At 65.7% G+C, this 45464-nt stretch carries 40 protein-coding genes and 1 pseudogene; 14 read left to right on the forward strand and 27 right to left on the reverse strand.

All coding sequences use genetic code 11. The features are described 5' to 3' along the window. The first annotated feature begins 348 nt into the window (after positions 1-348). The gene (locus H7I57_RS34075) at positions 349-867 is read left to right on the forward strand and encodes a DUF6431 domain-containing protein (protein WP_504928650.1); all 519 of its coding nucleotides are present in this window, start codon (positions 349-351) and stop codon (positions 865-867) included. Between the two features lie 411 nt (positions 868-1278). Here the strand turns inward: H7I57_RS34075 and H7I57_RS33900 are convergent, their stop codons facing one another. The 5 genes from H7I57_RS33900 to H7I57_RS28590 all read right to left on the reverse strand — a co-directional run bounded on the left by H7I57_RS33900 (position 1279) and on the right by H7I57_RS28590 (position 11774). After that, a complete protein-coding gene (locus H7I57_RS33900; protein WP_372510481.1) occupies positions 1279-2277 on the reverse strand; it encodes a PD-(D/E)XK nuclease family protein in 999 nt (332 codons plus the stop codon). Next, positions 2250-7724, reverse strand: coding sequence for a DEAD/DEAH box helicase (locus tag H7I57_RS28575; protein WP_264027843.1), 5475 nt, complete (start codon positions 7722-7724; stop codon positions 2250-2252). Before H7I57_RS28575 ends, H7I57_RS33900 begins: the two co-directional genes overlap by 28 nt. 18 nt (positions 7725-7742) lie before the next feature. Then, a complete protein-coding gene (locus tag H7I57_RS28580) occupies positions 7743-8660 on the reverse strand; it encodes a hypothetical protein (protein ID WP_264027844.1) in 918 nt (305 codons plus the stop codon). Next, positions 8650-10731, reverse strand: coding sequence for a hypothetical protein (locus H7I57_RS28585; protein ID WP_264027847.1), 2082 nt, complete (start codon positions 10729-10731; stop codon positions 8650-8652). Before H7I57_RS28585 ends, H7I57_RS28580 begins: the two co-directional genes overlap by 11 nt. 101 nt (positions 10732-10832) lie before the next feature. Next, entirely contained in the window at positions 10833-11774 is a 942-nt protein-coding gene (locus H7I57_RS28590) for a NaeI family type II restriction endonuclease (RefSeq protein ID WP_264027848.1), read from the reverse strand. A gap of 126 nt (positions 11775-11900) precedes the next feature. Here H7I57_RS28590 and H7I57_RS28595 point away from each other — a divergent pair, with 126 nt between their 5' ends. Next, entirely contained in the window at positions 11901-12737 is an 837-nt protein-coding gene (locus tag H7I57_RS28595) for an HNH endonuclease (protein WP_264027850.1), read from the forward strand. 10 nt (positions 12738-12747) lie between these two features. Here the strand turns inward: H7I57_RS28595 and H7I57_RS28600 are convergent, their stop codons facing one another. Next, positions 12748-13743 (reverse strand): DNA cytosine methyltransferase, encoded by a 996-nt coding sequence (locus H7I57_RS28600; RefSeq protein ID WP_264027852.1) that lies wholly within the window; start codon positions 13741-13743, stop codon positions 12748-12750. Positions 13744-13918: 175 nt separating this feature from the next. On the opposite strand from H7I57_RS28600, the gene H7I57_RS28605 reads away from it, so the two are divergent. Beyond that, positions 13919-14293: a very short patch repair endonuclease gene (locus H7I57_RS28605; protein WP_372510482.1), complete on the forward strand. Its 375-nt coding sequence runs from the start codon at positions 13919-13921 to the stop codon at positions 14291-14293. A gap of 103 nt (positions 14294-14396) precedes the next feature. Here H7I57_RS28605 and H7I57_RS28610 read toward each other — a convergent pair whose 3' ends face one another. Next, entirely contained in the window at positions 14397-14549 is a 153-nt protein-coding gene (locus H7I57_RS28610; RefSeq protein WP_264027854.1) for a hypothetical protein, read from the reverse strand. Between the two features lie 239 nt (positions 14550-14788). Between H7I57_RS28610 and H7I57_RS28615 the strand changes: the two genes are divergently transcribed. Both H7I57_RS28615 and H7I57_RS28620 read left to right on the forward strand, forming a co-directional pair. Continuing rightward, positions 14789-15502 carry an alpha/beta fold hydrolase gene (locus tag H7I57_RS28615; protein WP_264027855.1) on the forward strand — a complete coding sequence of 238 codons (714 nt, stop codon included), beginning with the start codon at positions 14789-14791 and terminating at the stop codon, positions 15500-15502. Positions 15503-15669: 167 nt separating this feature from the next. Further along, complete coding sequence (locus tag H7I57_RS28620; RefSeq protein WP_264027856.1) at positions 15670-18618, forward strand: Kelch repeat-containing protein; 2949 nt, start codon at positions 15670-15672, stop codon at positions 18616-18618. Here the strand turns inward: H7I57_RS28620 and H7I57_RS28625 are convergent. Continuing rightward, positions 18611-19228, reverse strand: a complete 618-nt coding sequence (locus H7I57_RS28625; RefSeq protein WP_264027859.1) for an FHA domain-containing protein — start codon at positions 19226-19228, stop codon at positions 18611-18613. The genes H7I57_RS28620 and H7I57_RS28625 overlap by 8 nt on opposite strands. A gap of 133 nt (positions 19229-19361) precedes the next feature. Then, positions 19362-19754: a hypothetical protein gene (locus H7I57_RS28630; protein ID WP_264027861.1), complete on the reverse strand. Its 393-nt coding sequence runs from the start codon at positions 19752-19754 to the stop codon at positions 19362-19364. A 169-nt stretch (positions 19755-19923) separates the two neighbouring features. Between H7I57_RS28630 and H7I57_RS28635 the strand changes: the two genes are divergently transcribed. Then, the gene (locus tag H7I57_RS28635; RefSeq protein WP_264027865.1) at positions 19924-21408 is read left to right on the forward strand and encodes a glutamate-cysteine ligase family protein; all 1485 of its coding nucleotides are present in this window, start codon (positions 19924-19926) and stop codon (positions 21406-21408) included. 25 nt (positions 21409-21433) lie between these two features. Further along, entirely contained in the window at positions 21434-22711 is a 1278-nt protein-coding gene (locus H7I57_RS28640) for an alpha/beta hydrolase (protein ID WP_264027868.1), read from the forward strand. 21 nt (positions 22712-22732) lie between these two features. Here H7I57_RS28640 and H7I57_RS28645 read toward each other — a convergent pair whose 3' ends face one another. Genes H7I57_RS28645 through H7I57_RS28655 form a run of 3 tightly spaced genes read right to left on the reverse strand, consistent with a single transcriptional unit; the run spans position 22733 to position 23641 of the window. Continuing rightward, complete coding sequence (locus H7I57_RS28645; RefSeq protein ID WP_264027870.1) at positions 22733-22963, reverse strand: hypothetical protein; 231 nt, start codon at positions 22961-22963, stop codon at positions 22733-22735. Between the two features lie 37 nt (positions 22964-23000). Further along, entirely contained in the window at positions 23001-23387 is a 387-nt protein-coding gene (locus tag H7I57_RS28650; RefSeq protein WP_264027871.1) for a type II toxin-antitoxin system VapC family toxin, read from the reverse strand. Further along, on the reverse strand, positions 23387-23641 hold the full coding sequence (locus H7I57_RS28655; RefSeq protein WP_264027872.1) for a type II toxin-antitoxin system VapB family antitoxin: 255 nt from the start codon (positions 23639-23641) through the stop codon (positions 23387-23389). The genes H7I57_RS28650 and H7I57_RS28655 overlap by 1 nt, the downstream gene beginning before the upstream one ends. A gap of 283 nt (positions 23642-23924) precedes the next feature. Here H7I57_RS28655 and H7I57_RS28660 point away from each other — a divergent pair, with 283 nt between their 5' ends. After that, complete coding sequence (locus tag H7I57_RS28660) at positions 23925-24209, forward strand: type II toxin-antitoxin system Phd/YefM family antitoxin (RefSeq protein WP_264027873.1); 285 nt, start codon at positions 23925-23927, stop codon at positions 24207-24209. Then, positions 24206-24463 carry a Txe/YoeB family addiction module toxin gene (locus H7I57_RS28665; protein ID WP_264027874.1) on the forward strand — a complete coding sequence of 86 codons (258 nt, stop codon included), beginning with the start codon at positions 24206-24208 and terminating at the stop codon, positions 24461-24463. The genes H7I57_RS28660 and H7I57_RS28665 overlap by 4 nt, the downstream gene beginning before the upstream one ends. Before the next feature lie 32 nt (positions 24464-24495). Here H7I57_RS28665 and H7I57_RS28670 read toward each other — a convergent pair whose 3' ends face one another. Further along, positions 24496-25644 carry a serine hydrolase domain-containing protein gene (locus tag H7I57_RS28670; RefSeq protein ID WP_264027875.1) on the reverse strand — a complete coding sequence of 383 codons (1149 nt, stop codon included), beginning with the start codon at positions 25642-25644 and terminating at the stop codon, positions 24496-24498. 1 nt (position 25645) lies between these two features. Next, positions 25646-26548 (reverse strand): SPFH domain-containing protein, encoded by a 903-nt coding sequence (locus tag H7I57_RS28675; protein ID WP_264027876.1) that lies wholly within the window; start codon positions 26546-26548, stop codon positions 25646-25648. 233 nt (positions 26549-26781) lie between these two features. On the opposite strand from H7I57_RS28675, the gene H7I57_RS28680 reads away from it, so the two are divergent. The 5 genes from H7I57_RS28680 (at position 26782) to H7I57_RS28700 (ending at position 33852) form a co-directional block, all read left to right on the forward strand. After that, positions 26782-26940 (forward strand): hypothetical protein, encoded by a 159-nt coding sequence (locus H7I57_RS28680; protein ID WP_264027878.1) that lies wholly within the window; start codon positions 26782-26784, stop codon positions 26938-26940. An 88-nt stretch (positions 26941-27028) separates the two neighbouring features. Continuing rightward, the gene (ponA2, locus tag H7I57_RS28685) at positions 27029-29524 is read left to right on the forward strand and encodes a transglycosylase/D,D-transpeptidase PonA2 (RefSeq protein WP_264027879.1); all 2496 of its coding nucleotides are present in this window, start codon (positions 27029-27031) and stop codon (positions 29522-29524) included. Positions 29525-29615: 91 nt separating this feature from the next. Then, positions 29616-30545 (forward strand): alpha/beta fold hydrolase, encoded by a 930-nt coding sequence (locus tag H7I57_RS28690; RefSeq protein WP_264027880.1) that lies wholly within the window; start codon positions 29616-29618, stop codon positions 30543-30545. Between the two features lie 92 nt (positions 30546-30637). Continuing rightward, complete coding sequence (locus H7I57_RS28695) at positions 30638-31711, forward strand: LamG-like jellyroll fold domain-containing protein (RefSeq protein ID WP_264027881.1); 1074 nt, start codon at positions 30638-30640, stop codon at positions 31709-31711. Continuing rightward, positions 31705-33852, forward strand: a complete 2148-nt coding sequence (locus H7I57_RS28700) for a hypothetical protein (RefSeq protein WP_264027883.1) — start codon at positions 31705-31707, stop codon at positions 33850-33852. Before H7I57_RS28695 ends, H7I57_RS28700 begins: the two co-directional genes overlap by 7 nt. Before the next feature lie 64 nt (positions 33853-33916). Here H7I57_RS28700 and H7I57_RS28705 read toward each other — a convergent pair whose 3' ends face one another. From H7I57_RS28705 to H7I57_RS28765, 13 genes and pseudogenes are all read right to left on the reverse strand, one after another. Next, positions 33917-34315, reverse strand: coding sequence for a type II toxin-antitoxin system VapC family toxin (locus tag H7I57_RS28705; protein WP_264027884.1), 399 nt, complete (start codon positions 34313-34315; stop codon positions 33917-33919). A 92-nt stretch (positions 34316-34407) separates the two neighbouring features. Continuing rightward, positions 34408-34563, reverse strand: a pseudogene (locus H7I57_RS28710) (type II toxin-antitoxin system Phd/YefM family antitoxin); the annotation flags it as partial. Between the two features lie 185 nt (positions 34564-34748). After that, positions 34749-35555 (reverse strand): SWIM zinc finger family protein, encoded by an 807-nt coding sequence (locus H7I57_RS33625; RefSeq protein ID WP_264027886.1) that lies wholly within the window; start codon positions 35553-35555, stop codon positions 34749-34751. Further along, entirely contained in the window at positions 35548-38574 is a 3027-nt protein-coding gene (locus tag H7I57_RS28720; RefSeq protein WP_264027887.1) for a DEAD/DEAH box helicase, read from the reverse strand. Before H7I57_RS28720 ends, H7I57_RS33625 begins: the two co-directional genes overlap by 8 nt. Positions 38575-38832: 258 nt before the next feature. Further along, positions 38833-39231, reverse strand: a complete 399-nt coding sequence (locus H7I57_RS28725; protein ID WP_264027888.1) for a PIN domain-containing protein — start codon at positions 39229-39231, stop codon at positions 38833-38835. Further along, positions 39228-39488 carry a type II toxin-antitoxin system Phd/YefM family antitoxin gene (locus H7I57_RS28730; RefSeq protein ID WP_264027889.1) on the reverse strand — a complete coding sequence of 87 codons (261 nt, stop codon included), beginning with the start codon at positions 39486-39488 and terminating at the stop codon, positions 39228-39230. The genes H7I57_RS28725 and H7I57_RS28730 overlap by 4 nt, the downstream gene beginning before the upstream one ends. A gap of 65 nt (positions 39489-39553) precedes the next feature. Continuing rightward, a complete protein-coding gene (locus tag H7I57_RS28735; RefSeq protein ID WP_264027890.1) occupies positions 39554-40717 on the reverse strand; it encodes a fatty acid desaturase family protein in 1164 nt (387 codons plus the stop codon). Between the two features lie 154 nt (positions 40718-40871). Next, positions 40872-41027: a hypothetical protein gene (locus H7I57_RS28740; protein ID WP_264027891.1), complete on the reverse strand. Its 156-nt coding sequence runs from the start codon at positions 41025-41027 to the stop codon at positions 40872-40874. A 102-nt stretch (positions 41028-41129) separates the two neighbouring features. Then, a complete protein-coding gene (locus tag H7I57_RS28745; protein ID WP_264027892.1) occupies positions 41130-42152 on the reverse strand; it encodes a glycosyltransferase in 1023 nt (340 codons plus the stop codon). Further along, a complete protein-coding gene (locus tag H7I57_RS28750) occupies positions 42149-43282 on the reverse strand; it encodes a glycosyltransferase (protein WP_264027894.1) in 1134 nt (377 codons plus the stop codon). The genes H7I57_RS28745 and H7I57_RS28750 overlap by 4 nt, the downstream gene beginning before the upstream one ends. Before the next feature lie 169 nt (positions 43283-43451). Continuing rightward, on the reverse strand, positions 43452-43814 hold the full coding sequence (locus tag H7I57_RS28755) for a hypothetical protein (protein ID WP_264027895.1): 363 nt from the start codon (positions 43812-43814) through the stop codon (positions 43452-43454). 141 nt (positions 43815-43955) lie between these two features. Then, entirely contained in the window at positions 43956-44642 is a 687-nt protein-coding gene (locus H7I57_RS28760; RefSeq protein ID WP_264027896.1) for a hypothetical protein, read from the reverse strand. A gap of 74 nt (positions 44643-44716) precedes the next feature. Then, complete coding sequence (locus H7I57_RS28765) at positions 44717-45346, reverse strand: hypothetical protein (RefSeq protein WP_264027897.1); 630 nt, start codon at positions 45344-45346, stop codon at positions 44717-44719. Between the last annotated feature and the right edge of the window lie 118 nt (positions 45347-45464).

Below are 45464 nucleotides of genomic sequence, written 5' to 3' on the forward strand. Positions count from 1 at the left end.
TGTTGAACGTCTCTCTGGATGGCGACCACGAGTAGCTCCTCCGTCATCGAGAATGCTGAAGCATGGTGAGCCTGGGACCGTTGGTCTGCACCGTCATCATGCCGAGGAACGCCGTGTGTGCAGCTGGCGCCGCTACGACTGGCCGCCGTGGTGCCGATGGTGATTGCTTACTGTTGGTCGTCACCGTCGGTGACGGCAGGTCATCGAGAGTGGTTGTGNCCAACACGAATTGACGCCTACTCGGCCTGCCCTGTGATAGGTAAGGCTGATGGGCAATGTGTACCGAGTGTCGCTGTGATCGTTGCCCGTACTGCCGAGCTGGCGGAGGAACACCTGACCGCTACCACGATGCGCTGTCCCCGATGTGCAGGCCGGCTAATCCGGTGGGGACACGCACGGGCGCGCACCATCCGGTCCCACGGTGCCGACACGGTGACGGTCACTCCCCGGCGGGTGCGCTGCACCGACTGTCACCGTACCGACGTGATACTGCCGGCTGCATTCCAAAGCCGGCGCGCCGATATCACAGCGGTGATCGCAGAAGCATGGCAGCACAAAGCATATGGTGTTGGCTATCGGCGTATCGCAGCCNGGCTCGGCCGGCCCGAGTCGACGGTGCGGCGGTGGCTGGTTCGGGTCACGACCGCGCATGTGCAGTGGATGTATCACCGCGGGGTGCATCGACTGGTCCAGGTCGCACCCGAGGTGTTCACTGAGCTGCGCCTGGGCGCCAATCCACTGCGCGACGCGTTGTCGGTGTTGGCTGCGGCCGCGTACTGGGACCGGCACCGGTTCGGCTTCACCGACCCGCCGTGGACACTCATCGGCACCTACACCCGAGGCAGGCTGCTTTCGCCGCCAGGCTGACCGGCCACGCTCCCGGCGTGTTGCAGTCGTCGGGCACGGCAGGTTCATGCCCGCACACCTGCAGCGCGTCCATCGCCGNGATGATCGGCACTCTCAACGCCGTCAATGACCGTCACGGTGCCGACATGGACACCACCACGCCGATCACGGCGTCACCATGCCGACAAACGGCCCAACGATGGTCGTCAATCACAGTGACGGCATCATCGGCATCGAAAGCGACGGACAACANCCACCACGCCGATCACGGCGTCACCATGCCGACAAACGGCCCAACGATGGTCGTCAATCACAGTGACGGCATCATCGGCATCGAAAGCGACGGACAACAGACGCAACCAAAACGCTCTGTACCCGCGGCGCGCCAACGCGGCGCGTTCATGTTGAGGTTCCAGCATCATGTTCATGAAGTCACGCGTCACGCAGAACCGAAAGCGCACTTACACGCGACCACTTGAAGCCAACAAGATCGACCGTTGACTTTGATCGCTGCAGGCGGACCAAACGAAGATGGTCGCCGATACTAGCTGTTACGAGCTCAGTCGGCACTCCGCTTACCCAATGAGTGCCGACTTCCGAGCGCAAGAGAATCGCCGTAACACCATTCGCCGCTCGCTCGATTCTTTCAATCGCCCCTTCGGCGCAATCGCTGCTCGTCCAAGCTGGTGCAGCGTCCCAATGCGATTCACAATCAATCCTTCGGCGGCAATACCGACATGTCTCAAGGGACGGAGTGGCAACCGACCTGTCCGCTTGGCGTGCATACTCAACAAGATCGAGCGCCGCTGCGACTGAGCTTTGGCTGACACCTATCGGCATGAGGCCCTTATTCAAACGAAACACCTCGGCCCGACGCGGAAGGACTCCGTACTCATGCTGAACGAGGTGCGCATATATGGTCAGCTGAAAATCGATCCACGGCGGTATCGATGCATCCCTAGCTGTTGGTGTCTTCAGATCTATGACGATGGCACCGTCTTGGCCAATTACGACAATGTCCGGCGTGCCGAGGAGCGCGCGTCGAGGATCTCGTAACTCTTCTTCCGAGATCACGCGGCTACCCTGGTGGAGACGCTCGGCGAGTTGCGACGCTCGCGCCAACAGACGAGCTCGCGTCGACGTCCACTCACCGACAACAGGTCTGCCGCCGGTCTCCGCGAGCACGGTATTGATCGCGTCAGACAGCCGGCCTCGGACATCACCGTCTCGGTACCCGTCCGATTTGATCCACAGCTGAACTGCGCGGTGAGCAACGGTGCCTGCATTTGGCGCATCGCTGGTCAAGGCAATCGCGGTATTCACTACCGGACTGACCGATGCAGCACACTCTGTCAGCCGCCATGCCCGTGTTGGCGACAACCACTCACGATCAACAGGATCAGTCACGACGGCGGCGAAATCGCTTCGCACAGTTCGAAGACCTTGCCAGGATCCCGGTCGAGCGTGAACGTGTCGGCAAAGACAATACCGCGAACGCCCTGGGCCTCGACTTCCGCCTGAGCCATGACTACCGCCAGCCGATCCCCGATAAATGCTGTCTCCGACGCTTCGAGCGGATGTCTCACAATAAGAACGTGATCACCAAGGCGCGGATGCGTGAAACGCACTGCACCTGGAACATTCGTGAGGGGAGATGCGTCATAACCGTGCGACCACGCCCGTAGTGCCGCAGTCTCAACGGCCGTATCAATCGTGAGTCTGCCGCCTTCGAGAACCTCCAGTAAATCGCGCGCGAGACGCCAATCCAGGAGCGCGTGGTACGACATGTTGCCGTAGTCCCGAAGACACCGATAGCACGAAGCACTGCATGAGTCAGCGTGATCGCGTTCAGCCAGCCGATCAAGATACTCGTGAAGTTGTTGAATCAACTCTTCCAAGATCGGTTGCTGCCCAAGATGTGTGGAGAACCCTGCACCATTCTCAAGCGTGTCGGCGATGAACGCGTATGGGACAGATTCGCCGTTGGCCAGTCCGGTGAAGATTCCCGCGACAAGTTCAAGCGGTTCGATGTCGAGCTTTGCGGCCGCTACCTTTCTGACAAGGAACGCGAGCGAATACCACGCCGCGCGTCGGCCATCTTTGAGTTCCGGCACTCCGTACGGTTGCACGGCGCCACCGAAATTCAGGCGCAGACCCTGATCCGCGATGGTGCCCTGCCGTGGACCAACAAACAAAAAATCCGTGGGCTGCACGGCCCCGAGTGCAACTTCGAGCTCGGCACCTGTCGCGGCGCTCTGGTTGAGTAAGCCCTTCTCCATCGCGTCGACCGAGACATATCCGCCCCAGTCCTGACCACCGGGTGCAGCTTCCCTGAAACGAAAAAGCCTGCCGCCGTTGTCATTGATGACGTAGCGGTCGCCAGGACCGAAGTACGCGACCGCAGATCCAAAATCTGTCTGCTGCAACTGAGCGAAGTCGGCATGCGCCCTCGCCGCCATCGCCCGCGGCGTCCAGGCGAAGTTGCCGTCGAAGTCACGCGCGGGCGACGAGCGGAAACCGCGCGGCTCCCGCAGTTGAAACGCGGCGAAACCCTCTGGACCATAACCACATCGCGGGCACGTTGCGACATCACCGATGTCGTCGTCAGTTAGAAAGGAACAGGAGCGGCAAAGATGAATGGGCCGCTCGGTGCCAAGAACATCGTCCGCCGGAGGCTGGGGACGCGGCCCGATAGGCTCGAAATCAACGACACCGACGGACGTGTACACGCGCCCGTCTCGGACAACCTCACTCAGTGGGGCAAATTGGCTCACCGCCATCGCCAGGTCACGATCGATCACCCGCGAAGGGGGCCACGGATATGACCTGTAGGGGCGCCTGAGATACAGATATCGCACGCTGGTCGGGAATCCAAACATCGGGAGCACACCGCGTTCAGCAAGCCGCTGGCTCAGATCGTCGTGTCCGACTCCTGAGACTGCATCGGAAATTAGCGCTGGCAGTTGGGCTATCACCTCATCAGCCAAGCTGTCGCTATCCGCGGCAAGCGGCGTGCGGTCAGAAACCGCGCGTGCGACCTCCTGAATAAGATTGCGGTTTGCCGAGAGCCATGCGCTGAGAACCGGTGCCGCAGCGTTCCATTCGGCCACCATGCCGAATCCACCGTGCACGTTAACCGTCGGCGTGAATGATCCACCGCTAGTGAGGATGCTTTGTTCCACATCGGGCATCGCTTGGCGCAGCACCTCAGCGTTTAGCGATCGCAAGAATATCTCACGCCTGTTGACGGCTAGGTATGGCTGAGGAGTGGGATCGTTCGTGATCCGAGTCGGCTGGTCGAAGTAGTACTCGTCGTGACTACGTCCGCGGCATACGGTTAACGCGATCGCGACGGGTGTCCCCCGTCGACCAGCGCGGCCGACACGCTGCTGGTAATTGAAACGTGTCGGCGGCATGTTGCCTAACACCACTGCAGACAAGGAGCCGATGTCGACGCCCGCCTCCATCGTGGTCGTGACACTCAACAGATCAACGCCATCAGCACGCGCGATCTCGTTGTCGAGGAACACATTTTGGAATCGCGACTGCCGAGCCTGGGCATCTATCCGATCAGTTTGGCCAGTCAGTTCCTCGCAATTCAGGCGAAAGTGGCCAGAATCGGTGGTTGCCTTCCAACCGTAGTAGTCGTCCTCGGGGGAAACTGGTGTGCCTTGAGCCGGTAGTGGTTGCTGGCATCGGGTGCAGTAGCCGCAGCCGCGGACTAGATGCAGCCTTCGGCAATTGCCACAAACCCATCCGGCGCCGTCACCCTGGCGCAGTACAACGGCATTGGGATCAATGAGGAAATCACAGACAGCTGCGCCGCATTGGGCGTCAAACTTTACCCTCAGCTCACCTTCGGTCGGCCCACCGGCCTGTTCGATGGCCCTCCAAAAGTTCCGGAGTTGTCGCGGAGGGTCGCTGCGGGGATCACGCAGCCCATAGAACCGGCGTGTGTCCGCGAGCACGCGCAGACCCGACCGCGCGTAGGCGAGGTCGTTCGTTGGCGCGATGTCGAGTGGCATGGCGTCATCCGCAAGTGCCAGCCACCCGAGCCCGAGTGATTCGAAATCACGGCCCACACCAGAGAAGAGGCCTTCAAGCATCTCACTTAACAGCGACTGATTTATCGTAGCGAGGAGTCGCTGTTGGTCCGCGGAAAGGTTGCCTCGTGGGACGGGCGGCGCGGCGCTCCAGTCGTAGAGCGTGGGCCAACGCCGACTCCCTTGTCCTCCAGTTTCTTCCATACTGGCGTGCGGGCCGCCGGGGTTCATTCCCAAATCGAGTAACTGACCAGCGATAGCGCCACTGGAAGCCTCGATCGTCGGCCCGCGCCCGAGCCGCGCCACGAGGGGTGTCTCATCTTCAGGTTTCGTACCTGGGCGCTGCTCCCAGACATCTCGAATCTGCGCAAACGTTGTCGCATCCCGCGCTTCGAGTCGGCTATACGCGGCCCACGTCTCGTCAGTCCGAACCCGATCAACGACATTCGCTCGCGCCAACTGAATGTCCGCTGCAGGATCACCACCGCTGTCAAGCTGCCGATGCAACAAAAGTCGCAAGAGGTCTTGATAGTGCCGGAGACCAAGGCCCGACGACAGTTTTGCCGCGTCCTGACGGCTGTCTGTGAAGAGGATCAACTTTCTGTCGCGGCTCGGGAGGTCGGTCGCCAACTCCGTAGTGAGAACTTGATTGATCTTCTCAAAGCCGGTGCGCATCGCCCTAATCGGCGAGCGCTGGGTCAGTGGGTCGGTGTGCGGCAAACGAACGCCCCCACGCCCGTACTGAACTTCCCAGTCATCACCGCAGGCTGGACACACAGTCGGGTACGGGCTAACAGTGGCAGGGTCGCGGTGCTGGCGGGCGGCGGCCGGAACGACGGCATGGAAGGTCCAGCCCGTGTGTCCGCCGCTCGCACCGGTCACGCGAATAGCGCCCGATGCCGGCACAAGGACGGACCGACGGAAGGCATATCGCACACGTCCGTTGTCGCGTCTCCAGGTCGTTTGATCGGGGGCGGTTAGTGCGTTCGTCGGATTTGGCCAGTAGACGAGATAATTGACGGCAGTCCGGTCCAATCGGACCTGATCGGGCAGCTTGCCGAGCTCAGGGATGTCCGCTAAAAGCAGCGTGTCAACCCGGTTTTGCTGTGTCGCCCCGTCAGGTGTAAATCCTCCAAGAAGCACGTCACCACAGTTCTGGCAGTACAGCAGCTCCAGCACCCGCGCACCACACGTGCAGCGCGTTGTCGGCTCAGCGTGCAGGCGGCCCACAGTCCGCGACGAACCACCCTGTCCCGGCGCATCAGGGCACGCGGGGTCTGTACAGGCCCAGAGTCCAGGGATGTTACGAAAGAAGTAGTGGGCCCTTAGTTTCGGGTCCGCAGCATCGGGGGCAACCGTGAATCCGTTCAATAGGACATTGAGAGCCTCGTCCCGTGCTTCTGGCTTTGCGTCGGGAAATATCTCTGCGGCAACAACATCGAGCGTCTTCGCTACAGTCGACACGCGCTCTGCGTTGCCGTGGTCGATGAATGCCCGACGCATTGTGTCGGTCAATCTCCGGTCTCGGGCCAACTGGACTGACCCCTCAGCATCCGCCGCCAAAATCGCCGACACGTCCTCGTCCGACCCCACCGGCGCAACGTCCGGCATGTCGAGTTCGCCTTCGACGAAGTCGAATGAACTCGCGGCCACACCGAATAACTCTTCGAGATACTGCTGATCACGTTGCGCGTCAAGCGAAGCCGATGCAGCCAGGATACGCAGTTGATCCGGCCGCTGGTCCAATCCGAGCCGATGCTTGAGTTTCCGCAGTAGATATCCGACCTCGGTCCCAGCAGTACCCCGATAGGTGTGCAACTCATCCACCACAAGGGTAAAGCGGTTATCGGGGCTGGCGTCCAACCACTGCCGCGTCGAGGCGAAGAAGCTCTGATCACGATCGCGCAGGAGCATCACGTTGAGCATTGAGTAGTTGGTGACGAGCACGTCCGGCGGTGCATCGATCATGTCCCAGCGCGATCGCATCTCGGCACCGTCGAGTCTCGGCACGAAGAATTGAATGTCTGGGTCGCCGGTTTGACTGGCGACCTGCGCCGCCCGCGCCGAACGCACATCAGTCTCAGTCAGGATATCCCGTAAGCGGCTCACGGCGAGTGTGGTTTCACGACTCCCTGTGACAGGTGTCGCACCGGTATACCGCCCGAAATAGAAGCGATGTCCCCGGCGATTTGCGTCGAGCCATTGCCTTGCAGCGTCACTGTCGAGCGCGCGCCGCATCCGCATCAGCTGATCGTCCACAAGTGCGTTCATCGGATACAGAATCAGCGTCCGGACAGCTTGCGGACGCTGACGCTCATCAGCGCGCTGCGACTGAAAGGGCGCACCTGTAGTACGCCACCAGGGGCGAAGGCTGGCCGCAGAACCCTGCCAGTTTCGGGATTCTTCGAGAAGTGAAGCAATCACCGGCAGCATGAACGATTCCGTCTTGCCTGATCCGGTTCCGGCGGTGATCACCATGTTCCGGCCCCGCGTCAGGCCGGCCGCCAAGGCACGCTCCTGATGTGTGTACAGACGAATGCTCGGCGGTATCAGACCCGCGGCCGCGAAGGCGCCCAGTTCGACTGGCGCGCCGCATTTCGCGACGGATTCACCTACTGTACGCGGAACGTTGACGTACTCCGGCCGCAGCTCGATCAAGGGAAAGCGGTATGCGCCGTTGTCATGGTCGAATAATTCGCGGCGCTCCTGCTGAAGCCGAGGATCGGCAAGCCCGAAAGGGGTCTCATAGTACCGAAAGTACGCGTCGCGCAATCGATTAAACGTTCCCATGACGTCGAGGCCGCGCGCGGGAAGTACGGGAAGCGTTGGAGGCACTATAAACTCCTCTAATTGCTAGGTGATGGAAGTGAGTCTCTGGCGTACGGACCGCGCTACTTGGTCGGCCACTGCTCTTGGAACATTCCGATAGATTGCGGTCTTTGCGAGTTCACCGAAGGCGGTCGGCTGACCGCTGCACAGGACGAGCGCGCGTGCCTGGAGCGGTGGGAGTGGTGCATCCTGGTCAATAAACAACGTGCCCATCTCGTAGTCGCCGTCAACGCGATCAAGCCGCCAGCGGAAGACCTCGATCCCGTTCTCGGCCAGGGCCCAGAGGACACCGTCTGCATGGACAGTGTGAAACCATTCGTCGCCGTTGCGGTACAGGTATGAGGGACGGCCTTGCACGGAGATCTGGCAGAGCCCGGAATGGCTTGTCAGCCTTCCATCTACGAACCGTAGGGCGCCATCCAATTGAAGGTATTTCACTGGCGCACTGTAAGCAGGTGGCGCGGCGGGCTCTCCCAGCCGCAACGGCGATAACCTGTTCGCGATATATTCGGCCGCACGGCCGCCGTAGTCGACGCCACAAATATTCAGTCCTTCAACAAGATCTTTGATCGAATCCGACTGTAGATAGACCTGGGTCGGAGTCGTCAGCCGCAAATCGCTCGTTGCGCACAAGATTGTTTGCAGTGAGAGTAGATCGCCGAGTTCCTCTACTAAACCCAAGCGACGACAGCCAGCAAGCACTGTCGTACCACCGCACGACGGCAGCAGCACGGCAACTGGCGGAGCCATCGCCCAACGTCCGCCGACCCAGTCAACTTCGACATGCGCCAAAGCAGTCATGTCCCGCAACCACCGGCCCGTTTCAAATGGCTGAGGATTCAGATCCGCGTTTCGGGCCAGCCACGCTACGCGTTGCCGAAGATCCCGAATATCGCCCTCTGCTGTTGCACTCATCCATGCGAGCATGAGGTCAGCGTCCATCGAACCTCTCCCATGCGGTCCGGTACATCTGCCAGATCGGGTCGTCGGCAACGACAACCTGACATAGCTCCCGCCAGACCTCACTGTCTCGCGGTGATAGACCACGAAAGTTTGGTTGCTGCACACGAATCCTGATGACCGACCATCGATCGCGACGCTTCTGCGCTAGCCATGTCGCCTTCGGCTGATCGACCTCGAACATCGGGAAGCTGAGCCCATCGAAACCGGCTGGCGGTGGCGGTTCTTTCATCTCGTCCAACTGACCGCTGGGCAGGATGAGCCAGTTCTCTGATGCCCCGCGGCGCGCAAGCACGGCATTACGTTCGTGTGCTCTGTCAGCGCATAGGGATCCGCAAATCGACTGCGGCAGAGGCAAATCACCTAACCTGCCATTCGACCAACCAAGTCTGCCAATACCGGTCGGGTTCCGATCGTCTGCGTGACCCGACGCGACCACGAATGTCAGCTCTTCCCCGTCTGCACGAACAACGTGAGTTCCCTCTGGCCATGGGCCGATCCGACTGATAGGAAAAGGGAAGATCGATGCGAGTAGGCTATCGGTAGTCCCGTCAATGGAGACATCCGTCTTACGAGGTTCTGCCCCAACCGGAAGAGCGAGATCTGGCTCACCACCGGGAAAGTAGATATTCCTGCCGATGCTGCGAAGGATCGGCAGACCATTCACCAGCCGGGGGCGGATGTTTGCACCCACTCGAAGGTTCGCAGCGACCGTGACAGGCAGAACAGCCATCGCCTTCTCAAGTGAAGTCTGGTCGCTGAACGTCACGCCGTAGAGAATCGCGTAGCCGGAGAAGATTCCGTCCACGATCGACTGGGCCATACGCTGCCATCCACTATCAGCTGCATCGTTCAATACACGTTGGACCGCTGGAACAGTCTCTGACGCAACGAGAAGTACATGTTCTTCGTAGGGCTGCAGCGCATCAACCGACATCCACCCGCCGGCATCAGCATTGTCTTCCAGCACAAAGAGTTTCGATGGTTGAAACTCCGCAACGCAATACTTGCCGCGTGCGGCTAGGCCGACTGTCAGTGCAGCAGTGCTCACCGGCGGCAAGCCATCGACCTCGAACATAGAGCTGTACGGATCGGTCGTCAGCAACGCTGTAAATTCTTCGCCACCCGAAAGTCCCTCTAACAGATCCTCAGTCACATCCGACACTGCTGGGATCACCCACCAGGCCGCGCTCCGATCGATATCAACCACCAAGCGCAGATCAAGTCGGCGAAGACCCTCGGCGGTGATGATCTTGCCGTCCCACGCGACCGCAAGCTGATGTACCACCGTTCGCATGTAGTCCCCAACAGTGGGCTCACTGAGCGACGCAATGAAGCGCCCGCTGAGTCCTTGTGCACGAGTGCTCGTCCAGACACGCAACATCGAAATCAGAGACGACTGGCTTGGTATACCTTCACTTCCCAGGTTGAGCTTGTCGAAGAACCGAGTAAGCGCGGCGCGGTCGCTCTTACGCACTAATGTCTGCGAAAGCGGATAGCCAATCCGTGTGAGTTCCGGATGCTCGCGAATTGTCGAGAGGCCGAACTTGCCGCCGTTCTCGTCCAGCCAGCGATCGAGCCTGACCCACATCTCCGCGACGGCCGTGAAGGCTCCTTGATCACGAAGGGCGGTTCGAAGCGCAGCTACGTCAGCCTCCGATCCATCCGGCAACATCGCCTTCGCGAGTGGGATGTAATAGTTGTTGCTCGCTATCGCCCCATCTCGTGACATCTCAGAAGCAGCCAGCACACTGAGTGCAAGAATCGGCAGTGTAGGCGGCGGCTCGTCCTGCAATCCTCGGCGCCAGGTAGCTTCCACCCTTTCGATTCGAGCGAACATCGATCGCCCGGCGGTGACGTCCACAAACTGACGCACGGCGCCGGCCAGTGACCGGGGTCCATCTTCACCCACGTCGGCAAGGTCTTGCAGTACCGCGCGGTCGACGAACATGACCACAGGTTGCTTCTCACGGCTGTTGAAGAACTCCGCGGCCAGTCGCGCTTGCCAAGTTTGGTAGGCGTCCGGCAGGCCCGCCGCACCTCCGCTCGTCACCAATCCCCCATATGCACACAATCCTGTCGCAGACAGTAGCCCAGCCAACAGCTGCAGCGAGGTGTTTCCGCGCCCGGCGTGGCAAACGTGCCGCTACACCTTCAGCGCTGTCCGCGGCCGACCTCAGGCGCGGTCACCACTGGGTCGCCAGGCCTTGCCACCGCCCATCGTTGAGCATCAATCACCGCTACGGGGTCGAAGCGATCCAGATGAGCGGGTACGACGCGAGCTGCGACCAGCTCACCCTTGCGAGGAACAGGCAGCCCCAACGCTTGCGCCACGAGGGGGTCGTTGTCCTGATGGCCGAGGACCAAGATTCCCTCGGGGCGAAGCGCTGTCCTGGCGCCTCCGTTGCCACGCGCGCGCTTCATGAAATCGTCCTGTTGCGCGACGGTGGCGAGCTCCGCCCGCCGCACGATGCGGCCGCTTACCTGGCGGAACAGCTCGTTGACGCGCGCTTGTCCGTGCTGACTCCCACGCCTTGCCCTAGCGCTGAAGATCTCATCGCGCGTTGCAGCGTCAATCTGATGGAACAGGTTCGGCGCAAGCCCGGGATGATCGGTCCACAACCAGCGGATCTGCTGGCGGCCAGACAGTGACAGCGAGGTCTTCGCGTCGCGGTTATGCGTGCCCCTCGTCGCTTCGGGTGCCACCCGTACAAGGCCAGCTTGCCAGGTCGATGTCTCGTCGTTCGCCGTCACCAGCAGCGCAATCTCGCCGATGACCTCCGGCGGCAGCATCCAGCCGTATGGCCTCATCGAGTATTTACAGTCCACCTGTACGCCGGCGATGCGATAGTCCGTCTTGTCGCCGTCATCGAAGTTGAACTCGCGATGCAGGTTGATCTCGACCAGGGTGCCCATGTGGGTCTTCTCGGTCTTGTGCAGGTCGTTGAAGTTCCAGCGACCGGTGTGCTGGCCGTCGTAGAGCTGGTCGAAGGTCTCACGCAGCACTGCGACCACACGGTCGCCGGTTGGGTCGAGCCGGTACAGCTCGGCTTCGGCTGCGTCTAGCTCGGGGTCCGGCGCCCACCCGATGTCCACTGTCACCCCCGAGCCGCAAACGTTGACAGCCCGAGGGTATCGCCGCCTGCGGACAACTGACGTGGGCCACGTCGAAACGGACCAAACCTCGCCCGACCTACAAAGCGCAGTGGATACCCTGCCCGGGTGGACAACACCGAGGAATTGCCACTGCCGCTGCCGGAGAGCTCCGACCTTCACGAGATCGTCCGCGAGCAGGAGCTACGCCGTATCTATCGGTACCTCTACCAGCGGCGCGATGATCCGCCGACGACCGTTGAAATTGAGGGCTACCTCGCTGAAATCACAGGCGAACATCACAGCCAGCGAGGTCGCCGCGTCCGCCAGCTATATCCGTTCTTCTGGATCGACAAGATCCCAAACGGCCGCAGACCCCGCTACTACTTAAGAGCACGAAAGCCCCCGCGACCGGAAGGGCCGCGAGTCGACCGGAAGACGCGGGCTCAGGTGCTCCAACCGCAACGATGCGCTATGTGCGGCCGGACTCCACTTGGAGACGGCGTAAAACTCGATGTCGACCACAAGCTCCCCCAGGAATGGGGCGGCACGAATGACATTGAAAATCTGCAGCCGCTCTGCGAAGAATGCAACAACGGCAAGAAGGACCACTTCCGCACATATGACCCATTCGTCGAGCAGATTCGGCAAGCCGCTACATACGACGAGCCACAGCGGCGGATCGGCGAGCTGCTTCTCGCATTCGGCACCGATGAGTGGATTCGTTCCGACGTGATCTCAATCGTCGCTAGCGCCAAGCTATATCAAGAGGACTGGCAGCGACGGATGCGAGACGTGCGCTTCATCGGGTGGGACTACAAGTACAAACGGAAGACCGAGGGTGGGCGAGTTAGGACGTACTACCGGCTCACCAAGTCAGCCCCGTGGCCGGGGAACATCATCGCTGCGATAAAGCTTGAGGCTGCGCGACGAGGTAAGAAATCCAGCTTGGACGACGACGCCTGATGCCGACGTGTTAGGCGTTCACGACGGCGCGCAGATGTTTAGCACTCCGGCGGCGCGGCACTGCTTTCCCGGTAATCGCTGAACGAATCTGTCGCCCAACAGCTTCCGCAACCGGCGGCGGAAACGCATTACCGATCTGCCGATACGCTGCGGTCTTGCGGCCATAGAATTTCCATTCGGGCGGGAAACCCTGGATTGCAGCAGCCATTTCGAGGGTGAGCCGCGGTGTGTGGTCAATGGGCGTCAGCTCATCTGGACCGTAATTCGCCAGCCCCTTGCCGTCCACGCCGAGTTCGAGCCACGCAGCCCGGGCGCGGGTTGGCCCGAGGTCGGGTCCACCATGCTTGCGCGACCCGCCGACGATCGTCGGGCCGATCCCGTCCGCGCGCTCCGCCCATGCGTCAGCGCCTGCCCAGCCGTCACGGGCCATGAGGTTATGCAGCGTCCTGCCAACCGTCGGCGGCGTACCCATCGCTCCGGGCCATGCGAACCGCTCGAAATACTGAGGCAGCGCGGCTACCAAAATGAACCGCGGACGCAACTGCGGCACACCAAACTCGCTGGCGTTGAGCACCTGCCAGTCGGAGTCGTAGCCGAGGTCGTTGAGCCGATCCTTGATCGACGTGCGATAGGTGTGGAACCTCGCCGTTGACAATCCGCGGACGTTTTCCAAAATGACTGCTTTCGGCTGCGCTTCCTCGACGAGACGGAGCGCCTCCGGGAACAAATCACGTTCGTCGTCCTCGCCCAGCTGCTTGCCGGCAATCGAGAATGGTGGGCACGGGACGCCGCCAGCCAGAAGATCGATACCGCGATATGCAGTCCCGTCAACGCCGCGGACATCACCCTCATGGATCTTCCATCGGCTCCGGTTCAGCCGCAGCGTCTGGCATGCATCTGGGTCGATCTCGACGGCAAGCTCATGCCCGAACCCGGCGAGGTCAAGCCCTAGCGACTGACCACCGGCACCCGCGCAAATTTCCAGGCAGCTCAGCTTGCTGACCATCTCACCCCTCCGCCTTCTATCGAACATTTGTTCGATAGAAGACACTACCGCGGGATAGTACGGGTCGTCAAACCCCTGCGCGTACCGTATCCGTATGGTCGTCGAGGACGGCGATGGCGCGCCGACAACACCCGAAACGGGCGTGTACGTCACAACCCCTGGCCGATCCCGAAACATGGCCGCGATCCGGCGTCGGGACACGAAACCCGAGGTCAGCTTGCGTTCGGCCCTCCATCGCCGCGGCTACCGCTTCCGCAAGGATTTCGCCATCCGGGTCGACGGCAAGCTCATTCGGCCTGACATCGCTTTCACCAAACATCGCTTCGCCGTCTTCATCGACGGCTGCTTCTGGCACAGCTGCCCCGAGCACGGTCGGCAACCCAGCGTGAACGGCGCGTATTGGTCCCCTAAGCTCGAAGGCAACGCCCGACGGGACCGGGACCAGACGGCGGCACTGCAATCCGCCGGATGGAACGTGGTTCGGTTCTGGGGTCACGAAACGGAGGACACGGTTGTCGCGGCAATCGAAGCAATTCTCAGACCTTCCTGAGCATTGTCGGAACCGTTTCCTATTGTCGGCAGCATGAGCGAGTTACGGGCGAACCGCTTTCGCCTTGCACCTCTGCGAATGCGTTCGCCTGTAGCTCACGACGCTATCGCGCGACCCAGATGACAAAGGCGTCGATGTTTTCGTCGCATCTGACCGTGTCGTTGACGAATAATTCCCCCACCAGGTGGCCGTCCTCGGCCACCGCGATGAAGGTGGCTTCCTCCTTGTCGTACCTCACCGAGCCTTGCACGAACATCGCCGCGAACTAGTGCCCGTCGGCTCCGAGAACGACGAGCTTCAATCCTCCGGCACCCTTGAGGTGCCGCACCGCTTCGGCACGTGTCGCGACCATCGTTGGGATCTCCTGTCTGCTGACGGCAAGTTGTACCGAGTATCTCCGAGGGATCCAGGGGAGAGATGCCGGCAACACCCGACCTCCGCACCGGGGCCGTTCGGCTCTAGCAAACAGACCAGTCGTCGGCAACCGTGGCATGTATGAGGGGACCGGGCCGGACCAGACCATTCCCCACGGCGGTCGGCGGCACCGTGCCGCAGGGTGTCGCCGAGGTGGGCGAATGTCGGCTCGGCGGTGTCGACCAGTGGGTGCTGGTCCGCGGCCGCGAACTGGCCAACCCGCCACTGATCCATCTCCACGGTGGACCGGGTTTCAGCGAGACCCGCCTTCTCAGGCACTTCAACTCTGACATTGAGAACCGGTTCACCGTCGTCTACCGGGACCAGCGCGGCACCGGCAAGTCGTTCCGCCCGAGCATCCCGCGATCGTCGATGACCGTTGAGCAGTTCCTCACCGACCTCTACGAGCTGGTCGACATGGTCTGCGCCCGCGTCGGCAAGGAACAGGTTGTGCTGCACGGCCACTCGTGGGGCTCCCTGCTCGGTGTGCTCTACGCCGACCGGCACCCGGAACGGATCGCAGCGTACCTCGGCACCGTCCAGATCGACGATGCGGCGGCTGCGGAGTCCGCCTCGTATACCTGCCCGCTCGCCGCTGCCGAACTGCGACGCAACCGCCGGGTCTTGGAGGCGCTGCGCGCTATCGGTCCGCCCCCTATCCGGCATCCTGTGTCTTCTCCGCGGACCTGGCTGCAGCGCCTCGACGGCCAAAGCGTGCCATTTCCGGGCGATCAGCCGCAGAATCAATCCACAGGCCCCGTTGAGACTGCAGACAGGGCGGAGAAGTTCGAGTAGCGCCCTCCCTCAGTGCAGCCTCAACGGCCGCGCGGCCCGGTGACAGTGTGACGCGAGTGCCCTGCGCTCGGTCACGCCCGGTACGCAACCGTCAAAGCCTGCGCAAACACAGCCGCTGAGCGGTACCTTTAGCCCAATACTCGCACTTCACCGGAGGACGTAGGGCGATGGCGGGCGAAATAGCGTACGAGCTGGCATCCGCCGGATTCGTCGACGCCGTCGAGGTGGGCAGGGGCGGTGGCGGCGTCGTCTACCGCTGCCACCAGCAGTCACTCGGGCGCACCGTCGCCATCAAGGTCCTCGCATCCAATCTCGACCAGGACGACCAGGAACGATTCCTGCGCGAGGGCTACGCGATGGGCGGACTATCGGGCCACCCGAACATCGTGAACATCCTGCAGGTCGGCATGACCGAACGGGACCGGCCCTTCATCGTGATGCCCTATCACGCAAGGGGTTCGCTCGCCGACCAGGTGCGGCGGCAGGGCCGGATCCCGTGGCCGGACGTGCTGCGCATCGGCGTGAAACTGTGCGGGGCGCTCGAAACCGCGCACCGGACAGGCACTTTGCATCGCGATATCAAGCCCGCCAATGTGCTTGTCAACGACTACGGCGATCCGCAGCTGAGCGACTTCGGCACCGCCCGCATCGTCGGCGGGTACAAGACGGTCACCGGGTTCTTCACCGGCACACTGTCCTACACCGCACCCGAGGTGCTCACCGGTAAGCCACCGACGGTCGTGGCAGACGTCTACTCGCTGGGCGCCACGATGTACGCGTTGATCGCCGGCAAGGCCGCGCACGAGCGCAACACCGACGAGGAGCTGATCGCGCACTACCTGCGGATCACCTCGCAGCCGGTACCGGATCTGCGTCACCTCGGCATCCCCTCCGATGTGTGCTCGGCGATCGAGAAGGCGATGGCGCTCGATCCGGCCGAGCGGTTCGACTCGGCGGCCGAATTCGGTCGCGCCCTGCAGGAAGCCCAGCGGCACAACGGGTTGACCGCGGACGCGATGGCGATCAGCGAAGCGTCCCCTCCTCCCGAGCAACCCGAGGGCACACAGGCGATTCCGCTGTCGGAACCGTCCTACCCGTCTGCCGCGCCACCCATCCCGGTCAACGTGCCACCGGCACCGCCGCCGGCCCCGCCCCCACCCGACATGTTCGCCCGCAGCCCGTCGAACACACCGTGGAGCCCTCCTCCCCCGCCGCCCGTCGCGCCGCCGAAGGACCGCAAGAAGACACTGATCGCGCTCGCCGCCGCGGCGGCCGTGGTGCTGCTGGTGATCGGCGCCGTCGTGATCGTCGCGTCGTCGAGGGACACCGGCGGTGGTGGCGACCCGACGCCGGCTGCGCAGCCGGCCGCCGAAGCGCAGCCGGGGTGGCGGGCGATCGCCGACGCCCGCACGGCCCTCGCCGGGGCGGCGGCCACGCAGGCCGACGGCACCATCTGGATGTTCGGCGGTATGGACGCCGACGACCGGGTCAGCGGCACCCACGAGGGGTACGACCCCGCGATCGACAGCTGGAAGGGCGGCGAGGCCCTGCCGGTTCCGGTGCAGCGCGCGATGTCGGTGACCTGGCAGGACACCCCGGTCGTACTGGGTGGCTGGCGCACCGAGGGCGCCAACCCGAAGGTCGCCACCGATCGGGTGTGGCGGGTGGTCAACAGCCGCTGGATGGAGTTGCCGCCGCTGCTGCAGCCACGCGCGGCGGCGGCGGCCGCCGTGGTGGGTGACCGCATCGTCGTCACCGGCGGCGTGGATGCCGACGGCAGGGTGCTGGGCACCACCGAGGTGTACGACGGCACCGGGTGGAAGCCGGGCGCGCCGATGCCGACGCCGCGGCAGCTGCTGGCCGCGGCGTCTGACGGCAAGCTGGTCTACGCGATCGGCGGCACGAACGGGACGGCGGACCTGGCGACGGTCGAGGCGTACGACCCGGCCGCCGACACCTGGACGACCATGCCCGCGCTTCCGGAGCCACGCAGCGACTTCGGCGTCGCGGTCACCGACGCCCGATTGGTGGCGGTCGGCGGCACCGCCGGGGGGCGGCCCCTCGGGACTGTGACCGCGCTCGATCTGACGACCTCGACGTGGTCCGACCTGCCGGACATGGGCACCGCACGTCACGGTGTGGCCGTGGCGGCCGTCGGCAAGACGGTGTACGCGATCGGCGGGTCCACCGGCGCCGGCGACGGCCAGGCCACGTCGTCGGCGGAAGCGCTGAAGCTGGCGCCGCGCACGCCGCAACCCGCGGCGCGGTGGCGCTCGCTGCCCGACGCGCCGACCGCCCGGCTGATGATGGCGTACACCGTGCTCGACGACAAGATCTGGCTCATCGGCGGAATCCGCGAGGGCGAGACGCTGCAGACCGTCGAGACGTACGACCCCCGAACCCAACAGTGGCAACCGCAGCCGTCGCTGCCGATCCCGCTGAACCATGCCGCGGCGGCGACCTACCGCGGCGAGGTCGTGGTGATCGGCGGCGCCACCGACACCATCACGCAGGCGTCGGACAAGGTGTTCGCGCTCCGTGGCGACACGTGGGTCGAGTTGCCGAGCCTGCAGCACGCGCGGGCGGCGCCGGCGGCGGCGGTGGTCGACGACGAGCTCGTCGTGGTCGGCGGGCAGAACGACAAACAGATCGTGCCCCAGACTGAGGTCTTCGACGGCCAGTCGTGGACGCAGGCGGCCGATATGCCCACTCCCCGTGAGCATCTCGCGGCGGTGTCCGACGGCGTGTACGTCTACACGGTCGGCGGCCGGCTGCTCAGCGCCGACGAGAACTCGGCGGCATTCGAGCGGTTCGACCCAGCGTCCGACAATTGGGAGAAGTTGCCCGACATGCCGTCTCCCCGCGGCAGCTACGGTGCGGCGTTCGTCGACGGCCGCATCGTGGTGGTCGGCGGCGAGGAGCCGACCCGCGTGCTGGCCACCGTCGAAATGTACGACATCGCCAACCGCAAGTGGAGCACGCAGGCGCCGATCAACACGCCGGTGCACGGCCAAGCGGTCGCGGTGGTCGGCTCCACCGTCTACCGCATCGGGGGCGCCGACCGGCCGACCCACGAAGGGCCGGTGGCGACGGTCGAGGCGCTGGACTTCACGTAGCGCTGTCGCGCAACTGGGCGAGGGTGACCGCGCCGCGGCGCAGTGCCTCGTTGGCCAGCCGGACGCGCCGGTCGCCCTCGGTGGGGATGGCGAACTTGTCGTACAGGTTCTGCAGGTGCTGTTTGACGGCGGCCTCGGTGACGAAGAGCTCGCCGGCCATCGCCTTGACCGACGCGGGTTCGGGGAACGGGTCGTCGGAGACCAACGGCCGGCACAACGCCACGAGCACATCGTCTTCGCGGCGGGTCAGCCGCGGCGGCGCCTCGAGGGGCTGGGCAGAGACGGTCTGCTCGTCGCGGCGGCCGTCGGCGGGGTCGTGGACCATCCAGAAGATCAACCGCGACTTGCCGACGCGCACCTCGTCGCCGGAGTGCAGGACGCGTTCGGCGGTGATCTTTTCGCCGTTGAGGTAGGTGCCGTTGCGGCTGCCCATGTCGCGGATCGACCATGCGGCCCCGAGGTTTTCGAAGACGGCGTGCAACCGCGAGACGGTTTCGTCGTGCTCGAGCGCGATGTCGTTGCCCGAGGCCTTGCCGAGGGTCACGCGCTCGCCGCCCAGTGGGACGAGCTCCCGGCCGGCCGGCTTGAAGACTTCCAGGTGGGAAGACATGCGCACCTCCTATGCAGGCATTGTGGCGTAGCGCCGAGGTTCGTGGCCTGCGAACGCGGCGTTCGACGGCCGAGTGCGCGGCGGGGCTCGGCCCGTCACCGGTTCGGGTGACGGGCCGAGCGGGGGGTGGCGGTCAGGGCTGGGCGAGGACCGGGGCGCGATCGAGGACGGGGGCGCGGTTGACCACCGGCGGCTGGACGACGTCGTCGCCTTTGGGTTCCGCCGGCTGGAAGATGCCACCGCCCTTGATCACCGGCGATTGGAAGATGCCGCCGCGGCTGGGCGCTGTCGTGATCGTGATCGTGCCGCCGCGGCAGCTGACGATCTTGCCGTCGACGAAGACGTCCTGGCCGTCGTCGATCGGGATCGGGTAGCCGTCCGCGTCGGTGTAGGCGCAGCTACCGGCGGGCGCGGGCTCGTTGTCGACCGCGAAGGCGGTGGCCGGGGCAACGGCGAGGACGGCGAAGGCGCCGAGGAGGGTTGCTGCGTACTTGAGGCCGGACAGCTTGGGGGTCGATGCGGTCATGATGTTTGCCTCTCGATTGGTGCTGGGTGGTTTTGTTGTTGAGAGGAACACTGCTACTCAGAGCCCCCAGCCGTAATCGCCGGCAAGCCAGAGTCCCGTGCCGGAATGGGAAGACTTTCCTATCCCGCAGGTAAGAATGGGATCCACGAGCGCCGCGAGGAGGTGCGTCATGGGTGAGCGTGTCGAACCGTCCGCCCTGGTGGGTGGCGACGGCCACGCGGTGCAGCTCAGGCTGGAGCGGTGTGTCGCCGCTCTGCGGCGCATGGTCGACGGGGGCTGGTTCGACGACCACGACGACACCGTCGGCATGGAAGTGGAGTTCGATCTCGTCGACCCGTTGGGCCGGCCGCGGCTGATCAATGACGCGGTCCTGGCACGGCTGGGCCGCGCCGACATGCAGCATGAGCTCGGCCAGTTCAACGTCGAGCTGAATCTGGCGCCCCGCCGGCTCCGGGGCCGCGTCCTGCGCGAGTGTGAATCCGACCTCGCCGGCGTGTTCGACCGGTGCCGGGCGGCGATCGAAGTGCTCGGGGTCCGGCTGGTCGCGGTCGGCATGCTGCCCACCCTGAGCGCCGAGCAGCTGACCGCAGAGCACATCTCGCACAGCCCGCGCTATGAGCTGCTGGCACGGCGCGTGCGCGCTGCTCGCCACCGCCCGTTCTCGGTGCGCATCGTCGACGGGTGCGAGCCGGTGGAGTTCAGCACCGACTCGGTCGCCCCCGACGCCGCCACCACCAGTCTGCAGCTGCACCTGCGGGTGCCGCCGGACCGGTTCGCCGCCTACTACAACGCCGCCCAGTCGATCGCCGGCGCCCAGCTGGCGGTGGCTGCGAACGCGCCCTACCTGCTCGGTAACCAGGTCTGGCAGGAGACCCGAATTCCGTTGCTGGAGCAGCTTCTTGACACCCGCCGCCCCAAGGAGCTCCGAAGAGGTGCTCCGGCGCGGGTTCGCCTCGGCGACCGGTGGATCGACGATCCCGTGGAGTTGTTCGACGAAACCGTCCGGGACTTCCCTCCGCTGATTCCCACGCTGGAGGCCGAGGATCCCGACGTCGCCGTCGATGCGGGGTGTGTTCCGGGCCTGCGCGAGCTCCGGCTGCACAACGGCACGGTGTGGCGTTGGAACCGTCCCGTCTACGACGTCCAGGCCGGACGCCCGCAGCTGCGCATCGAAAACCGGGTGCTGCCCAGCGGACCGACCGCCGTCGACATGATCGCCAACGCCGCGTACTACTACGGCCTGGTCCGCGCGGTCGCCGACGATCATGCCGGCGATCCCGCCCGGTGGGAGCAGATGCCGTTCGCGGTGGCCGAGCGGGACCTGCACCGTGCGGCGCGCGAAGGTCTGGCGGCCGAATTGTCTTGGCGCGGCGTCGACTATCCGGTCGATCGGCTCACCTGTGAGATCCTGCTGCCGGCCGCCGCGGCGGGGCTCGATGCGTGGGGGGTTGATCCCGACGACCGCGATCGGTACCTCGGCGTCATCGAAGCGCGGGTGCGAAGCGGCCGTACCGGTGCCGCCTGGCAGGTCGAGACCGTGCGCCGTCTTCAGGAGCGCGGGCTTGATCGCATCGCGGCACTGCACGAAATGACGCGGCGGTATGTCGAGCACGCGCACACCGGCGCACCGGTGCACGAATGGCCCGTGTCATGACTGCACCGCACCCTAGGGTGGCCGAATGCGCACGGATCGAATCGTTCACATCGGTCGGCAGATCGGGTCGTCGGCTGTCACGGCGGTGACCGCCGCGTCGACACTGAACGGCTACCGGCCGTTGGCACGCAAGGGCTACCCGTCGATCCTGTCGTTCGGGTTCGGTTTGGTGGTGAGCGAGTTCCCGCTGCAGACGCTTGTGAGCCAGCTCGGCGGGCTGGCGTTGACCACTCGCCACCTGACCCGCCCGGTGCGCGCGATCGCCTGGGTGGTGGCCGGCATTTCGGCGGCGGGTCTGCTGAACTTCAACCGCGCGGGTCACAAGGCCGCTGTCCCGCTGCGCGCAGCGTTGGACAGCGGCCTGGGCACCGGCCGCCGCACGGACTCAACGGGCCTGTGGCGCCGGCCAGTCGGTGCCGGCACCGCCAAGAGCTCGGGTGCGCTGCGGATGTTGCGGATCTACCGCGACTACACCCACGACGCCGACATCAGCTACGGCGAGTACGGCAGTGCCAATCATCTCGACCTCTGGCGGCGTCCCGACCTCGACCGGGCCGGGAAAGCACCGGTACTGTTCCAGATCCCCGGCGGCGCCTGGATCACAGGCAACAAGCGTGGACAAGCACATCCATTGATGAGCCATCTCGCCGAACTCGGCTGGATCTGCGTGGCGGTCAACTATCGGCACAGCCCGCGCAACACGTGGCCCGACCACATCGTCGACGTCAAGCGCGCGCTGGCGTGGGTCAAGACTCATATCGCCGAATACGGCGGCGACCCCGACTTCATCGCCATCACCGGCGGCTCGGCCGGTGGCCATCTCTCATCGCTGGCTGCGCTGACACCCAATGACCCGCGATATCAGCCGGGCTTCGAAGACGTCGACACCGGCGTCCAGGCGGCGGTCCCGTTCTACGGCGTCTACGACTTCACCCGCTTCGAGGACGCGATGCATCCGTCGATGCCGGAGCTGCTTGAGCAGATGGTCATCAAACAACCGCACAAAACGAGCTTCGAGACGTATGTCGACGCGTCGCCGGTGAACCATGTCGCCGCGGACGCCCCGCCGTTCTTCGTCCTGCACGGGACCAACGACTCGCTGGTTCCCGTCGAACAGGCTCGGGCATTCGTCGCGAAGCTGCGGGACGTCAGCACCCAGCCGGTCGTGTACGCCGAATTGCCGTTCGCCCAGCACGCATTCGACATGCTCGGCTCGGCGCGCGCCGCACACACGGCTGTCGCCGCCGAGCAATTTCTGGCCGAGATCTACGCGAATCACCGGTGTGCAGTGACCGACCAGTAGCGGCGCTGAAGCCGGTGCAGTTCACGGCGAAGCGGACCGTGGGTGGCCCGCCCGTCGAGCCCGGGCCGACGGGCATCCACGCGCCAGGAGGTCGTCGAGGCCGACGCCTTTCTTCTTGAGCAGCTTGGTGGCGTGCTGGGCACGTTCGTCGGCCGATTCAGCGAGCCGCGCGAGCGAGCGCTTGCGTTCGTCGTCGGCCTTGGCACGGGTGGCTCTGGTCGACTTGAGCGCCGATCCGCGTAAACGGATCATCCCTTGCTCGAGTTAGTCGGCCCCCCGAGTCGTCCCTTCAGGACCCGCCGATATCGGTCTGCGCGAAATCGTCGCCTTTGAACAGCAGAGGCTGGTTGCTGACCTTGGCCAGGGCATAGGAGAAGCAATCGCCGTAGTTGAGGGCTGCGCGGTGCCGCCCTTTGCCGTATGTACGGTAAGCGATCCGAGCGACGTCGGCTTGGTCGGCGTCGACGGCCACCAGATCGACTGCAGCCCGATGAAGCCAAAGGTCCAGCTCACGCCCACCAGGCTCGCCGAATCGTGCTTCGATCACGATCGCCGTCTCCACATACGATGCCGTCGACATCAACCGCGTGCCGTCCGCTTCGACAGCGGCCTCGAACACGTCGGCCTCCGGTTCGTCGCTCAGCATGGCTACCAGAGCCGACGTGTCGATGACCATTACGCGGGCAGACCGCGGTCGTCGTAGCCGAGGATCTCATCGGCGGATCGGTTGTCGACGACCGGCAAGGCTGCGCATCGACGACGGATCGCAGCCAGCTCCTCGCGCAGCGGAATACTTCTCGTGCGCCCCGTCTCACGGGCCAGCCGCTCGCGCAATGCGACCAAGACTGCTTCGGTCAGACTCTCTCCCGTCCGAGCAGCCAGTTCCCGGGCGAGTCTGTCCGCCTCGGGGTCCTTGATACTGAGCGCCATGTCGAGATTATATATAGAAATCTTGAATCCAGACACTTGTCTTCGCGCTGCGATGCAGGTGCTTCGCCTGCTCTATGACATCCCAGGACTCAAGAAATGATCCCGCACCGTCGATCGGCGTGGTCGTCGGAGGCAAGCCGGCGTAACAGTGGGGCCGTCATGCTGCTGCCCGGCGGTCGTAGCGGCGGTCGAGCAATGGCCCGTGTCATGACCGACCAGCATCGTACGGACCTACCGTACCATTGTGATACGACTTTCCTGTACGAGAAAGGGTGGTTCCCACGTGAGCATCAGCGCCAGTGAGGCTCGGCAGCGCCTCTTCCCACTTCTCGAACAAGTCAACACCGACCATGAGCCGGTACGCATCACTTCCAGGGCAGGAGATGCGGTGCTCATGTCCGCCGACGACTACGACTCGTGGCAGGAAACGGTCTACCTACTGCGCTCGCCCGAGAATGCCCGCCGACTCATGGAGGCCGTCGCGCGCGACAAGGCCGCCCAGCACGCAACCCCGCACGTCACCAAGTCGATCGACGAACTTAAGGAGATGGCCGGCGGCGAGGAGTGAGACACATCAACTTCGACCCAGATGCCTGGGAAGACTTCCTGTTTTGGTTGGCCTCCGACCGCAAGACGGCTCGACGGATCACGAGACTGATCGGAGAGATCCAGCGCGATCCGTTCGGAGGGATCGGCAAACCGGAACCGCTCAAGGGCGAACTGTCCGGATATTGGTCTCGGCGAATCGACGACGAACACCGGCTCGTCTACCGAGCAGACGACAACGAAGTCAAGATTTTGAAGGCCCGATACCACTACTGACAAGCCCGAACTCAAAGCAGCACCGACAGGACTCAGACCGCGGCGCCGAGCTCCGCGTAGACCGCAGCCTCGAAGCCGAGGATCGTCTCGACCATCTTGTCGTCGAAGAACGGCAGAAGCTGCGTCGCGATCACGGCGCCGATCCCCGCCGTGCGGTCGATCCAGAAGAAGCTGTTGAACAGCCCCGACCAGTCCGCCGAGCCGGCGCTGCGCATGCCGGGCAGGTCGACCAGGTAAAGGTGAAACCCCAGGCCCCACCCCTGGGGGACGTCGAGCAGCTCGACCGGCCTGGCCAGCTCGGGGATCGTCGGCTCCATCTGCTTCGGCAGCGGCGCCCCGTCGAGGTGGTCCCGCAACGCGAGCTCGACGGTCTCCTCTTTGAGGATGCGCGCGCCGTCGAGCTGGCCGCCGTTGAGCCAGGCGCGCACGAAACGCCCGTAGTCGGCGATCGTCCCGTAGGACCCGTGGCCGGCGGCGTCCCACTCCGGCTGCGCCGGCAGGTCGAGGTCGGTGGCCATCAGACTGCCGTCCGGCGCCCGGAAGCGGACCGGCAGCAAGCGCGCGCGCTGCTCGTCGGTCGGGTCGAACGTCGAGTCCGTCATGCCGAGCGGGCCGTAGACATGCTCGGCGAGGTAGTCGGCCAGCGTCTGGCCGCTGGCAGCCTCGACGACCATGCCGACCCAGTCGGTGCTGACGCCGTACTCCCACACCGTGCCGGGATCGTGGACCAGCGGCGCGCTGATGCTCTCCTTGATGCCCTCGAGCGGGTTGGGAAAGTTCTGCCCGGTGCAGTATGCGAAGAGCTTCTCGTTGAGGAAGTGGTAACCGCAGCCGGCCGTGTGGTTCATCAGATGCCGGACGGTCGCCTGCGTCTTGGGCGCCCGCAGGACCGGCTCACGGCCTTCGAAGTGGTCAAGCACCTGGAGCTCGCCGAACTCCGGCACGATCGACGCGACGGTCGCGTCCAGGTCGACGCGCCCCTGCTCGACGAGCTGTAGCGCCGCGGTGGTCGCGACGGCCTTGGTCATCGACGCGTTGCGGAACATCGTGTCGGGCTTCGCATCTCCGGCTGCGCCCTGGTAGAGGACACCGTCGCGGCCGACCACCGTCGCGGCGACGCCATGCAGCGACCCGTCAGCGGTCACGCCGGCCAGAAGGTCGTCGATTCGCTCGAACCCCATCTCAAGCTCCTTTGCTTTCGGGGATATTCGAGCCATCATCGCATTGCGTCAGCGCAGATGAAATGCCCGAGAGCGACGCCGTCAGCGCAGCCTGAATGTCGGTGTTCGACCGCGACTCGTCATCCTCGGCGAGTCCCTCGCGCCCCTGCGGCGTCGACCGTTCCAGGAAGCGCAGCAGTTCGACGGGGAACGGCAGCACCAGCGTCGAGTTCTTCTCCGCGGCCACCTCCACGACGGTCTGCAGCAGCCGCAGTTGCAGTGCCGCGGGTTTCTCGGACATCACGCCGGCCGCCGCGGCCAGCTTCTGCGAGGCCTGCAATTCGCCGTCGGCGGTGATGACCCTGGCCCGTCGCTCCCGCTCAGCCTCGGCCTGGCGGGCGATCGACCGCTTCATCGAGTCGGGCAGGATCACGTCCTTGATCTCGACGCGGTCGATGTGAATGCCCCAGCCCAGCGCGGGGCTGTCGATCATCAACTCCAGGCCCTGGTTGAGGTGCTCCCGGTTGGACAGCAGGTCATCGAGGTTGCTCTTGCCGATGATCGACCGCAGCGACGTCTGCGCGACCTGCCCGATGGCCGACATGTAGTCCTGGACGTCGACGGCCGCCCGCACCGGATCGGCCACCTTGAAGTAGATGACCGCGTCCACCCGGACGGTGACGTTGTCGCGGGTGATGCCGTCCTGGGCGGGCACCGGCATCGTGATGATCTGCATGTTCACTTTCTGCAGGCGATCGGCGACCGGTATCAGCAGTGTCAGGCCGGGCTCGCGCACCCGGGACCGCACCTGCCCGAACCGGTACACCACGCCGCGTTCGAACTGTTGGATCACGCGCACGCTGGTCCCGAGGACCGAGAGCAGTGTCAGGGCGACCAGGCCGGCCACTACGTAGAGGGTGATCATGATGACTCCATTCCGCCCAGCATCGCGTCGAGGCACGGAACGGTGAACCTCGCCGTCGGTGCGTCGAGGCCCGAGGGAAATCCGACCGATCTCCGGCCCATGGGGCCCGAGTCCATAGTTCGATTGTGGCACCGGTCGCTAGTGGACTCAACGCCGTTGCCGAGCATGCTGGACGGAGGGTCTCCGTCGTGCCACCGTGGACACAGCCGCAAAGTTCCGAGGAGGTGCTTTCCATGGAGCAGACCCAGCAGAGCCCGGCCCATCAGGAGTGTCCCGACTGTCATGCGCTCACGGCAGACCTGGCGGCGCACAAGCAGTGGCACGCCCGGCTCGTCCACGACATCGCCACGGCGGTCGACAAAGACGCGAAACGCCGCGCGGGCGCTCAGTAGCGCGGCCGGCCTCAGCGAGAAGTCACGGCGTTTGCGAGTCCCGCGCAATCCACCTCCCAGGTGCCGCGAACCGTCCTAAGCTGACCCCATGCGCGCCCAGGGTCGGGCAACGTGGGGGGCTGTCGCCAGACTGGCGGGCGCCTGCCTGCTTGCCGGGCTGCTCGCGGCCGCGCTGATGTTCCCGTTCGTCGGCGGCGCCGGGACGGCGCTCCTGCGCGTATCCGACTCGGCCACTGAGGAATCCACGCAACTGCTCGAGGGTGAGGTACCGATCGTGTCCACCATGGTGGACGCAGCAGGCAACCCCATCGCGTGGCTGTACGAGCAGCGCCGCTGGGTGGTGCCCAGCAATCGGATCGCCAACACGATGAAGCTGGCGATCATCTCGATCGAGGACAAGCGCTTCAGCGAGCACAACGGCGTCGACTGGCAGGGCACCCTGACCGGCCTGGCGGGCTACCTGCAGGGCACCGAGAGCACCCGGGGCGGGTCGACGCTCGAGCAGCAGTACGTCAAGAACTTCAACCTCCTTGTCAAGGCGCAGACCGACGCGGACCGGCGCGCCGCGGTGGAGATCAGCCCGGCACGCAAGCTGCGCGAGATCCGGGCGGCGCTGGCTATGGACGCGGCGCTGCCCAAGGCGGAGATCCTGGCCCGCTACCTGAACCTGGTGTCGTTCGGCAACGGCGCGTTCGGCGTTCAGGACGCCGCGAGGACCTACTTCGGCATCAACGCCGGCGAGCTCAACTGGCAGCAGGCGGCACTGTTGGCCGGGATGGTGCGCTCCCCCAGCTCGCTGGACCCGTATACCCACCCCGATGCCGCGCTGGAACGGCGCAACGTGGTGCTCAACACCATGATCGAGAACCTGCCCGACAAGGCCGACGAACTCCGCGCCGCCAAGGCCCAGCCGCTGGGCGTGCTGCGGCGGCCCGATCCGCTGCCGCAGGGTTGCATCGCCGCCGGTGACCGCGCGTTCTTCTGTGCCTACGCGATGCAGTACCTGGCCCGCGCGGGTCTGAGCGAGGAGGACGTGGCACGCAACGGCTATCTGATCCGCACCACGCTCGACCCGAAGGTCCAGGACAGCGTGAAGAACGCCGTCGACGAAGTCGCCGACCCCACCGCCGTCGGCGTCGCCAGCGTGATGAGCGTGATCAGGCCCGGCAAGGACGCCCACCGCATCCTCGCGATGGCGGACAGCCGCACCTACGGGCTGGACCTCAACGCCGGCCAGACGGTGCAGCCGCAGCCGTTCTCCCTCGTCGGCGACGGCGCCGGCTCGATCTTCAAGATCTTCACCACGGCCGCGGCGCTGGAGATGGGGCTGGGCATCAACGCCAAACTGGATGTGCCGCAGACATTCCGGGGTACCGGGCTGGGCGACAGCACCGAACCGGGATGCCCGCCGAAAACCTGGTGCGTGAAGAACGTCTCCGGATTCGCCAGCCAGTTGAACGTGACCGATGCGCTGGCGAAATCGCCCAATACCGCGTTCGCCAAGCTGATCGCCCAGATCGGTGTCCCCCGCGCGATGGACATGGCGGTGCGGCTCGGGCTGCGGTCCTACGCCGAGCCGGGGACCGCCCGCGCGTACGACCCCGAGACCAACGAGAGCATCGCCGATTGGGTCAAACGGCAGAACCTCGGATCGTTCACCCTCGGCCCACTGGAGCTCAACGCGCTCGAGTTGACCAACGTCGCCGCGACGCTGGCCTCGGGTGGTATGTGGTGCCCGCCCAGCCCGATCGACAAGGTCATCGACCGCCACGGCGGTGAGGTGGCCCTCGACACGGCGCCCTGCGAGCAGGCCGTCCCCGAGGGACTCGCCAACACGATGGCCAATGCGCTCGGCAAGGACCACACCGGCGGAACCGCTACCAGCGCCGCGGGCTCGGTCGGATGGGATCTGCCGATGGCGGGCAAGACCGGCACCACCGAGTCACACCGGTCGTCGGCATTCCTCGGCTTCACCAACCAGTACGCCGCCGCGAACTACATCTTCAACGACTCCCCGACGCCGTCAGGTCTGTGCTCGTACCCGCTGCGTCAGTGCAGTGACGGAAACCTCTACGGCGGAACAGAACCGGCCCGCACCTGGTATCTGGCGATGGAGCCGATTGCCGACGACTTCGGCCCGGTGGCCATGCCCCCCACCGATCCGCGCTACGTCGACGGCGGCCCCGGGAGCGAGGTACCCAGTGTGATCGGGTTGAAGTTCGACGCGGCGCGGAAGAAGTTGATGGACGCCGGTTTTCAGGTTGCAGCGGAACCGACGGCGATGAACAGCTCCTCCGCAAAAGGCGCCGTGGTGGGCACGAGTCCGAGGGGTAAGACCATCCCCGGCTCGATCATCACGATCAACACCAGCACCGGGATCGCCCCGGCGCCGGTGTACCGGCCGCCTCCCCCGAGCGCGCCGCCTCCCCCGCCACCTCCCGGGGAGGCACCGCCCCCGCCGCCCCCCAACGTCTTCGAGATCCCGGGGCTGCCGCCGATAGTGCTGCCGTGGCCGGCTCCGCCACCCCCGCCACCGCTACCGCCGCCTCCGCCACCACCGCCGCCACCACCACCTCTGGCGTGACGCCCGTGACGTTGAGGCTGCATCCTCGGCGACAAAGTGCGAGCACGCTCCGCCCTCATCGCAGTTACATTCACGTTGCGAGGTGACACCCATGACCAGTTGGATGCGGCACCCCTACCGTGTACCGCTCGTCGACAAGCCGCGCGCTGAAGGCCGCTTCTACCTTCCCGGAGGCCGACGCCTCGGCTACGCGGAATTCGGCGACCCCTCCGGAGACCCGGTGCTGTGGTTCCACGGCACACCAGGCGGACGCCGCCAGTTGCCACTGCTCGGTCGACGGGCCGCCGAGAAGCTCGGCCTGCGCGTCGTGCTGGTCGGCCGCCCCGGGAGCGGTCTGTCCGATCCGCACCCCTACGAGGCAGTTGCCGACTGGGCAACCGACGTCACGCATGTGGCCGACGCTCTCGGCGCCGAGCGCCTCGCGGTGGTCGGCCTTTCCGGCGGCGGCCCCTACGCGCTGGCCTGCGCCGCGGTGCCGCCCCTGGCCAGTCGCGTCGCCGCCGTCGCCGTGCTCGGCGGTGTCGTTCCCACCGTCGGCCCGGACGCCCTCGCCACCGGAGCCGTCGACCTCGCCCGCCGCTTCGCCCCAATCCTGAGCGGGCTGCGCCGACCCCTCGCCGGGACGATGTCGGCGCTCCTGACCCCCGTCCTCCCGATCGCGCACTACGCCTGCCAGGCCTACGCCATGACCACTCCCGAGGGCGATCGGCGAGTTCTGCACGATCCCGAGATGGAGGGCATGTTCATCGACGACCTCGTGCTGCTCGCCAAGGGCCGTTTCCAGGCCATCGTCGACGACGCCCGGCTGTTCGGACGCGACTGGGGCTTCCGGCTCGCCGACGTCTCTGCGCCGGTGCGCTGGTGGCACGGCGACGCCGACCACATCGTCCCGCTGCGGGATGCGCAAGCCGCCGTCGATCTGCTGCCCGATGCGGAACTCGTCCTGCGCTCAGAGGAGAGTCACCTCGGCGGCTTCGCCACCGCCGACGAGGTCCTGCGCTTCGTCCGTTCGCAACTCTGATGGCGATGAGCTGACCTGCGAAATCGGCCTGCGCATAGGACGTCCGTGCGCTAGCGTCGTCTCCAGCGGTAGCGGGCGCGGGGCGGGCACACATGGTTGATTCCTGGGAACTGATCCTTCACCACACCTACACGGGGACACCCGGGGTGATCTTCGACCACTCGCCGCGCCGTGGGAGCCACGGCACCGCCGTCAATCTCGCCGACGCCGACTTCCACACCGACGGAAGCACGTACGGTTCCGGGGCGGTCTCCTTCCACCCCGGCGCGAAGATCGTCGTGCCGGCGGAGGCGGGCTGGAACCCGCTGTCCGGCGTGCGCGCAGAAGTGACCTGCAGGTTCGACACCGCCGCGGGAATCGACGTGCTCATCGACGCCAAGTCGTTCTACTTCTACCGGCGTAGCGGCGCACTCGGCTGCTGGTTCGACGAGTCTCCGCACCAATACACCGACATCACAACGGATCTCAACGGCCTCGGCCCGCCGATGTCCGTCCCGGTCGGCCAATGGGTCCGGCTGGGCTTCATGCACGACGGCGTCTCGACCGTCGAGCTGTATCTCGACGGCGTCCCGGTCGCCCGGATCGTCCGCCCGCTGTGGCCGGTCAAGCCCACCGACGTCGTCGCCATCGGCGACTTCGTCACCGCCCCCGCCGCATCCACCACCGGCATGTCGGGCCGCATCGACGACGTCCGGGTGTGGCGGCTCGACCCCGACCGCGTCGCCCGCGCCTTCATCGGCCGGCCGATGGACCCCGCCACCGCCGAGTGCTGGGCCGAATGGTTCGAGCAGCTCGTCGCGGCGTTCGAGACGCTGCGGCAGGCCAACCCCGACTGCCCGAAGCGCATCGTCGACCTCGTCGGCGACGCCGCCCACAGCGGTCTGGCCGACGCGTTGACCCGCAGTCCGCAGAGCCGCTCGACGTGGCTGCAGGCGGCGGAGGACTACCAACAACATTGGGCGGCAGGCAACCTCGCGGCCATCGCACCGATACTCGCCGGCCTCACCGCGTTTCTGCAGCCCGAAGGCGTTGACCCGACACAGCATCCGGTGCTCCAGGAACTGCTCAACGATCCATGCTGGAAGCAGCTGCTGTCACTGGTGCCACCCATGACGTGCGACCCAGCCTTCACCGACCTCCTCAGCGGCGGAGCCGGCGCATGGTAGCCCGCAACCCCCTCACCTCCGGCAGCAGCATCAACAACGCGTTGTCGTACCCCACCGCCAGCATCACGCCCGCTCCCCACTCCCTGGTGCTGGCCTTCGTGGTGAGCTTCCGCCCCGCTCTCCAGGGGACGCCGTCGCCTCCCATCCTCTCCGGAAACGGACTGGTGTGGCGGCAGATTCAGACCGTTCTCGGCGGCACGCAGGCCAACCGTCGGCTCACCTGCTTCCGGGCGATGGGGCCCGCACCGACGGCGGGTCCGGTCACCGTCGACTTCGGCGATCAACTTCAAGACCTCTGCGCCTGGTCGATCGTCGAGTTCACCGACGTCGACACCGGTGGCACCGCGGGGGCTGGCGCGATCGCGCAGAGCCAGGTCGGGACATCGCCCGGGTCAACCGTGACGCTGACGCTCACCCCGTCGGCGGATCCCACCCGCAACGCGACGGCCGGCGCCGTCATGATCGAGCTCGTCAACAACGTGGCCCGGCAGGTGACACCGGGCGCCGGCTTCTCCGAGATCCACGAGGAGATGCCGCGCCAGAACCTCGGGCAGGGCGCGACACTGCAGACGCAGGCGGCGACCACCGGCCTCGCTGCCGCCGAATGGTCCTGGGCTGGAACGGAAGACGCCGCAGCGATCGTCGTCGAGGTCAAGGCGGCGCCCGTCACGGCACCCCCGCCACCCCAGGGGGATCCGAAGGAGGTTCTTGCCCGGCGATTCGAGCCGGTGTTGTTCTTCCACCCCGACGAGGCGTTCTTCCCCTCGGACGCCAAGCGGTACGTCGAAGCCGCGCAGTTGTGGACGGCGACAGCGCCGTTCGACAGCGCCGGCCGCTGGGGCGGGCCGCCCGGCACACCGTTTCCGCGACAACCCGAGGTCCCGGCAGGCCAGCTCCGCGGCCTTGCCACCGAGGGCGGAACATATCTCGGTGACCCAACGCTGCTCGCCGCCGGGCCCAACGACGAACGGTTCCTCGCCCTCGGCGGCTGGAAGGACAAGGACGAGGTGCACCACACCGGCGTGTTCCCCGGCAAGGTCAACGTCTACGCCGACCGCGGCGAGATCGCCGACCGGTACTCGACCGACCTTGAACCGAGCCGGTACTGGTATCACACCGAGTTCATCGACACCGGCCGCTTGACCAGACTCGCCACCCGGGTCACCACTCCCAACCTCAGCAGAATCGTTGCGCGGCTCAACAACCCGGCGCTGCTCTGTTACTACTTGTTCTTCCCAGCGCACGAGGAGTCCGTCGGCGACGGCGCCTGCCCGAACATCGAGGCGAAGGAGGTCGGTGGCCACGCGGGTGACTGGCAGTGCATCGCGCTGCTCCTCGAGGGCGACGGGACGGGCACACCGGAGAGCTTCACGCCGAAGTTCTTCGGACACACCGGGCTACGACCGGCCACGCCTCGTCCGCACGCGTTCGACGGCGAGGAACGCACGGTGATGAAGGTGGAGGCATGGCGGGCCGGTTCACCGGCCGCGCCGATCCAACCGCAGGTAATCGGCGACCACCCCCGCTTCTATGTCGCGCGGGGCTCGCACAGCCTCTACACCGCGCCCGGCCAACACGCCGTCTCGCCGTATCCGCACTCGGAACCCAGCCAGTGCGGCCGTTTCGACACGCCGCCGACGCTGCCCGGTGGGGATTCGTCCCCTACGCCCCCGGTGGGGGTCATCATGGCGAAGTTGGTGGCGGGCGGTCTTCTCAATGCCTTCGGTGTGGGGCTCATCGCGGCCTGGATCGAACTCGTGGGCTCAGCCGGCGGCGCCTTCCTTCCCGAGGACGCCCCTGGCGACCCACCGGACCCGGACCAGGCCCCCACGGCGGCGGGTGAGGGTCGCACCGTCAAGCCCGCGAACCTGCCGGCGTCCTACGAGTGGACTGATGTCCAAGACTGGCGGTCGCAGGAGGGGCTGGTGTCGAACGGGAGGACGTACGGCTTCCTCGTCGATCGCGCGACCCAGGTGTGGTGGCCGTCGGACGATCTGCAGGACGGTTTCCGTGGGCGCTGGGGCCAACGCGTGATCGACGACCCGGTGCCGCGGCGCTGTGGTTCGAAGTTCCCCGAGTACTGGAAGATGTTCCTCACCGCGGTGGCCGACGGAGACGCCACGGGCATGCTCACCCTCTAGTTCGATGAGGCGCTCGACGATGAGCTCGCCATCCGCGCGCGAACCCCGCCGCGTTCAGCGGAAATCATCTCACCGGGTCGGCAATGGAAAACCCGATCGCCGCAGCCACCGATTTCATGGTGGCGTCGTGCGTGACGATGACGAGGTCTTCGAGTCCGGAGCGAAGCGCCGACGCCAGGTGGATGGCGTCGAGCGTGCGGACGTGAGGAATGATCGCTTCCGCTTCCTGCAGGACGGCGTGGTCGAGCGGGATCGTGTCGACGAAGTCCAGGACGTGGTCTCGATCGACGACCGGCAGCCCCTCCCGTCGCAGAACGCGGGTGATCTCGGTCCTCAGGATGCGCGAGGACACAATGCGGTCGTCGCCGTTGCCGGTCGTGGTGTCGAACCATTGGGCTGCGGGGGGCGAATGGCCGAGCAGGATGCGTACCGCGACCGAGCTGTCGAGGAAGTGATACCTCACCACGGGCCCTTGTCGTCGTCGAGCAGCTCGTCGATGGTTGCTGCCGTGGTGAGTTCGTGTCGGGCGATGGTGCTGGTTCGAGCTGGCCCGCTCGATTTCCGGGGAATGAGCTTTGCCGAGGAAACGGCCGGAACGATGGTGCCGATGCGCCGGTGGTGCCTGGTCAGTGCGTATGATTCGCCGCCTTCGAGGTCGGCGATCATCGGAGCGGGGTTCTGGCGCAGCTCACCGACGGAGATCGACTTCATGCGGCCAGGATACCCGGAAATTGTCTACTATTGTCTAGCTCGGTTCGCCGGACACGGAGCCGCTCACGGCAGCGACGGTGACGGCAGTTTGATGCGCGCGGCAGCCACCACGCGCGAGGGATTCGGCGCGGTACGTCGTAGCACAGGCGATGGCGTTCGCCTGGTTGCCCGCCGCTGCATCAGCGTCAACTCGCCTCCAGCGCGCCGTAGACCGGCCGCAGAAGCTCGGCGATCGGATGCCCCCGAATCGCCAAACCCGTCTCGGGAAGCTGATCCAGCAGCAACGTCGACGACGTCACGGGCGGGGCCGGCAACTGCACCGCGGACTGCACCGTGAAGAATGACTCCAGGCAGTCCTCCAGCGGCCGCCACGAAGCCTGCGCGTGATCGGCCGCCGTGACGTTCGCCCGGGCGGCCTGCAGGTTCGCTAGCAGCACATCGCGCTCACGCCCGCGCCAGGCCAGGATGGCGAAGGGGTCTTCGTCGAACGACTCCGCCAACAGATAGAACACCGCGGCCAGGTGCTTGCACGGCACCGCCGAATCCGGGCACGAACAGTCCAAAGACAGGTCTCGGGGACTGGCCGGGAACAGCGCCAACCCCGCCGAAGTGAACACGTCTTCGATGTCTTCGGGCATCTCTCCCGACAGCAAAGCCGCGGTGTACCAGGCGTTCTCGACCAGCAGCTGCTCGATCTGTGTCCAGTCCGCCTTGCCGTACGCCGTGGTACCGATGCGCACCCGATACGGCTTGGCCCGGCTGCCCTGCACCTCCGCGGTGACTTGTCCGGCACTGACCTCCATCGCCAGGACCTGGCCCTGGCGAGCGTAGCTGCGACCGCGCTGCAGTCGGTTGCCGAGTCCGAACCCTTCGAGCACCTCGATGAACCGCCTCGACCACCATGTCTTGGCGATCGCGCCGCGCGTGCTCCGCGCTTTGATCCCGTCCGCGACCCGGATGGGTCTCGACGGCGGCGGATACCACCTAGTCACCGACCGCCCCTTCCGAGAGCGCGAACAGGGACCGCAATTCCCGCGTCGACAGCTCTGTCAGCCAGCCCTCGCCGTCCCGCATCGCCAGATCTGCCAACGCCCTCTTCTGCTCGATCATGTCGTCGATACGCTCCTCCAGAGTCCCCGTGCAGATGAACTTGTGCACCTGCACCTTTCGCTTCTGACCGATCCGGAAGGCGCGGTCGGTCGCCTGGTTCTCGACAGCCGGATTCCACCAGCGATCGAGATGCACGACGTGGTTGGCTGCGGTCAACGTGAGGCCGGTGCCACCGGCCTTGAGCGACAGGATGAAGATCGACGGCCCGGTGCCGGACTGGAACGCCGCGACCATCTCGTCGCGGCGCACCTTCGGGGTGCCACCGTGCAGATAGGCGACGTCCCGCCCGAATCGGGCCGACAAGTGCGGCACCAGCATTTCGGCGAACTCGGTGAACTGCGTGAAGCAGAGCACCCGATCCCCTTCGGAGAGGATCTCTTCGAGGATCTCGTCGAGCCGGATCAGCTTGCCCGACCGCTCGCCGATCGGTGACCGGTCGTGCAGCAGCTGGGCGGGGTGGTTGCAGACCTGTTTGAGCTTGGTCATCGCGGCGAGCACATTGCCGCGTCGGGTGATCCCGTCCGCGTCCTCGATCCTGGTCATCATGTCGTCGACCACCACCTGGTACAGCGAAGCCTGCTCGGCGGTGAGACGACAGTACTGCTTGATCTCGATCTTCTCGGGCAGGTCGTCGATGATCGTCGGATCGGTCTTGACGCGACGCAGGATGTAGGGACGGGTGATCGTCCGCAACCGCTCGGCCGGTTCGGTGTGGCCGTGCTTCTCCACCGGGATCGCATAGCGGGTGCGGAAGACCTCCGGGGTACCGAGCACCCCGGGGTTGAGGAAATCCACGACCGCGTACAGCTCGGCGAGCCGGTTCTCTACCGGGGTGCCGGTCAGCGCTACCCGGTGACCTGCGTCCAGACGGCGAACAGCCTTCGCGCCTCGAGACAATCGGTTCTTCACCGCCTGCGCTTCGTCGAGTACCACCCGGTGCCAGCGACGCTCGGCCAGCTGCTCGATGTCGCGGACGGCTGTCGCGTAGGTGGTGACCACCACATCGGAATCGGCGACGCGCTCGTCGAACGCATCCCCGCGGCACCGCCCACCGCCGTGGTGTGCGTAGACGCGCAGTCCGGGCGCGAACTTCGCTGCTTCGCGCTGCCAGTTGCCGACCAACGACATCGGGCAGATCAACAACGTAGCGCCCAGCGACGAACCCTCGCGCCGTTCGGTGGCTTCCAGCGCCAGCAGCTGGACCGTCTTGCCCAGACCCATGTCGTCGGCCAAGCAGGCGCCCAGTCCTAGAGTGGACAGGAAAGCCAGCCAGGACAGGCCGCGCTGCTGATACGGGCGCAACGTGGCGGTGAAGTCGGCCGGCGGCTCGCACGGCTGAAGCGTCGTCGACACGGCACCGTCGAGCAGATCGCCGAGCCACCCCTGCGCCCGCACCCCGACGACCTCAAGCGGCACTTCGGCTTCGTCGACCCCGGCGGCCAGGGCCAATACCTCGCCGACGGTGGCGGTGCCGGTTCTGTTGCGCTCCAGAAACTCCATCCCGCGTCGCAGCTGATCGGGATCGACGGCTACCCACTGGCCGCGCAACCGCACCAACGGCGCCTTCGCCGCGGCCAGTGCGGCGATCTCGTCATCGGTCAGGGTGTCGTCCCCGACCGCCAGATCCCACCGGAAGTCGACCAGCTGATCACGGCTGAACCGGCCGGCGCCCTCGACGACCCCGTCCACCGGGGTGCCCGCCGAGGCGGTCAGCCCCACCCGGCGGCGCCGATCCCACCACGACGGCAGCAGCACCCCGAACCCGGCGCCGTCGAGCAACGGGGCCACCGTCGACAGGAAGCGGTAGGCGCCGTCGGTGTCCAGATCCAGCCCCGTCGGTCGGGCGGTACGCAAACCGGGTGTGAGCTCCGGATAAACACGCACCGCGCGGCCCAATTCGGTGAGCAGCAACTCCTGCGGGCGGTCCAGCCAGCGGCGCAGACCTCCTTCGTCGTCCCACACCGTTGCGGCATCGACCAGCAGGCTCAGATCCGACGCCGACTGCAGCAGAAACTCCACCCGCCACCCGGGCTGACCGTCGTCGGTGTCAGTGTCGGTGAGCCGGAATGTCGCCCTCGCCGGGCCGCTCTGACTGGAACCGATCGCCTCCCAGGGCGCCAATTGCTCTGCCAGCACAGCGATATCGTCGTCGACCGCATCGAACCGACCGTCGGTACCCGACAACGCGGCCAGCCAGGCCTCCGCCGCGGGCAGTTGCCGAGGACGTCGGCCGCGCCGAGGCGGGGTCAGATCCAGCCCGGCCGGCAGCGCAGCCCGCACCGACGCATCGACCAGTGCTTCCACCGCTGAACCGACGAGGGCGTCCGGGGCGATGTCGGGTGAGTGCGCGCGGCATGCCGGCGGCATCGCGGCGGCCAGCGAGTTCAACGCGACGACGTCGTGTCCGGCGAACACCGGCCGCCACCGCGCCGTCGGCCCGAATTCGTCGACGGCGACGGTCGGCAACACCTGCCCGCATCGCGCCAGGCTCACCGCGAACTCGGCGACCGCGGCCAGGAAGCGCATCGTCGCGCCGTAGCGGATGTCGGTGCGCGCCTCGTCGAACACCGCCAACGCCTCGGCGGCGGGCAACCTCACCACCGGTACCGTCCACGGCAACAACGCAGGCGGGCTTTGCGGGGATCGTCGCGGCACCGCGCGGAACAACTCGGGAGAATCCAGCGGCGCCGTCCGCACCGAGGGCAACCGCAGGACCTCGGTATCGGCCTGTCCCCCGACCAACGCCGCCACCACGTCGGCGTGCGCGGCGAAGGGGTGCGGGCGGGCGGTGCGCATGGCCTGGCTGTGACTCTTCACGGTGCGGTCGGGATCCTCAGCCCACAGGCACAGTCCGCTGGTCGCCGCACCGCCGGGTGACCAGAACCCATGAAGCACCAGCATCCAGACCGACCCTCTCTCGCCGTTGCGCCGTGGACAGCCTGCCACGACACGGCGACAGCACGCGCGTCACTGCGTTGAGGGGTGAGACGCGATTGGTCAAGTCTGAAATGCGTGGGTTGGCTACCGCACGACGGGACTTTCGGCACGGGCGGCCCCAGGTCTGCGACTCAGGCGTCAAACACGATGCCATACGGCATGATTGGTAATCTTGCCGCGTGTTGACGGTTGATCTCCTCCGGGCTGAAGACGGCGGTGGGCTCACACACGAATAACAGAGAGACCGGCGACACCGTCGAGTGCATCGAAGTCTCCGGCCTGGGTGACCACCGGCAATCGGCGCGATGCGGCGACTGCTGCGATCCACAGGTCGTTGATACGCACGCGTCGGCCGGTCTCAGCGAGATGGACACGCATCCGTGCACACAGGCGCGCCGCGTCCTCGTCCACGGGTAGCGCTGCCAGGTCGGCAACCGCGTCGAGTGTGGCCAATCGCTGTGCTCGGGTATCGGCGGAAGCGGCGGCGAGGACACCGGCGTTGAGTTCGGCCACCGTGATCACGGTGGTGGCCACTTCGTCCGGGAGCCGCGAAAAGTCCAGTGCTCGACCGCTTTCGTGTGCAATGAACACCGACGTGTCCAGCACACCTGATGTGGTCACCGCAGCGGCCCGAGGTCGTCCGTGGTTTCACCTGCGAGGTCGGCGAGGTCATCGCGCAGTCCTGGGTCGGCCTGGGCCCGGCGAATGCGGCTCACCAGCTCATCCCTGCTGAGCCACCGACGCCGCGGAGCCTCGTAGGGGACCAGACGGGCAACGGGCCGGCCGTTGACCGTGACGGTGATGTCCTCGCCTGACTGGACGCGCCGGAGGAGGCCCGCTGTGCCATTGCGCAGCTCGCGGGAAGCGACTTCGCCCATGCGACGACCGTAGCACATTCGTAGCACAACCAGGGCGCAGCCTCAACGCGCGCAGACAAGCGGATTCAGGCCGCGCGCAACGCGGAACCCCGCCGCGACGCCACCCTCTGCTGACGCCGCTTGCGGCCGCGCGGCGAAATTGCAGCGACGTCCGCGTCGCGGCCCGTGCCGAAGAAGTTGTCCGGGAGTGCCAGCCGGTGGATGATCCGCAGCGTCGAACCGTACTGGTGGGCCAGTGATTCCGAGTTGTAGGGCAGGCCGTACTTCTCGCACAGCGGCCGCACCCGTGCGGCGATCTCGGCGAGGCGGTTGCTCGGCAGGTCGGGGAACAGGTGGTGCTCGATCTGGTAGCAGAGGTTGCCGCTCGCGAACCCCAGCAGCCGGCCGGCCTTGAAGTTCGCCGCGCCCAGCATCTGCCGCAGGTACCATTCGGCCCGCGTCTCGGTCTGCAGCACGTCGGTGGTGAATTTCTGTGTGCCGGCGGGGAAGTGCCCGCAGAAGATCACCACGTAGGCCCACAGGTTGCGCAGCAGGTTGGCGACCGCGTTGGCCCCCATCGTCCGGCGCCACCGCTTGATGCTCAGCGCCGGCCACAGCGCGTAGTCCTTGAACCCCTGGCGGGCGATCTTCCCGAGCAGCGCCTTGACCTGCTGGCCTCTGCCGGCGTTGGTCCGTTCCAGGTCGACGTCGTGCAGCGCGATCCCCCACTCGAATGTCAACGCCAGGAACAGGTTCTGCAGCGGCTGCAGCAGGTGTTTCTTCTCCCAGGGCTGGTCGCGGGTCACCCGCATCACTCCGAACCCGAGGTCGTCGTCCTCACCCAACACGTTGCTGAACACGTGGTGGCGGTAGTTGTGTGCCGACCGCCACTGCGAGGACACCGCGACCATGTCCCACTCCCAGGTGCTCGAGTGGATCTCCGGATCGTTCATCCAGTCCCACTGGCCGTGGGACACGTTGTGGCCGATCTCCATGTTCTCGACGGACTTCGCGAAGCCGAGCGCCGCCGTGCCCAAAGTCCAGCCGATCTTGGACCGGGTGCCGACGACGAGCAGCCGCGCGACGACGTCGAGCGTCCGCTGGAACAGGATGGTGCGCCGGATGTAGGTCGCGTCGGCGGCCCCGCGGGAGTTCTCGATGTCGCTGCGGATCGTGTCGAGCTCGCTTCCGAGGCTCTTGATGTCTGCGGCACTGAGATGGGTGTATCGGGCGATGTCAGTGATGGCCATGCATTTCCTAGGTAGATCCAGCCGAAGGGCGTGGATCCAACCCTGAAACCGAAAATGAGGTGCCGGCCCGGGCGGCTTTCACGTTGAATGCGGCGGCGGGTCGGCGTGTTGGTTCAAGAGTACCCGTCAGTAGCATCGGCAAACGCTCCGCGGCTCACGCCCCCGGAAAGGGGGCCGGGCCGCGGGGCGCGGCCACCGGATGGCGGATCGTCCTGCCGGACAGCCGACGGTTGTGCATGGGTTCGCGCATCATCTTCTGGTGCTCGATCTGCCGGATGAGCTCGTGCTTGGCCTCGTGCAGAGCACGCATGAGATCCGCGTCGGGGAAACGACGAATCCCGCACCGATGTGCACGACGAGCTCGCTCAGCGTGGGTCTTCGCTTGCCGGTCATCGCAACCTCACCACGGATATCATTGTGGGACAGGCGAATAGCGTCGAGCCTGCTGCAACGTCGAGAGCACCGCGAGCGTCGACTCCGCGCCCTGGTTGAGGTTCACCCGGTCGGCGTGCAACCCGTCGAACCCGCCTCCCGTTTGCGGATCCCACATGGGCAGACCCAGGTCGTTGTCCCCCTGGAACCAGGCGGCCGCCAGGCGGATGCCCTCGGGCCACAACGGCCGCGGATCGGTGGCCGCGGCGCGCGCGCACGCGTCGGCCAGACTGGCCACCTCGATCGGCTGCTGATCGAACGCAGGCCGCGTGTCCCCCGGTCCGTGGCCCCCGTCAGGCGTCGGCGAGAGATGCCCGTCGGCCGTTTCGAAGTTCAGCAGCCACTCCAGCAGATCCAGGCCGCGCTCCCGCAGCGCAGGGTCGTCCAGCGCCACGCCGGCGGCGATCATCGCCTCGGCGACCACGGCGTTGGCGTAGGTGAGTCGCGGCTCAGGCCACGGCCATTCGGCGTCGCCCACGGATGTCGAGACGGACGCGGCGTAGTCGGTCAGAAGTTTGCGTGCCGCCGGATGCCCGGGTTGGACGCTGAGGAGTTCGGCGGCGCCGATCGCCGCGAACGCCATCGCCCGCGGGTGCGGGGATCTGGCCTCGGCGGCACGCTCGAACTGGATCACGGCCAGCCGACGAACCATGCTGACGTCGCTGTGCGCGGCCGCGGTGCCGAGTCCCCAGACCGTCCGGCCCCAGTGGTCGTCGGTGGTCGGTTTGTCGGTCCAGTGACCACCGCTGGTCATCCGGTTGCGGCAGGCGCCGTCGAAGGACTGCGCCTCGTTCAGGAACGTCAGGGCCTTGCCGGCCAGGCCGTTGACCTCGCCCGTGGACTCGGGTTCCCGGGTGGCGACGACGAGCACCCTGGCCATGTCGTCGGTGCAGTAGCCGTGCTCGCGGCGAGGTTCGGTCAGGAGGGCGTGCTCGAAGGTGGCGCGGTGGTCGGTCATGCGCAACAGGTGCGCGAAAACCGGCTGGGGGGTGATGTCGGTCATGCAGCTGACAATCTTGCGGCCACGAGCCGTTGCGCCAGCGTGACGTAGGCGTTGGCGACGACGGGCCAGGCCATCGCCGGGGCGAGTTCGCGGGCCTGGGAGGCCATCGTGCCTGCCACCCGCGGATCGGTCAGGAGCCGGTGCAGGGCGCCCACCAGTGCGTCGGGGTCGTCGTGACCGACGACGGTGCCCGCGCCGCTGCCGAGTAGCTCGACGGCGTGGGGGAAGGCGGTGGCGACGATGGGCCGCCCGCTGGCCACCGAGTCCACCAGCACACCGGAGGTGACCTGGTCCTTGGAGTCGTAGGGCAGGACGACGACCGAGGCGGCCTGCATGAGCGTGGTGAGCGCCTCAGGGGTGCGGTAGGCGGAATCGAAGGACACCGAGTCCGCGACGCCGAGACGCTGCGCCTGCGCGATCAGACTTTCGCGATAAGCCTCACCCTGGGTGGCGAGCACCTTCGGGTGGGTGCGCCCGGCGATGAGGTACCGCGGCGGGTGGGGAAGGTTCTTCAGCGTGGCCATCGCGTCGATGACACGCTCGATGCCCTTGCCCGGGCCCAGTAGACCCCAGGTCAGGATCGTCGGCTGGCCCCTGCGCATCAGGGCGGCGGTCTTGGGCAGCGCCGCGCCGTGCGGGATGGTGGTGACCTTGCGACGGTCGACGGTGAAGCCGGCGTACAGCCGTTCGCGGGCCGCCTCTGACATCACGACCACCTGGTCGGCGAGTGCGAGGACCTCATCGAGCACCGAACGTTGGTGCGGCGTCGGGTCTTTCAGGACGGTGTGGGCAACGACGATGGACGGGACGTTCAGGCCCTTCATGATGTCGACGACCTCGTCACCGTCGGGACCGCCGTAGATGCCGTACTCGTGCTGGATGACGGCGACGTCGCGCTGATTGAGCAGCTCGGACGTCGCCGCGACCGACGGTGCGGAGCCGTTGACGAGCTCACCGACGACGTTCGGGCTCGCCGAGGGGGTCTCGTCGGCGATGCGCACGACGTTGACGTCGACGCCCCTCGCCGACAGACCGCCGGCCAGGGCCGCGCTGAACGTCGCGAGACCGCACGCTGTCGGCGCGTACGTGCTGAGGATGCCGAAACTCGGTAGGTAGGAAAAGCTTTGCATCCCAAAGGGAGCGGCTAAATGGTTGACCAACGATGGAGCATTCAAAATTATCCCGACCTGGGGCTGTTGCCACCGGCGTGACCGGCGTGTGTGAAGACTCGGGGAGACCAGCGCGAGTGCGCAGAAACTGATCCAAACCGGACTGCTGGGATTGCCAGCTGTGTTCAGTCTACACCCCACTGTCCAGACGTTCAGACCGCAACCAGGGCTGAGAAGTGCGAGAAGGCTTCGCCCGTGGCGCAGTCTCAAACCCGCCACGGGAGCGCACCGCCCGCTCCACACGCTCGAGGATCTGGAACCGCCTGTCGCCCTTGACCACACGGACGACAATCCACCCGGCGGAGGCGATGTACTGAGATGACCCTTCGCGGTGAGACCACAGCCACGCCATCGTCGCGCGCTGCTGCAGCGTCAGCTCGGTCAGTTTGGGTGCGTACACGTCGGGCAGCACTCGGCGGTAGAACGTCCGAAGCTCATAGCGGGTCAGCGCCCCGCTCGCCAGCGCCTCGCTGCCCAGGAAGACCCCCTCCATGACGGAAGGGTGGCATTTTCGCGGCCATCTCCCGCTGAATCCATCCACAGGCCGCGCTATCCATCCACAGCCGGCGTTGAGGCCGCGCCCAGGGCGACGAAGTGTGAGTAGGCTTCGCCGCCAACGCAGTCTGGACGACGGCTACATCAGATCGAAGCGTCCGTCACGCAGCCGCTTCGCGGCACGGTCGTCCACCAGTTCCATTCGATCCTCGGGATGCTTCCAGTAGTGCCGCACCAGCCAGTACAGCGCCGCACCACGCGGCAGGTAGATGTCGGCGACGCTGATGATCTCTTCGTGCCCGTCCTTCATCCGGAGTACCACCGCGCGTCGGGCCCTTCGTGATTCCGCATGGTCGGCGACGTCGACCACGTCGTCCCATTCGAAAACCCTGATCTTCAGGATGTCCGCATTCTCGATCAGGGCCGGTGTCAGCTTCACGTGCCCGATGCCGCCGCGGCGCCAGGCGGTGATCAAGCCGCCGATACCGATGAAGACGAGGAACCCCGTGGCCACAGGCCAAAGCGTCTGCGACATCCGAGCGTTCGCGAATTCGATGGCGCCGAAGGGCGCGAATACAGTGAACAGCGCGCAACTTGGTATTACCGCCGCTATGCCAATGAGCATGACGAGGGTGAACCGTCTGTCCGGCCAGATGGTGAAACCCGTTGCATCGCTTGTGGTCCGTGCAGTTGTTCGGCCAAGCGCGACCAACAGCATTGCCGCGATGAAGGTCAGCAGGAAGGCCGCCCACCCGGCCGTCACGGCTGTGGTCAAGTAATTGCCTCGGGTCGCTGCGGCTACGCCCAGGTAGGCATAGCCCGTCACCACGCCAACCGTTGAGACAATCGCCACCGCGAGAAACTTGTGCCCGCCGCGCCATCCCGCAGGCTCGGGTAGCTCTAATAGGGACATACGACCTCACCGATGAACCTGCCGAGTTTCGAGCCACCGAGTCCGCCGAAGAAGGCGAAGAGCATTGCCCCACCCGGAACTGTAATGGGCGCTGCGGGTCCACCGAACAGTCCCGCCGCAGCCCCGAGTTCCGCTCCGCCCCAACCGCCGCCGCCCCCGGCGACGCCCGCAACCAAAGCGATACACCGGTCCTTGCCCGAATCCGCCATCACCATGTCGAACACGGTCGTCGCTGCCGTCAGCGCCGGGCCGCCGAACTTCATTGTCTTGCCGATGTTGTCGACCGAATCCCCGGTGATCATCGGCAGTGACCCGCCGCGGGCAATGTGCTTCTCCAAACCCGACATGCCAGCGGTGGTGGCCATCGAAATGCTGTCGATCAACTCGACGGGGACCGCGCGGTGCCGGCCGTCTGCAGCCGTGAAGCCGGCGGTCCGGTATCCCGACGGGTCCATCGACATCGTCAAGTTGGAGCCGTCGGCATAGGTGATCGACGTGTAATCGCAGTCGTTGACCATCTCGTGCCATGAACTCGTACGCGCAACGAAGTTGCCCTCTTTGTCGAACTCTTCCATCATGAAGTAGTTCATCTTGCTCGCGTCGTCGTAGGGGTCCATGCGGTAGCTGACGGTCTTACCCTGGATTCACCGATGAGGTAGGGATGGGAGGCGGGTTGTAACAGCGAAATGCCCTGTCGTGGTGAAAGAATGAGATTTCTCGAGGATCACATTCAGC

The sequence above is a fragment of the Mycolicibacterium pyrenivorans genome, from assembly GCF_025821625.1.
Taxonomy (GTDB): Bacteria; Actinomycetota; Actinomycetes; order Mycobacteriales; family Mycobacteriaceae; genus Mycobacterium; species Mycobacterium pyrenivorans.

Excerpts from the sequence above, each read along its gene's own strand:
- H7I57_RS28580 (WP_264027844.1), bottom strand. The coding sequence starts at position 8,660 with ATGGACGCTGACCTCATGCTCGCATGGATGAGTGCAACAGCAGAGGGC.
- H7I57_RS28600 (WP_264027852.1), bottom strand. The coding sequence starts at position 13,743 with ATGGTCAGCAAGCTGAGCTGCCTGGAAATTTGCGCGGGTGCCGGTGGT.
- H7I57_RS28605 (WP_372510482.1), top strand. The coding sequence starts at position 13,919 with ATGGCCGCGATCCGGCGTCGGGACACGAAACCCGAGGTCAGCTTGCGT.
- H7I57_RS28610 (WP_264027854.1), bottom strand. The coding sequence starts at position 14,549 with ATGTTCGTGCAAGGCTCGGTGAGGTACGACAAGGAGGAAGCCACCTTC.
- H7I57_RS28615 (WP_264027855.1), top strand. The coding sequence starts at position 14,789 with ATGAGGGGACCGGGCCGGACCAGACCATTCCCCACGGCGGTCGGCGGC.
- H7I57_RS28620 (WP_264027856.1), top strand. The coding sequence starts at position 15,670 with ATGGCGGGCGAAATAGCGTACGAGCTGGCATCCGCCGGATTCGTCGAC.
- H7I57_RS28625 (WP_264027859.1), bottom strand. The coding sequence starts at position 19,228 with ATGTCTTCCCACCTGGAAGTCTTCAAGCCGGCCGGCCGGGAGCTCGTC.
- H7I57_RS28630 (WP_264027861.1), bottom strand. The coding sequence starts at position 19,754 with ATGACCGCATCGACCCCCAAGCTGTCCGGCCTCAAGTACGCAGCAACC.
- H7I57_RS28635 (WP_264027865.1), top strand. The coding sequence starts at position 19,924 with ATGGGTGAGCGTGTCGAACCGTCCGCCCTGGTGGGTGGCGACGGCCAC.
- H7I57_RS28640 (WP_264027868.1), top strand. The coding sequence starts at position 21,434 with ATGCGCACGGATCGAATCGTTCACATCGGTCGGCAGATCGGGTCGTCG.
- H7I57_RS28645 (WP_264027870.1), bottom strand. The coding sequence starts at position 22,963 with ATGATCCGTTTACGCGGATCGGCGCTCAAGTCGACCAGAGCCACCCGT.
- H7I57_RS28650 (WP_264027871.1), bottom strand. The coding sequence starts at position 23,387 with ATGGTCATCGACACGTCGGCTCTGGTAGCCATGCTGAGCGACGAACCG.
- H7I57_RS28655 (WP_264027872.1), bottom strand. The coding sequence starts at position 23,641 with ATGGCGCTCAGTATCAAGGACCCCGAGGCGGACAGACTCGCCCGGGAA.
- H7I57_RS28670 (WP_264027875.1), bottom strand. The coding sequence starts at position 25,644 with ATGGGGTTCGAGCGAATCGACGACCTTCTGGCCGGCGTGACCGCTGAC.
- H7I57_RS28675 (WP_264027876.1), bottom strand. The coding sequence starts at position 26,548 with ATGATCACCCTCTACGTAGTGGCCGGCCTGGTCGCCCTGACACTGCTC.
- H7I57_RS28680 (WP_264027878.1), top strand. The coding sequence starts at position 26,782 with ATGGAGCAGACCCAGCAGAGCCCGGCCCATCAGGAGTGTCCCGACTGT.
- ponA2 (WP_264027879.1), top strand. The coding sequence starts at position 27,029 with ATGCGCGCCCAGGGTCGGGCAACGTGGGGGGCTGTCGCCAGACTGGCG.
- H7I57_RS28690 (WP_264027880.1), top strand. The coding sequence starts at position 29,616 with ATGACCAGTTGGATGCGGCACCCCTACCGTGTACCGCTCGTCGACAAG.
- H7I57_RS28695 (WP_264027881.1), top strand. The coding sequence starts at position 30,638 with ATGGTTGATTCCTGGGAACTGATCCTTCACCACACCTACACGGGGACA.
- H7I57_RS28700 (WP_264027883.1), top strand. The coding sequence starts at position 31,705 with ATGGTAGCCCGCAACCCCCTCACCTCCGGCAGCAGCATCAACAACGCG.
- H7I57_RS28720 (WP_264027887.1), bottom strand. The coding sequence starts at position 38,574 with ATGCTGGTGCTTCATGGGTTCTGGTCACCCGGCGGTGCGGCGACCAGC.
- H7I57_RS28730 (WP_264027889.1), bottom strand. The coding sequence starts at position 39,488 with ATGGGCGAAGTCGCTTCCCGCGAGCTGCGCAATGGCACAGCGGGCCTC.
- H7I57_RS28735 (WP_264027890.1), bottom strand. The coding sequence starts at position 40,717 with ATGGCCATCACTGACATCGCCCGATACACCCATCTCAGTGCCGCAGAC.
- H7I57_RS28740 (WP_264027891.1), bottom strand. The coding sequence starts at position 41,027 with ATGCGTGCTCTGCACGAGGCCAAGCACGAGCTCATCCGGCAGATCGAG.
- H7I57_RS28745 (WP_264027892.1), bottom strand. The coding sequence starts at position 42,152 with ATGACCGACATCACCCCCCAGCCGGTTTTCGCGCACCTGTTGCGCATG.
- H7I57_RS28750 (WP_264027894.1), bottom strand. The coding sequence starts at position 43,282 with ATGCAAAGCTTTTCCTACCTACCGAGTTTCGGCATCCTCAGCACGTAC.
- H7I57_RS28755 (WP_264027895.1), bottom strand. The coding sequence starts at position 43,814 with ATGGAGGGGGTCTTCCTGGGCAGCGAGGCGCTGGCGAGCGGGGCGCTG.
- H7I57_RS28765 (WP_264027897.1), bottom strand. The coding sequence starts at position 45,346 with ATGGACCCCTACGACGACGCGAGCAAGATGAACTACTTCATGATGGAA.